This is a genomic window from Halomonas sp. B23F22_20, from assembly GCF_043496985.1.
GTDB lineage: Bacteria > Pseudomonadota > Gammaproteobacteria > Pseudomonadales > Halomonadaceae > Halomonas.
Map to the genome: position 1 here is coordinate 1 of NZ_JBIEKH010000019.1, position 56,844 is coordinate 56,844.

The 56,844-nt window shown below is 65.6% G+C and carries 48 protein-coding genes, 2 pseudogenes and 1 CRISPR repeat array (1 of these 51 only partly in view); of the genes and pseudogenes, 27 read left to right on the forward strand and 23 right to left on the reverse strand.

The window, feature by feature from the left end; translation table 11 throughout:
* Window positions 1-112: 112 nt before the first annotated feature.
* Complete coding sequence (gene gloA, locus ACGTN6_RS15570) at window positions 113-646, forward strand: lactoylglutathione lyase (protein WP_394593257.1); 534 nt, start codon at window positions 113-115, stop codon at window positions 644-646.
* A 111-nt stretch (window positions 647-757) separates the two neighbouring features.
* Window positions 758-1,714: an ABC transporter substrate-binding protein gene (locus tag ACGTN6_RS15575; RefSeq protein ID WP_394593259.1), complete on the forward strand. Its 957-nt coding sequence runs from the start codon at window positions 758-760 to the stop codon at window positions 1,712-1,714.
* 77 nt (window positions 1,715-1,791) lie between these two features.
* Here the strand turns inward: ACGTN6_RS15575 and ACGTN6_RS15580 are convergent.
* Window positions 1,792-1,920 (reverse strand): annotated as a pseudogene (locus tag ACGTN6_RS15580) (dioxygenase); the annotation flags it as partial.
* An 80-nt stretch (window positions 1,921-2,000) separates the two neighbouring features.
* Window positions 2,001-2,099: pseudogene (locus tag ACGTN6_RS15585) on the reverse strand (ATP-binding cassette domain-containing protein); the annotation flags it as partial.
* A 445-nt stretch (window positions 2,100-2,544) separates the two neighbouring features.
* On the opposite strand from ACGTN6_RS15585, the gene ACGTN6_RS15590 reads away from it, so the two are divergent.
* Window positions 2,545-2,985 carry a hypothetical protein gene (locus tag ACGTN6_RS15590; protein WP_394593262.1) on the forward strand — a complete coding sequence of 147 codons (441 nt, stop codon included), beginning with the start codon at window positions 2,545-2,547 and terminating at the stop codon, window positions 2,983-2,985.
* A gap of 99 nt (window positions 2,986-3,084) precedes the next feature.
* Window positions 3,085-3,552: a hypothetical protein gene (locus ACGTN6_RS15595; protein WP_394593265.1), complete on the forward strand. Its 468-nt coding sequence runs from the start codon at window positions 3,085-3,087 to the stop codon at window positions 3,550-3,552.
* 85 nt (window positions 3,553-3,637) lie between these two features.
* Here ACGTN6_RS15595 and ACGTN6_RS15600 read toward each other — a convergent pair whose 3' ends face one another.
* From ACGTN6_RS15600 to ACGTN6_RS15615, 4 genes are read right to left on the reverse strand one after another with little or no spacing between them, the layout of a single operon-like run.
* Window positions 3,638-4,756 carry a metal ABC transporter solute-binding protein, Zn/Mn family gene (locus ACGTN6_RS15600; protein WP_394593268.1) on the reverse strand — a complete coding sequence of 373 codons (1,119 nt, stop codon included), beginning with the start codon at window positions 4,754-4,756 and terminating at the stop codon, window positions 3,638-3,640.
* 54 nt (window positions 4,757-4,810) lie between these two features.
* Window positions 4,811-5,704, reverse strand: a complete 894-nt coding sequence (locus ACGTN6_RS15605) for a metal ABC transporter permease (RefSeq protein ID WP_394593270.1) — start codon at window positions 5,702-5,704, stop codon at window positions 4,811-4,813.
* The gene (locus tag ACGTN6_RS15610; RefSeq protein WP_394593272.1) at window positions 5,688-6,422 is read right to left on the reverse strand and encodes a metal ABC transporter ATP-binding protein; all 735 of its coding nucleotides are present in this window, start codon (window positions 6,420-6,422) and stop codon (window positions 5,688-5,690) included. The genes ACGTN6_RS15605 and ACGTN6_RS15610 overlap by 17 nt, the downstream gene beginning before the upstream one ends.
* Window positions 6,422-6,571, reverse strand: coding sequence for a hypothetical protein (locus ACGTN6_RS15615; RefSeq protein ID WP_183386881.1), 150 nt, complete (start codon window positions 6,569-6,571; stop codon window positions 6,422-6,424). Before ACGTN6_RS15615 ends, ACGTN6_RS15610 begins: the two co-directional genes overlap by 1 nt.
* 364 nt (window positions 6,572-6,935) lie before the next feature.
* On the opposite strand from ACGTN6_RS15615, the gene ACGTN6_RS15620 reads away from it, so the two are divergent.
* The 3 genes from ACGTN6_RS15620 to ACGTN6_RS15630 all read left to right on the forward strand — a co-directional run bounded on the left by ACGTN6_RS15620 (window position 6,936) and on the right by ACGTN6_RS15630 (window position 8,839).
* A complete protein-coding gene (locus tag ACGTN6_RS15620; RefSeq protein ID WP_394593276.1) occupies window positions 6,936-7,487 on the forward strand; it encodes a porin family protein in 552 nt (183 codons plus the stop codon).
* A gap of 53 nt (window positions 7,488-7,540) precedes the next feature.
* Window positions 7,541-8,521, forward strand: a complete 981-nt coding sequence (locus ACGTN6_RS15625) for a DUF4349 domain-containing protein (RefSeq protein ID WP_394593278.1) — start codon at window positions 7,541-7,543, stop codon at window positions 8,519-8,521.
* Between the two features lie 93 nt (window positions 8,522-8,614).
* Complete coding sequence (locus ACGTN6_RS15630) at window positions 8,615-8,839, forward strand: type II toxin-antitoxin system Phd/YefM family antitoxin (protein WP_394593280.1); 225 nt, start codon at window positions 8,615-8,617, stop codon at window positions 8,837-8,839.
* Window positions 8,840-8,869: 30 nt separating this feature from the next.
* Here ACGTN6_RS15630 and ACGTN6_RS15635 read toward each other — a convergent pair whose 3' ends face one another.
* Window positions 8,870-9,874: an aldo/keto reductase gene (locus tag ACGTN6_RS15635; protein WP_394593282.1), complete on the reverse strand. Its 1,005-nt coding sequence runs from the start codon at window positions 9,872-9,874 to the stop codon at window positions 8,870-8,872.
* Between the two features lie 61 nt (window positions 9,875-9,935).
* Window positions 9,936-10,805 carry a WYL domain-containing protein gene (locus ACGTN6_RS15640; RefSeq protein WP_394593284.1) on the reverse strand — a complete coding sequence of 290 codons (870 nt, stop codon included), beginning with the start codon at window positions 10,803-10,805 and terminating at the stop codon, window positions 9,936-9,938.
* Between the two features lie 152 nt (window positions 10,806-10,957).
* Here ACGTN6_RS15640 and ACGTN6_RS15645 point away from each other — a divergent pair, with 152 nt between their 5' ends.
* The 7 genes from ACGTN6_RS15645 to cas2 all read left to right on the forward strand — a co-directional run bounded on the left by ACGTN6_RS15645 (window position 10,958) and on the right by cas2 (window position 18,877).
* Window positions 10,958-13,183: a CRISPR-associated endonuclease Cas3'' gene (locus tag ACGTN6_RS15645; protein ID WP_394593286.1), complete on the forward strand. Its 2,226-nt coding sequence runs from the start codon at window positions 10,958-10,960 to the stop codon at window positions 13,181-13,183.
* A gap of 351 nt (window positions 13,184-13,534) precedes the next feature.
* On the forward strand, window positions 13,535-14,203 hold the full coding sequence (gene cas5c, locus ACGTN6_RS15650; RefSeq protein WP_394593288.1) for a type I-C CRISPR-associated protein Cas5c: 669 nt from the start codon (window positions 13,535-13,537) through the stop codon (window positions 14,201-14,203).
* Window positions 14,200-16,002 carry a type I-C CRISPR-associated protein Cas8c/Csd1 gene (gene cas8c, locus ACGTN6_RS15655; RefSeq protein ID WP_394593290.1) on the forward strand — a complete coding sequence of 601 codons (1,803 nt, stop codon included), beginning with the start codon at window positions 14,200-14,202 and terminating at the stop codon, window positions 16,000-16,002. The genes cas5c and cas8c overlap by 4 nt, the downstream gene beginning before the upstream one ends.
* Window positions 15,999-16,868, forward strand: coding sequence for a type I-C CRISPR-associated protein Cas7/Csd2 (cas7c, locus tag ACGTN6_RS15660; RefSeq protein ID WP_394593292.1), 870 nt, complete (start codon window positions 15,999-16,001; stop codon window positions 16,866-16,868). Before cas8c ends, cas7c begins: the two co-directional genes overlap by 4 nt.
* A gap of 9 nt (window positions 16,869-16,877) precedes the next feature.
* Window positions 16,878-17,516 carry a CRISPR-associated protein Cas4 gene (gene cas4 / locus ACGTN6_RS15665; RefSeq protein WP_394593294.1) on the forward strand — a complete coding sequence of 213 codons (639 nt, stop codon included), beginning with the start codon at window positions 16,878-16,880 and terminating at the stop codon, window positions 17,514-17,516.
* Window positions 17,517-17,521: 5 nt separating this feature from the next.
* On the forward strand, window positions 17,522-18,562 hold the full coding sequence (cas1c, locus tag ACGTN6_RS15670; RefSeq protein WP_394593297.1) for a type I-C CRISPR-associated endonuclease Cas1c: 1,041 nt from the start codon (window positions 17,522-17,524) through the stop codon (window positions 18,560-18,562).
* A 24-nt stretch (window positions 18,563-18,586) separates the two neighbouring features.
* Window positions 18,587-18,877 (forward strand): CRISPR-associated endonuclease Cas2, encoded by a 291-nt coding sequence (gene cas2, locus ACGTN6_RS15675; protein WP_394593299.1) that lies wholly within the window; start codon window positions 18,587-18,589, stop codon window positions 18,875-18,877.
* 189 nt (window positions 18,878-19,066) lie between these two features.
* Window positions 19,067-24,528: direct repeats of the CRISPR family, unit length 33 nt; unit sequence GTCGCAGCCCGCACGGGCTGCGCGGATAGAAAC.
* 250 nt (window positions 24,529-24,778) lie between these two features.
* Here the strand turns inward: cas2 and ACGTN6_RS15680 are convergent.
* A complete protein-coding gene (locus ACGTN6_RS15680; protein WP_394593302.1) occupies window positions 24,779-25,705 on the reverse strand; it encodes a glycerophosphodiester phosphodiesterase in 927 nt (308 codons plus the stop codon).
* Between the two features lie 148 nt (window positions 25,706-25,853).
* Between ACGTN6_RS15680 and ACGTN6_RS15685 the strand changes: the two genes are divergently transcribed.
* Window positions 25,854-26,444: a DUF4202 domain-containing protein gene (locus tag ACGTN6_RS15685; protein WP_394593304.1), complete on the forward strand. Its 591-nt coding sequence runs from the start codon at window positions 25,854-25,856 to the stop codon at window positions 26,442-26,444.
* 53 nt (window positions 26,445-26,497) lie between these two features.
* Here the strand turns inward: ACGTN6_RS15685 and ACGTN6_RS15690 are convergent, their stop codons facing one another.
* Window positions 26,498-28,039 carry an alkaline phosphatase D family protein gene (locus ACGTN6_RS15690; RefSeq protein ID WP_394593306.1) on the reverse strand — a complete coding sequence of 514 codons (1,542 nt, stop codon included), beginning with the start codon at window positions 28,037-28,039 and terminating at the stop codon, window positions 26,498-26,500.
* 190 nt (window positions 28,040-28,229) lie between these two features.
* On the opposite strand from ACGTN6_RS15690, the gene ACGTN6_RS15695 reads away from it, so the two are divergent.
* Complete coding sequence (locus tag ACGTN6_RS15695) at window positions 28,230-28,481, forward strand: hypothetical protein (protein ID WP_394593308.1); 252 nt, start codon at window positions 28,230-28,232, stop codon at window positions 28,479-28,481.
* Between the two features lie 17 nt (window positions 28,482-28,498).
* On the opposite strand, the gene ACGTN6_RS15700 is transcribed toward ACGTN6_RS15695, so the two are convergent.
* From ACGTN6_RS15700 to ACGTN6_RS15710, 3 genes are all read right to left on the reverse strand, one after another.
* Window positions 28,499-29,554, reverse strand: coding sequence for a C45 family autoproteolytic acyltransferase/hydolase (locus ACGTN6_RS15700; RefSeq protein WP_394593310.1), 1,056 nt, complete (start codon window positions 29,552-29,554; stop codon window positions 28,499-28,501).
* A 77-nt stretch (window positions 29,555-29,631) separates the two neighbouring features.
* The gene (locus ACGTN6_RS15705) at window positions 29,632-30,888 is read right to left on the reverse strand and encodes a dicarboxylate/amino acid:cation symporter (RefSeq protein ID WP_394593312.1); all 1,257 of its coding nucleotides are present in this window, start codon (window positions 30,886-30,888) and stop codon (window positions 29,632-29,634) included.
* A 112-nt stretch (window positions 30,889-31,000) separates the two neighbouring features.
* Entirely contained in the window at window positions 31,001-31,741 is a 741-nt protein-coding gene (locus tag ACGTN6_RS15710; RefSeq protein ID WP_394593315.1) for a dienelactone hydrolase family protein, read from the reverse strand.
* A 241-nt stretch (window positions 31,742-31,982) separates the two neighbouring features.
* Here ACGTN6_RS15710 and ACGTN6_RS15715 point away from each other — a divergent pair, with 241 nt between their 5' ends.
* The gene (locus ACGTN6_RS15715) at window positions 31,983-33,197 is read left to right on the forward strand and encodes an ABC transporter substrate-binding protein (RefSeq protein ID WP_394593318.1); all 1,215 of its coding nucleotides are present in this window, start codon (window positions 31,983-31,985) and stop codon (window positions 33,195-33,197) included.
* Between the two features lie 485 nt (window positions 33,198-33,682).
* Here the strand turns inward: ACGTN6_RS15715 and ACGTN6_RS15720 are convergent, their stop codons facing one another.
* The 7 genes from ACGTN6_RS15720 to typA all read right to left on the reverse strand — a co-directional run bounded on the left by ACGTN6_RS15720 (window position 33,683) and on the right by typA (window position 41,604).
* Window positions 33,683-34,984, reverse strand: coding sequence for a branched-chain amino acid ABC transporter permease (locus ACGTN6_RS15720; protein WP_394593320.1), 1,302 nt, complete (start codon window positions 34,982-34,984; stop codon window positions 33,683-33,685).
* A complete protein-coding gene (locus ACGTN6_RS15725) occupies window positions 34,984-35,988 on the reverse strand; it encodes a branched-chain amino acid ABC transporter permease (protein ID WP_394593321.1) in 1,005 nt (334 codons plus the stop codon). The genes ACGTN6_RS15720 and ACGTN6_RS15725 overlap by 1 nt, the downstream gene beginning before the upstream one ends.
* A 31-nt stretch (window positions 35,989-36,019) precedes the next feature.
* The gene (locus ACGTN6_RS15730; RefSeq protein ID WP_183386899.1) at window positions 36,020-36,724 is read right to left on the reverse strand and encodes an ABC transporter ATP-binding protein; all 705 of its coding nucleotides are present in this window, start codon (window positions 36,722-36,724) and stop codon (window positions 36,020-36,022) included.
* Window positions 36,725-36,786: 62 nt separating this feature from the next.
* Window positions 36,787-37,557, reverse strand: coding sequence for an ABC transporter ATP-binding protein (locus ACGTN6_RS15735; protein ID WP_183386900.1), 771 nt, complete (start codon window positions 37,555-37,557; stop codon window positions 36,787-36,789).
* Between the two features lie 47 nt (window positions 37,558-37,604).
* On the reverse strand, window positions 37,605-39,047 hold the full coding sequence (locus ACGTN6_RS15740) for a sodium-dependent transporter (RefSeq protein ID WP_394593325.1): 1,443 nt from the start codon (window positions 39,045-39,047) through the stop codon (window positions 37,605-37,607).
* Between the two features lie 187 nt (window positions 39,048-39,234).
* Window positions 39,235-39,555, reverse strand: coding sequence for a hypothetical protein (locus ACGTN6_RS15745; protein WP_394593327.1), 321 nt, complete (start codon window positions 39,553-39,555; stop codon window positions 39,235-39,237).
* 222 nt (window positions 39,556-39,777) lie between these two features.
* Complete coding sequence (gene typA, locus ACGTN6_RS15750; RefSeq protein WP_394593330.1) at window positions 39,778-41,604, reverse strand: translational GTPase TypA; 1,827 nt, start codon at window positions 41,602-41,604, stop codon at window positions 39,778-39,780.
* Between the two features lie 502 nt (window positions 41,605-42,106).
* Here typA and glnA point away from each other — a divergent pair.
* Window positions 42,107-43,513 carry a glutamate--ammonia ligase gene (glnA, locus tag ACGTN6_RS15755; protein ID WP_394593332.1) on the forward strand — a complete coding sequence of 469 codons (1,407 nt, stop codon included), beginning with the start codon at window positions 42,107-42,109 and terminating at the stop codon, window positions 43,511-43,513.
* 111 nt (window positions 43,514-43,624) lie between these two features.
* Here the strand turns inward: glnA and ACGTN6_RS15760 are convergent, their stop codons facing one another.
* Window positions 43,625-44,338, reverse strand: a complete 714-nt coding sequence (locus tag ACGTN6_RS15760) for a ZIP family metal transporter (RefSeq protein ID WP_394593334.1) — start codon at window positions 44,336-44,338, stop codon at window positions 43,625-43,627.
* A gap of 164 nt (window positions 44,339-44,502) precedes the next feature.
* Between ACGTN6_RS15760 and ACGTN6_RS15765 the strand changes: the two genes are divergently transcribed.
* From ACGTN6_RS15765 to glnG, 4 genes are all read left to right on the forward strand, one after another.
* Entirely contained in the window at window positions 44,503-45,075 is a 573-nt protein-coding gene (locus ACGTN6_RS15765) for a DUF4124 domain-containing protein (RefSeq protein WP_394593336.1), read from the forward strand.
* 69 nt (window positions 45,076-45,144) lie between these two features.
* Entirely contained in the window at window positions 45,145-45,348 is a 204-nt protein-coding gene (locus ACGTN6_RS15770; RefSeq protein ID WP_394593338.1) for a hypothetical protein, read from the forward strand.
* Between the two features lie 200 nt (window positions 45,349-45,548).
* Complete coding sequence (gene glnL / locus ACGTN6_RS15775; protein WP_394593340.1) at window positions 45,549-46,595, forward strand: nitrogen regulation protein NR(II); 1,047 nt, start codon at window positions 45,549-45,551, stop codon at window positions 46,593-46,595.
* Window positions 46,588-47,994, forward strand: coding sequence for a nitrogen regulation protein NR(I) (glnG, locus tag ACGTN6_RS15780; protein WP_394593341.1), 1,407 nt, complete (start codon window positions 46,588-46,590; stop codon window positions 47,992-47,994). The genes glnL and glnG overlap by 8 nt, the downstream gene beginning before the upstream one ends.
* A 356-nt stretch (window positions 47,995-48,350) precedes the next feature.
* Here the strand turns inward: glnG and ACGTN6_RS15785 are convergent, their stop codons facing one another.
* Window positions 48,351-50,168, reverse strand: a complete 1,818-nt coding sequence (locus ACGTN6_RS15785; RefSeq protein WP_394593343.1) for an aminopeptidase P family protein — start codon at window positions 50,166-50,168, stop codon at window positions 48,351-48,353.
* Window positions 50,169-50,170: 2 nt separating this feature from the next.
* Window positions 50,171-51,757 carry a peptide MFS transporter gene (locus ACGTN6_RS15790; protein ID WP_394593345.1) on the reverse strand — a complete coding sequence of 529 codons (1,587 nt, stop codon included), beginning with the start codon at window positions 51,755-51,757 and terminating at the stop codon, window positions 50,171-50,173.
* A gap of 334 nt (window positions 51,758-52,091) precedes the next feature.
* Between ACGTN6_RS15790 and ACGTN6_RS15795 the strand changes: the two genes are divergently transcribed.
* The 5 genes in view from ACGTN6_RS15795 to ACGTN6_RS15815 are tightly spaced (at most 45 nt apart) and all read left to right on the forward strand, a layout consistent with a single transcriptional unit that may run on beyond the window.
* Window positions 52,092-53,051 carry a hydroxymethylglutaryl-CoA lyase gene (locus ACGTN6_RS15795; protein WP_394593348.1) on the forward strand — a complete coding sequence of 320 codons (960 nt, stop codon included), beginning with the start codon at window positions 52,092-52,094 and terminating at the stop codon, window positions 53,049-53,051.
* Between the two features lie 2 nt (window positions 53,052-53,053).
* Window positions 53,054-54,259: a CaiB/BaiF CoA transferase family protein gene (locus ACGTN6_RS15800; RefSeq protein ID WP_394593350.1), complete on the forward strand. Its 1,206-nt coding sequence runs from the start codon at window positions 53,054-53,056 to the stop codon at window positions 54,257-54,259.
* Window positions 54,260-54,304: 45 nt separating this feature from the next.
* Complete coding sequence (locus ACGTN6_RS15805; protein ID WP_394593353.1) at window positions 54,305-55,303, forward strand: Bug family tripartite tricarboxylate transporter substrate binding protein; 999 nt, start codon at window positions 54,305-54,307, stop codon at window positions 55,301-55,303.
* Window positions 55,300-55,764 (forward strand): tripartite tricarboxylate transporter TctB family protein, encoded by a 465-nt coding sequence (locus tag ACGTN6_RS15810; RefSeq protein WP_394593356.1) that lies wholly within the window; start codon window positions 55,300-55,302, stop codon window positions 55,762-55,764. The genes ACGTN6_RS15805 and ACGTN6_RS15810 overlap by 4 nt, the downstream gene beginning before the upstream one ends.
* 9 nt (window positions 55,765-55,773) lie before the next feature.
* Window positions 55,774-56,844 carry the 5' portion of a tripartite tricarboxylate transporter permease gene (locus tag ACGTN6_RS15815; RefSeq protein ID WP_394593358.1) on the forward strand. It continues 426 nt past the right edge of the window, so the window shows 1,071 of its 1,497 coding nt (coding positions 1-1,071); the start codon lies at window positions 55,774-55,776; the stop codon falls past the right edge of the window.

Below are 56,844 nucleotides of genomic sequence, written 5' to 3' on the forward strand. Positions count from 1 at the left end.
TTCGGACTTTGGGCTTCGGACTTTGGGCTTCGGACTTTGGGCTTCGGGGTGGAAAAGTGGTCCGCTTGCCTCCATACCCGATATATCTTTCGAGCGTGGACTAGGAGATCCCATGAGTTTCACTGGCGAGCAACATCCCGGCGTCAAGACGCCTACCGGCGACACCGACGGCTTTCGTCTCAATCACACCATGCTGCGGGTCAAGGACCCGGAAGCCTCGCTGGCGTTCTACTCGCGGGTCTTCGGCATGCGCGTGCTGCGCCGCCTCGATTTCGAGGAGATGCAGTTCTCGCTGTACTTCCTGGCCAAGCTCGAGGATAGCGATCGGGTGCCGGAGGACGTCGACGAGCGTACCGTCTGGACCTTCGGCCAGAAGGGGCTGCTGGAGCTGACCCACAACTGGGGCACCGAGGATCAGGCAGACTTCGCCTATCACGACGGCAACGCCGAGCCCCAGGGCTTCGGTCACATCTGCTTCTCGGTGCCGGACCTGGAGGCCGCCGTGGCCTGGTTCGACGCCAACGAGGTCGAGTTCATCAAGCGTCCGGACCAGGGCAAGATGAAGGATGTGGTTTTCGTCAAGGACGTGGACGGCTACTGGATCGAGGTGGTCGAGGCCGCCAAGATGGTCGGCAAGGGCGACTGACGCCGCCGCCGGGCCGTCGACGAGCGTTGACGGCCCGGCTTGTCGATATAGCCCGATGGCATTAGGGTCGGCGGCGTGTTTTACCACGGCATATCCCGCCAAGGAGTCCCGATGTCCCTGTCCCATCGCCCCCTCTCGCTCGTGCTGGCCGGCTCCCTGCTGGCCTTCGGCGGCCTGGCCCAGGCCGAAGAATCGGCCCAGGTCCGCTTTTCTGTGCCTTCCTGGCCCGGCGTGACCGTCAAGACCGCCCTGGCCTCCACCTTGCTCGAGACCCTCGGCTATGCGCCCCGGTCGGCCGAGCTCGGTGCCACCATCACCTACGAGGCGCTGACCCAGCACGAAGTCGATGTCTTCCTCGCCGGCTGGCTGCCTGCTCAGAAGGGCATGTACGACACCGCCATGGAAGAGGGCGTGCTGAAGGATCTGGGCAATAACGTCGACGGTGCGCGCCTCGGCTTCGCCGTGCCCACCTACGTCTATGACGCCGGCCTGACCTCCGCCGAGCAGCTGGACGATCCGGAGTACGCCGACAAGCTGGAGAGCACCGTCTACTCCATCGAGGCGGGCACCGGGATGAGCGAGATCCTCAACGGCGCGGTGGACAGCAACGCCTACGATTTGGGCGACTGGCGCCTCTCCGAGACTTCCACCCCGGGCATGCTGAGCGCGGTGAAGAGCGCCATCTCGCGCGACGAGTGGATCGTCTTCGCCGGCTGGACGCCGCACTGGATGAACATCGAATACGACGTGAAGTTCCTCGACGACCCCGAAGACCTGTGGGGGGCGAACCAGGGTTCGAGCGACGTGAAGACCCTGGTGACCACCGACTTCGCCGACGCCCATCCCAATGCGACGCGTCTGCTCGACCAGCTGAGCTTCACTGCCGACGACCAGAGCCAGATGATCCTCGGCTTCAGCTACGAGGAGCGCGAGCCGGACGCGGTGGCCCTGGAATGGCTGCGGGCGCATCCGGCGAAGGTCCAGGCCTTCCTCGACGGCGTGACCACCCGCGACGGCCAGCCGGCCTGGCCGGTGGTGCAGCAGGCGCTGGAGATTCCCGAGGCCTGATCTCGGCCAACGCCACCCTGCACGACGAGGCCGCCCTTCGGGGCGGCCTCGTTCGTTGGTGGCGTCAGAAAAGCGCGTCAAGCGAAGGCGTAGAGATCCATGGTCAGCGCTCCGTGCTCCATGCTGTGGTGGCGCCGTTCGGCCCGGACTCCGGCGCCCATAGCCACCAGCAGCGGCTGGAAGTGTTCGGGCGTGGGATGGTTGGTGAGCACCGCCTCCGCGGTGGTCTCGTCGAGGTTGCCGGTGGGTTCGTCGGCGAGCAGCAGGGCGGGACGCGTGGCCAGGGCGCGGCCAGGTGCAGCAGGGTCGACTTTCCGCTGCCCGACTCGCCCATCAGCGCCAGGCTTTCGCCCGCCCCTAGCCTCAGGTTGACGCCCTCCAGCATCCGCAGCGGGCCCTAGGCCTTGTGCACCCGGCGGAACTCGAGCATGGCAGGCTCCCTGGCGTTCAACGGCCGATGAGCCGATTCAGGCGAAGATACGTTCGAACTCTTCCGAGAAATCCTGGCTGGCGGATGAGACGTCTGCAGTTGATCCAGGCTCAACGATATCCTCGGCGGCCAGACTTCTCATTATATGAGAGGTGAAAGACTAATTTTCGGACGCAGGGATTTCGTTATTTCGTCTCATGAGAAGCTTTCATTTGTTTGTTTTTCTCATGCCTTCTTCGCAGAACATATTGTGGAAAGCCACTGATGAGTGCGTGCATCGGCTTCCCTTCGTCTACGATTATGATCGCTCACCCCAGTGGTCGCTTGACCAGATGGAAGCTCCCAAATACGCTGAAAATCGTGAAGAGTATGCTTACATGATTCCCAAAAGAGGTGTGCCATGAAATCCGATGCTGAGCGGAATATGGATACCTATTTGTCAAGCGGCATCGCCACGGATGGCACAACGCAAAATTTGAAAGAGTTGTCGGAGAGGAAACACGTTCCGGATGCCCCTGTTCATACGGCACCGACATCACCGGATGCGGTTGAAGGTTTTTTCGCGTCAATCTATTTCGGTATACCGCGCAGGGTGTTTTTCCTCCTTGCCGTCATTGGTGCGCTGATTGGGTTCGGCCTCGGTCTGAACGATTATTTCGGACTCGGGGTCGAGAAGCCTCAATATATTACCGCCGGGCTTGGTGCGGCACTGGGGTATATGTTGATCCCCGGCATCTATATCGCGATTCGTCTGGGCTGGATCGCTTTCAAGATGGCGTTGGGTTTCGTCTTTCTATACCTCATCTGGACCTACGTCATCTATCCTTTGATGTTGGGATAGTGCCGCGGTTTCTCTCTGAACCAGGACCCAAAGCCCAAAGCCCAAAGCCCGGAACGAGGACGCTGCAGTTGGAGAATATCGGGTTAAAGAGGGGAGAGTATGCGGAAAATCTTGCTCGCGATGGGGCTCTCGATGCTGGCGTCGGCGGCAGTGGCGCAGGATTGGGTGGATAGCACGCCCGCGCAGCCTGATCGGGCCTTCTACGAGGCCAGGAATGGCGGCAAGACACTGATGCTTGGCTGCTATCGCAGTCAGCAGCACCTGTCCTTCACCCTGCTGGGCGGGGCCGAGCCGCTGCATGCCAGCCTCAGGGGTGAGCCAGCCCTGCTGGTCTGGATTACTCTGTCCGATGGACGGACCGGTCGCTATGCCATCGACACCGAATATCTGGGTGGTGGCGATAACGCTCTGATCGGTAAGCTGATGTTGGGTAGCGAAGGCAAACAGTTCTTCGCGCAAGGTACAGAGTTGTCGATTAGTGGGAGCGATGCGGGGACGTTCTTCAGCACTGGCCTGTCGGGATCGGCCAGGGCGATGGAGGATTTCCGTGCAACCTGCGGACTCTAGATTCTCTGGCATTCAAGGCATGCCTGGGGGAGCAACAGACAACGCCGCCCGAAGGCGGCGTCGTGCGAGGGGAGTGCGGCGCGACTCAGTGATCGTGATCGTCGTGCTCGTGGGCCGTGCCCGGCGCCGCCAGGGCGTCGTGCAGCAGCTCGGCGTTGTGGCGCATCATGCCGAGCCAGGTGCTCGCCTCGCCCTCGGAGGCCAGGGCACCGGAGTAGAGGGTTCCGGCGATCGGCAGCCCGGTTTCCTCGGCGAGCTGCTCGATGATCGCCGGGCTGGTCATGTTCTCCAGGAACAGTGCCTGGACGCCTTGCCCCCGAATGACTTCGATCAGCTCGGCCATGCGCGCCGCGCTGGGCTCCGCCTCGGTGGACAGCCCGACCGGCGAGAGGAACTCGAGGCCGTAGGCCCGGGAGAAGTGGTTGAAGGACTGGTGGCCAGTGATCACCGCGGTGTCCTCAGGCAGCTCGCCGATTAGCGTGCGCACCTCGGCGTCCAGGGCATCGATCCGAGCCTGGTAATCTGCCGCACGCTCGCGGTAGTCGGCCTCGTGGGCCGGGTCGGCGGCGATCAGACCATCGCGAATGTTGTCGACGTAGAACTCGCCGAGCCCCAGGTCCAGCCAGGCGTGGGGGTTTAGGCCGCCATGGTCGTGAGCGTGGCCGGCGTGGTCATGGCCATGGTCATCGTGATCATGTGCTTCGTGCTCGTGCTCGTGCTCGTGCTCGTGCTCGTCATGGCCATGTGCCGCATGGTCATGGGCTTCATGGTCATGGACTTCATGCGCGTGGTCATCGTGGTCGTGGGCCGAGTGATCATGCCCGTCGTGGTTCCCAGCGTCATCGTGAGCCGCCTCGCCGAGCGCGGCCTCGATGCCGTCGGTGGCCACCACCGTTGGCCCCGCGTAGTCGCTGGCCTCGACCAGGCGCGACATCCAGCCCTCGAACTGCAGGCCGTTGAGCACCACCAGATCGGCCTCGGCCAGGGCGCGGGCGTCGGTGGGCCGCGGCGTGAAAACGTGGGCGTCGCTGTCGGGGCCGACCAGGGCGGTGACCTCGACGTGGTCACCGCCGATCTGTTCGACCATGTCGGCGAGCACGCTGAAGCTGGCGAGCACCTGGACGCGTTCGTCGGCCTGGGCGGCGGGCAGGGTCACTAGCGCGGCAGCGCCGACGAGCAGGGCGGAAGGCTTGGCGAAGGGCATCGGGTCGGGCTCCGTCGGTGGAAACGAGGGTGTAAGCAGCAAGGGAACGAGGCGTCAGGACGCAGGGCCTGACGGGTTCAAGGGCGCGGCGCGGCGCCGGAAGCGGGCGCTCAGGCTGTGCTGGCGTCCGAACAGGGCCGAGACCACGTAGGCGACGCCAGCCAGCAGGATGATCGCCGGGCCGGACGGCAGGCTAAGATGGTAGGAGAGCAGCAGGCCGCCGGCACTGGCGACCAGGGCCACGCCGATGGCGATGACCATCAGGCCCTCCAGGCGATTGCTCCAGAAGCGCGCGGTGGTGGCCGGTAGCATCATCAGGCCCACCGCCATCAGGGTGCCCAGCGTCTGGAAGCCGGCGGTGAGGTTGAGCACCACCAGCCCCAGGAAGACACCATGCACTACGCCGCCGCGCACGCCCTGACCGCGCAGGAACAGCGGGTCCAGGCACTCCACCACCAGGGCGCGGAAGATCACCGCCAGGGCGAGCACGATCAGGGTGGCGATGCCGGCGATCAGCAGCAGCGCGGTGGAGTCCACCGCCAGGATCGAGCCGAACAGCACATGGGTGAGGTCGACGCTGCTGCCGCCCAGCGACACCATCATCACCCCGGCGGCCAGCGAGATCAGGAAGAAGCTGGCCATCGCCGAGTCCTCGCGGTGGCCGGTCATCTGCGAGACGCTGCCGGCCAGCACCGCCACCAGCAGCCCCGAGAGGATGCCGCCGAGGCTCATCATCGGCAGCGAGAAGCCGGCGAACAGGAAGCCCAGCGCCACGCCGGGCAGGATGGCGTGGGACATGGCGTCGCCGATCAGGCTCATGCCGCGCAGCATCAGGAACACGCCCAGCGGCGGGGCAGCCAGCGACAGCGCCAGGCCGGCCACCAGGGCGCGCTGCATGAAGCCGTAGTCGAAGGGCGCGACGAACCAGGCGTCAAGCAGTGCCAGCATGGGAGTCCTCGGGAAAGTCGAAGGGCAGACGCGGAGCGCGGGTCGCCTGGCCGGTGTGATGCTCGAGCAGCGCCTCGGGGCTGACCCAGCGGCCGTGGCCGCCGGCCAGCAGCAGCACGTCGTCGGCCAGGCGGGCCAGCTGTTCCATGTCGTGCAGTACCACGATCAGGGTGGCGCCCTCGCGGGCCATGTCGCGCAGCACGTCCATCAGCACTTCGACGGTCTCGATGTCGACGTTGGCGAAGGGCTCGTCGAGCAGCAGCAGTTCGGCCTCCTGCATCAGGGTGCGGCCGAGCAGGGCGCGCTGGCGCTGGCCGCCGGACAGCTCGCCGAGCTGGCGATGGGCCAGGTGCGAGATGCCCAGGCGCGCCATGATCTCGCGCCCGCGCCGGTAGTGCGGGCCGCAGTAGCCCTTGAAGGCGCCGTGGCTGGGCCAGGTGCCGCTCATGATCAGCTCTTCCACGCTCATCGGGAAGGTGAGGTCGAGGGCTAGCTGCTGGGGCAGCCAGGCGCAGCGTTCGCGGGGCACTGCGCACTCCACGCGGCCGGCCACCGGCGTCAGCATGCCCATGATGGCCGAGATCAGGGTGCTCTTGCCGGCGCCGTTGGCACCGATCAGCGCGGTCACCGCGCCATCCTGGAAGCGGCCGTCGAGGTGCTCCAGGACCGTCTGGCCGCCGCGGGCGAGCTGCAGGTCGTGGAGCTGCAGGCGGGCCATCAGGAGAAGCCTCCCGTCGCCCAGGCGACCGCCAGCCACAGCGCCACCAGCGGGGCGGCGACCAGCAGCAGCCGGCGCGGCGCCGACAGCGACATCAGCGAAAAATGGCAAGGCCCCTCGGGGCGATGGCGGTGGGGTCTATGCGCCATGGTGAAACGTCTCCGCGTGCGTGGCGTGGTTATAACATAACAATATCGGCGCTCGCCAGCGCCGTGTGGCACCGGCCGCCGGATCCGTAGCGCAGCACCACGCCCAGCCGCTCCGGGGGTGACCAGCCAGGCGTATTCGCCCTGAAAGGGCAGCTCGCTTAACCAGCATGCCGGTGGCGAAGTTGAGCGCGCCGTCGGCGGGGCATCGGGCGTCTCTAAGGTATTCAGCTCCGGCATCCTAGCATCGTGTCGCCGCCCGTTGCCGATTCGAGACGGCGGGCACGGTGTCGTCAGCGACCTTACCGTGACCCCTTTGGCGCGCTACACTGCCGGCCTTCATCCCAAGTGTTCGGAAGGAATCGACATGTCCCGCATGACCCCGCTGCGTTCCCTGCTCGCCGTCTCCCTGGCGACTGGCCTGACCCTGACCGCCGCACCGGCCCTGGCCACCGGTAGCACCGGTTTCTACCTCGGCGGTGGCGTCGGCCAGATGCACGGCGACAACGACTTCGACGACGAATCGGAGCTGTGGAAGCTGACCGCCGGCTACAACGTCGGTTGGCTGCCCTTCCTCGACCTTGGCGCCGAGCTCGGTTACGTCAACGGCGGCACCCTCGACGGCGAGGTGAACGGCCGCTCGGCGACCCTGGACGTGGAAGCCTTCGAGGCCATGGGCGTGGCCGGTCTCAGCTTCGGCCCGCTGGGCGTCTATGCCAAGGCCGGCATGGCCGACTGGGATGCCGAACGGCGCGGTGCCGGCCTGAACCGTGACGACTCCGGCACCGACCCGGTCTACGGCCTGGGCGCGCGCTTCGAGCTGCTCGACATCACCGGCCGCGTGGAGGTCGAGCGCATCGACACCGACGAAATCGGTGACATCGACATGGTCAGCGCCGGCGTCGTCTACACCTTCTAGCAGGAGCCTAGTGCTACGCTGGAAGCGACTCTCGTGCCATGGACGACCCGCCGATGCCCGCCTTTCTCCGCCGTCGCCGCCTGCCGCTGCTCGCCCTGGGCCTGACCTGGGCATTGGCCGGCTGTGACGGCCCCGCCCCGCAGGATGCTACCCGCAGCGCCTCTTTCGAAGCGAGCCGTTTCCCCAGCGAAGCCATGGTGACCCAGTCGCCCAAGATGGAGGCCGGCCGCGCCGCGGTGCCCGACGCGTCGGATGGCACATCCGATGCCCGCATCGAGGAACGGCGCGCCTACCGGCTGCAGTTCGAGGCGGCCGAGCCGTTGATCGACGCCTATCGGCAAATCCAGGCGGCTTGCATTGACGCCGAGGGCTGCCGGGTGGAGCGCGGCCGGCTCGACACTCCGCGCCACGGCCTGGCCAGCGGCGACCTGGGCCTGCGCATCGACCGCGCGACCCTGGAGGACGCCGAACCGCTGCGGCTGATCAGCGAGTCGCCGGCGCTCAGCGGCGCCGAGATCACCCGCGAAGACCGCACCCAGCAGATCATCGACCTCGAGGCTCGCCTCGCCCAGCAGGTCGTGCTGCGCGAGCGGCTCACCGAACTCGCCCAGGAGGGGCGCGAGTTCAGCGAACGGCGCATCCAGGACCTGCTGCAGGTAGAGCGGGAGCTGGCCCGGGTGCAGGGTGAGATCGAATCGATGCAGGGCCGGCAGCGCCACCTGGCCCGGGTGACCGACAGCGTGGCGATCGCCGCCAGCTTCCAGGAGCAGCGCTGGGTGGAACCCCGCCAGCACGGCGTGCTGGCGCCGCTGTGGCGGGCGCTCGATCGCAGCGCCTCGCTGTTCTTCGAGTCGCTCGGCCAGGTCATTCTGGTGGTGGTGTTCCTGACGCCCTGGCTGGTGCTCGGCCTGCCCGTGCTGTGGCTGCTCAGCCGGCTATGGCGCCCGCTGCGGCGTGGCCTGGGGCGGATGAAAGCGCGGCGACGCACGCGTCATCAGGCGTCGGAAGAAGACGGCTCATCGGGCCGCGAATGATGCCGGGGCCCGGTCCGCTGGCCCCGGGCGAGTGGGGTAGCGGAGTCGGCTAGACTGAATGCCCACAGCCATGGGGGAACGGGGAGCGACGTCATGGACCTGGAGGTCATCACCCTCGCCAAGGCACGCGACAGGCTCAAGCGCCTGTGCGATGCGGTCTGCGATCGGCATCGGCCGATCGTCATCACGCGCCGGAACGGGCGCCATGCGGTGTTGATGTCGCTGGAGAATTACCAGCGGCTGACGGGCGAGACGACGCCCAGCGCCGACCACCTGGACAACCTCTATGTCGACCTGGAGCGTGAGCAGGACGCCTGAGGCCGGTGGCAGCGGCTGGGCGAAGCGGGGTCAGTCGGCGAATTCCTCGGTGTCGATCTCCGCTTGCTGGGCCGCGCCGTAGCGGCCGCCCATCACCTGGTCGGGCGTCAGCATGGCGTCCAGCCGGGCGACGGTCGCGGCGTCCAGGCGCAGCGCTTCCGCCGCCAGGTTCTGGCGCATGTGCTCGACGGAGCGCGACCCGGGAATGGGGATGATGTCGTCGCCCTTGGCCAGCAGCCAGGCCAGTGCCAACTGGCCGGGTGTGGTGTCCTGCTCCCGCGCTACGGCTCTGACGTCGTCCAGCAGGCGCAGGTTGTGCGGGTAGTGTTTGGCGCTGAAGCGCGGCATGCTGCGGCGCATGTCGCTCTCCTCGAGGCGGGCGGGATCCTCCACCGCCCCCGTCAGGAAGCCCCGGCCCAGCGGGCTGAACGCCACCAGCGCCGTGTCCGACTCGCGGCACGCCGCGATCAGCCCGATCTGTGGATTGCGCGTCCACAGCGAGTATTCCGACTGCACCGCGGCGATGGGATGCTCGGCCCGGGCACGGCGCAGGGTTGCGGCGGACACCTCGGACAGGCCCACCGCGCCGATCTTGCCTTCCTCCACCAGGCGCCCCAGCTCGCCCACGCTCTCCTCGATGGGCACCGTCTTGTCCCAGCGATGCAGGTAGTAGAGGTCCAGGTGATCGGTGCGTAGCCGCGCCAGGCTCGCCTCGCACTGCCGGCGCAGCGTGGCGGGGCGGCCGTCGATCACTTTCTTGCCTTGCTCGGGGTCGATGGCCATGCCGCACTTGCTGGCCAGCAGGATCTCATCACGCCGGCCCTGCAGTGCCTTGCCCACTAGCGACTCGTTGGCCGTGGCCCCGTAGAGGGTTGCGGTATCCACGTGGCGATAGCCCATGTCGAACGCCGCCTGCAGGGCGCGCACCGCCTCGGGCTCCGGCACCGGGCTGCCGTAGCCGTGAGAAAGGTTCATGGCGCCCAGGCCGATGCGGGGCGAAGCGACTTCCTTGAGGCGAGCGAAGAAGGGCGACATAGCAATCCTCGTTGGCGATGTGGCTAAGAGAGGGCAGAGCGGGAGAGGGCATCATGCCGGCTCAGGCCCACTGGATCCACTCGGCCAGCGCCGGGAAATTGGCGATCTCGATCTGCTGGGCGCGGGGTTCGGTCTCCACATGGTGCGGGTTGATCCCGAGTTCGCGCAGGGCATAGAGCACCAGCGGTCCGCGGCAGTGGAGTCTCAGCTCGCCGTCGCGCATGCCGTAATCCACCGCCAGCATCTCGCGCTCCTCCGGGGGAAGGCGACGGTCGGGGATGAGTCGCACTTCTACCCGCGTCTGCCAAGCATCGTCGCCGTTCTTGCCGTGTTCGCCGAGCATTTCGCCGCTATCTTCCGGAGTGCCGCGGAAGCGGCTCAGTACGAAGTCCCGGTATTCGCGATGCTTCTCGCAGTAGGCCCGCACGTGCCAGCGCCCGGCGGCGAACACCAGGGTGTGCGGTACCAGGATGCGCTCTTCTCCGGCGGGGCTGCGGAAAGAGGCGTAGACCACTTCCAGCCGGCGCCCCGCTCGAGCCGCCTTCACCACCTCGCGTACCACATGCGGGTCCACCGCCCGGCTCGGTAGCGGCAGCGACTCGGTGTCCGCCGCGCCCAGCCCCAGGCCGGCGAAGGGCGAGTCCAGATCCGCGTGAGCGCCGAGCAAGTGTAGGTACTCTTCGACCCGGCCCCGGGTGAAGCGGGGCTGGAAATTCGTCGTGGGCAGGAAACCGCGCCGTGACTCGTCGTAGGCCAGGTTTTCAGGCGCCCGCTCGCGATAGCGACGCAGCACCTTCTGGGCCTGCTGACGGCCGATGCCGAACGCCTCGCCGATCTGCGCGGCCACCACACGCCCCTCCCATGTGGCCAATATTTCTACGAGACGGTAGCGGGCCAGGGTGTCCCAGGGGATCGGGTCGCGAGCGTCCATTCAGGTCTCCGTCTGTGGTAACCGATCAGGGATGTGGGTAACCCGCATCAAGACCGGGTTGAAGAATATGGTGGATGAATTATCAGGGAGTGGCGAAGGTGAATTAGGCATGCTTAGCTAGGCGCAGGATGATTCGATGATGGCAGGGACGCATGTTCTACGCACACTCCACATCTACACTCGACAAATCCGACTGGCAGACCCTAGAGAGCCATTTGAGGGTGGTGGGCTGCATGGCCGCCGAGCGGGCAAGTCGGTTTGGTGCTGCTGAGTGGGGGCGCGCAGTTGGCTTACTGCATGATATCGGCAAGTACACTCTTCCTTTCCAGCGCCGCCTAGAGGGCTCTCCGGAACGAGTCGATCACTCTACGGCCGGTGCTCATATTGCGATTGAAAAATATCCGCAGGTGGGCCGCCTGCTGGCCTACTTGATAGCAGGGCATCACGCGGGGCTGGCCAATGGTCGGGACATTGGTGAGCGCACGCCGCTGAAGAACCGGCTGGAAGCCGACTTGCCTCCACTCGACGCGGTATGGCAGCAAGAGGTCGCATTGCCCGGAGAGTTGTTGCCCCCGCCACATTTTCAGCAGCGCCGCGACAGGGCCTTCTTCCAGTATGCCTTTCTGGCTCGAATGCTGTTCTCCTGCCTGGTCGATGCTGATTTTATCGACACTGAGGCCTTCTATTCCCAGCATGAGAAAGGCATCGCTCATAAGCGGGGTGGCGGTCCATCGCTGGAGGTGCTACGTAATGCCTTGAATCAACGCCTGGCCACCTTCAAGGCAGATAGCGACGTCAATCGCTTGCGCGGCGAGATACTCACTCATGTATGCGCTCAAGCCACTCAGCCCCCCGGCCGGTTCACGCTGACGGTGCCGACCGGTGGTGGCAAGACGTTGGCGTCGCTGGCCTTTGCTCTCGATCATGCCATTGCTCACGGCATGGATCGGGTGATCTATGTGATTCCGTTCACCAGTATCGTCGAGCAGAACGCCGCCGTGTTCCGCGATGCCCTAGGGGAACATGGCGAGGCGGCGGTGTTGGAGCACCATAGTGCCTTCGACGCCGGCAGCCAGAGTGACCGCCATACCATCGACAAGCTGCGTCGCGACAGCGAGAACTGGGATGCGCCGATTATCGTCACCACGGCGGTGCAGTTCTTCGAGAGCCTGTTTGCCGCCAAGACCTCGCGCTGCCGAAAGCTACACAACATCGCGGGCAGCGTAGTGATCCTCGACGAGGCACAGACCATGCCTTTGCCGCTCCTACGGCCCAGCGTGGCGGCATTGGATGAACTGGCGCTGAACTATCGAACCAGCATCGTGCTGTGCACGGCGACTCAGCCGGCGCTGGCCGAGACCGACGATCCCGAGCGCAGCTTTCAGGGTGGCTTGCGTGGCCTCAGAGAACTTGCACCGGAACCCGGGCGCCTGTACCGCCAATTAGAGCGCGTCACCGTGCGCCATATCGGCCCGCTGGGCGATGAGGCGCTGCGCGACGAACTGCTCGCGACCGATCAGGTGCTGTGCATCGTCAACAACCGCCGCCACGCCCGGGCGCTGTTCGAGTCGCTAGCGGATCGTTCCGGCGCCTATCACCTCACCACCTCGATGTGCGCCGTACATCGCCGCCGAGTATTGGCCGAGATACGTCAAGTTCTAGAAGCTGGACAGCCCTGTCGGGTTATTTCGACATCGCTGATAGAGGCTGGCGTCGATGTCGACTTCCCCCGTGTATTGCGCGCCGAGTCGGGACTGGACTCCATCGCCCAGGCGGCTGGGCGATGCAATCGGGAAGGCCGTCGCAACGCCTCAGATAGCGAGGTCGCCATCTTTGCCACCGCCAACGACGACTGGGCACCTCCGCCTGAGCTCAAGAAGTTTGCACTGGTGGCTCGGGAAGTGCTTAGGCACTACGGAGGTGATCCTCTCTCGTTGTCGGCAATAGAGACCTATTTCCGGCTGCTGTACTGGCAGCAAGGCCCTCAAGAGCTGGATAAGCATGGCTTGCTGAAGCTGGTCGAAGATGGCCGTATCGAAGGGCTGCCCTTCGATACCCTTGAGCAGAAGTTCCGAATGATTGAGAACAACCAGCGCGCCGTGGTCATCCCTTACGATGACAAGGTTCGGGATGCGCTGAGGGAGTTGGCGTATGCCGAGGGGGTAGGGGGCATCTCCCGCAAGCTGCAGCCCTACACGGTGCAGGTGCCGCAGCAGGGTTTCGCCGCACTGGAACGGGTCGGTGCCATCGCGGCCGTAGAGCCCGATAAGTTCGGCGACCAATTCATGGTGCTGGTCAACGAGGATCTCTACGACGACCGGCTGGGATTGAACTGGAGCGAGCCCACGTATGTGGGGGCAGAGAGTTTGGTGTGGTAAGTACAACTGATAGGAATTTGTAGTGTGAGAAATAAGGGACTAGTCTGATGAGCAGCCAAACTGAGCTGAGAGCAGGCCATGCTCCCCGATCATCAGCGAGACCCAAGAGAATTCATCCTACTGTGTAGTATTCGCAGAGGACGAGTCTTGCTGACCATGGAATGGGGAGCAGCGGTTTTCAGGCTTGAAGCGCCCAGTAGAAGGGTTTGGCTATTGGTCTCCTTGGCAGCAGCAGCGCTACCTATCTGGTTGGGCTGGCTCAAGTGAGGGAGTGGATAGAAACCTATCGGTTGTACTTACTGTTGTCGCCCCGGCTTGTCGGGGCGCGGATCTCTACCAAAGGATGTAACGATGGCATATGGGGTTCGTCTGCATATCTGGGGAGAGCGGGCCTGCTTTACGCGGCCCGAGATGAAGGTCGAGCGGGTTTCTTACGATGTAATCACACCATCGGCGGCGCGCGGTATCCTGGAGGCCATTCATTGGAAACCAGCGATTCGCTGGTGCGTGGATCGCATTCATGTGCTGAAGCCAATCCGTTTCGAGTCGCTGCGGCGTAACGAAGTGGCGGGTAAGCTGCCCGCTTCCACCGTCTCCAAGGCGATGAAGACGGGGCGCGTCGATGATGTGGCCTACTACGTCGACCAGAACCGTCAGCAGCGCGCTGCCACGATCCTGCGTGACGTCAGCTATGTGATCGAGGCGCACTTCGAGTTCACCTCGCGTGCCGACGAGAGCGATACCCCCGGTAAGCATCTGGATATCTTCAATCGTCGCGCCCGGCAGGGACAATGCTTCCATATGCCGTGCCTGGGGACGCGTGAGTTTCCCGCCAGCTTTGCACTGGTCGAAGCCGATGCCGCCATGCCTGCCGTGGATGATCGCCTGAGCGGTGAGCACGACTTGGGCTATATGCTGCACGATATCGACTTCGCCAACGGCAAGACGCCGCGTTTCTTTCGCGCCAGAATGCAGGACGGCGTGATCGAGGTGCCACCTTTCGAGGAGGCGCTGGCATGATCCTCTCTGCCCTCAACGATTACTACCAGCGGCTGGCGGAAGAAGAGAAGGTGCCGCTGCCAGGCTTCAGCAGCGAGAAAGTCAGCTTCTGCCTGGTGTTTTCCCAGGATGGAAAGCCGTTACAGATCGATGATCTGCGCGACACCTCCGGCAAGAAGCCACGGCCGAGCCCTTGTCAGGTGCCTGTGGACAAGCGGCGTACCTCGGGAATCCATGCCTATCCGTTATGGGACAAGACCGCCTATGCCCTTGGTGTCTCCGCTGGTGAAGGTAAGCGCCTGGCCGATGAGCATGCGGCATTCAAGGCGCGTCAGTTTGTGCTGTTCGGCGAGAGCGATGATCCCGACCTGAGCGCCTTTCTGAGGCTGCTCGATCAATGGCGGCCGGAGCGACTTGCCGAACTCCCTGGGTACGGCGAAGAGGTGTTGGATACCAATGTCATATTCCGGCTCGATGGCCAGAGGCAGTACCTGCATGAGAACCGGGAAGCGCGCCGGCTATGGAGCGTCGCGCTGGAAAGTGACGAAGGGGGAGTGGGGCAGTGCCTGATCACCGGCGAGCTCGCTCCTTTAGGCACTGACCATCCCGCGATTCGAGGTGTCAGGGATGCACAGTCGTCTGGTGCATCGCTCGTTTCGTTCAATAGTGATGCCTATGAGTCTTACGGCTACAGCAAGAATCAAAACGCCTCGATCTCCAAGTCGGCTATATTCGGCTATTCGACGGCGCTGAATCATTTGCTTCGAGGCGATGCCGATAACCGTCAGCGCCTACAGATCGGCGATGCCACGGTGGTGTTCTGGGCCAAGGCCAGAGACACGGCACATGCCGAGGCCGCTGAGGGCTTTTTCGCCATGCTCAACGAGCCGCCCAGTGACGAACAGGAGGCCGCCAAGTTAGGTACCCTACTGAAGCAGGTAGCCGAGGGGCGTATCCTGGCAGAACTGGATCCGATGCTGGAAGCTGATACCCAATTCTTCGTGCTGGGGTTGGCACCTAACGCGGCGCGACTATCGGTGCGCTTCTGGCATGTCGATAGCCTGGAACACCTGGCTCAGCACTATGCTTATCACCACCAGGACATGTCACTTGATCCTTCCCCTTGGAAGGGCGTCGCTCCTGCTATGTGGCGACTGCTCTTCGCGACCGCTCCGAGCCGTGATGGCAAGGCAAAAGCTGAGGATGTTTCCCCGCAGCTTGCCGGAGAATTGACACGCGCCATTCTGACCGGGAGCCGCTATCCACACTCGTTGCTGACAAACGTCATCATGCGCATGCGTAACGATGGTGATATCAGTGGCATCCGTGTCGCTCTATGCAAGGCTGTGCTGGCCCGACAGGGGCGTCTTTCAGCGCATTCGAACTCAACCACTCAGGAGGTGCCCGTGAGTCTCGATCCTCATTCCACCCATCCCGGCTATTTGCTGGGGCGACTGTTTGCTGAGCTGGAGAACGCGCAGGAAAGGGCGATTCCCAATGCAAATGCAACAATCCGAGATCGTTATTACGGTGCAGCTTCGGCGACGCCGGCTAGCGTTTTTCCTGTACTGCTGAGGAATACCCAGAACCACCTGTCGAAGCTGCGTAAGGGTGATGAAAAAGATAAAGCTATTGCTGGTGCGATAGCCCGTAGCATCAGTGAAATCGTAGATGGCTTAAAGGATCAATTTCCTAAAAGTCTTTTGATCGAGGATCAAGGGCGCTTCGCGATTGGCTACTATCATCAGTCACGCGCACGGTTTGCCAATAAAGGAAGTTTCGCTAAAAACGCTGAAGCTGAACAGGGAGAGTCAGAATGAGCGCTATCGCCAACCGTTACGAATTCGTGCTGTTGTTTGACGTCACTAACGGCAATCCCAATGGTGATCCGGATGCCGGCAACCTGCCGAGGCTCGATCCGGAGACCAACCAGGGCTTGGTCACCGATGTCTGCCTCAAGCGCAAGATCCGCAACTACGTCGCCCTGGAAAAGGAGGATGACGCTGGCTACGCCATCTATATGCAGGAGAAGTCGGTGCTCAACAACCAGCACAAGAAAGCCTATGATGCGCTCGATATCAAGCCCGAGGCCAAGAAGCTGCCGAAGGACCAGGCCAAGGCGCGCGAGCTGACCGCCTGGATGTGCCAGAACTTCTTCGATGTGCGCACCTTCGGCGCGGTAATGACCACCGAGGTCAACTCAGGCCAGGTACGTGGCCCGGTGCAGATGGCCTTTTCCAGTTCGATTGACCCCGTCGTGCCCATGGAGGTATCGATCACTCGCATGGCGGTCACCAACGAAAAAGACCTCGAAAAAGAGCGCACCATGGGCCGCAAGCACATCATTCCCTATGGCCTCTATCGTGCGCATGGTTACATATCGGCCAAGCTTGCAGAGCGTACTGGCTTCTCGGAAGACGATCTAGAGCTGTTGTGGCGAGCGCTGATCAATATGTTCGAGCATGATCGCTCCGCGGCTCGGGGTGAGATGTCGGCACGCAAGCTGATCGTCTTCAAACATGACCACCCGATGGGCAATGCCCCGGCGCACCGGCTGTTCGACATTGTGAAAGTCGTGCGTGACGAAGGCGAAGAAAATACTCCGGCTCGCCACTACAGCGACTATCGCGTCTCTATCGATGCCGGGGCCTTGCCGGCCGGGGTCAGCGTTGACGAGAAGCTGTAGGCGAATGGGATGGAGGATGACGTTCGCTTGATCCCGCTCTCGGCACTGCAGCATATGCTGTTCTGTCCACGCCAATGTGCGTTGATCCATCTTGAACAGCAGTGGGCGGAAAACCGTTATACGGCGGAGGGACGTATCCTTCATGAGCGTGCCGACAATCTCGGGCATGAGCGTCGGCGAGGTATTCATACTGCCATGGCGTTGCCGCTGGCCAGTGAGGCACTGGGATTGACCGGGGTTACCGATGTCGTCGAGTTTGATGAGTCCCAGCAACCCACAGTTGTCCGCCCGATCGAATACAAGCGGGGCCGGCCCAAGTCGCATCGTGCCGATGAGGTACAGCTGTGCGCCCAGGCGCTGTGTCTGGAAGAGATGCTGGATGTATCGATCAAGCAGGGCGCGCTCTTCTATGGCAAGACCCGGCGACGCAAAATCGTGTTGTTCGATGACGAGTTACGGGCACTGACCCGGCGTGTGATCGCTGACACGCGCGCCCTGTTCGATAACGACCGTACGCCACCCGCCATTTATGAGGCCAAGCGCTGTGATCACTGCTCGCTGATCGATGCATGTCAACCGCAAGTGATGGGAAAGCAGCGCTCGGCGAGTCGCTGGCTGGCGCGTCAACTGCAATCTTTGGATGAGTGAAACGCATGCGCCGTCAGCTCAACACTTTATATATCACCACCGAAGGTGCCTGGCTCAAGAAGGATGGGGCCAATGTGGTCATGGAGGTCGAGGGCAAGGAGCGGGCGAGGCTACCCATCCATATGCTCGAATCACTGGTGTGCTTCGGCAGGGTGCTGGTATCGCCACCGCTGATGGGCTTCTGTGCCGAACAAGGGGTCACCATTACCCACTTGTCGCCCAACGGTAAGTTCCTCGCGCGTATCGAAGGGCCGGTATCCGGCAATGTGTTGCTGAGACGTGCCCAATACCGTACCAGCGATGACGAAATCGGCAGTGCCGCTATCGTTCGCGGTGTCTTGATTGGCAAGGTGCATAATCAGCGAGCAGTAATCGCCAGGGGGCTGCGCGATTATGGCAGCAAGCTGGCACCGTCCGAAAGAGAAGGGTTGGACAGGGTGCGGGCTCGCTTGGGAAGGATCGCGAGTGACCTGTTGCGTGAACCGACTACGAATGGTTTGCGAGGCTTGGAGGGTGAAGCCGCACAGATTTATTTCAGCGTCTTCGATACTCTGGTCCGTCATGATGGCGAGGCCTTCCGCTTCACCGGTCGCAATCGTCGTCCACCTCGCGACCGTATTAATGCCTTGCTGTCGTTTCTCTATACCCTGCTGACTCACGATTGCCGTTCGGCGTTGGAAAGCGTGGGACTGGACCCTTCGGTGGGCTTCCTGCACCGGGACCGCCCCGGACGGCCCAGCCTGGCACTCGATCTTGCCGAGGAGTTCAGGTCGCTTCTGGGAGACCGACTGGCGCTCTCACTGATCAATCGTCGGCAACTGCGGGAGAAGGACTTTACGGTTGCTGAAAGTGGCGGCGTGGTACTGACCGACGATGCACGCAAGACGGTACTGACTGCCTTTCAGGATCGGAAGCGCGAGGAGCTCAACCATGGCTTTGTCGATGAGAAGTCGCCAATTGGCATGTTGCCATTGCTCCAGGCGAAACTATTGGCGCGCCATCTGCGCGGTGATCTTGATGCTTATCCCCCCTTCTTGTGGAAATGACCTGTCGGTCAGGAGAGCGCGGCGATGATGGTTCTGGTCAGCTACGATGTCAGCACTTCTTCCGACGGTGGCGAGGGTCGGCTGCGCCGAGTCGCCAAGGCCTGCCGTGATGTCGGGCAACGTGTCCAATTCTCTGTGTTCGAGATTGAGGTGGATCCCGACCAATGGGTACGTCTTCGGCAACGGCTAATTGATCTGATCGATGATGAGGTCGACAGCTTGCGCTTCTATTTCCTGGGCCGTAACTGGAAGAGCCGTATCGAGCATATCGGTGCCAAGCCGTCACTCGATATGAATGGCCCCCTCGTTTTCTGATGCTCCTGTAGCTTTGCGAACCCTAAGTGTCGTGGGTTTCGCTAGGTAGTTCGCAGATCTTTAACAATATGATTTATTTGTTCTTTTTCTTTTGTCGGCGGCTGGTTGACTGATTTAGTAGTCAACATTGAGGCGAATCGCTTGGAAGGAGATATTTGAATAGATATTTCAATACGTTATAAAGAAGCAGTCGCAGCCCGCACGGGCTGCGCGGATAGAAACAGTGTCGGTGTCATAGGCTTCATCGACCGACAGGGTCGCAGCCCGCACGGGCTGCGCGGATAGAAACCGCCACGGCGGCCGGGCAATCGCAGAGTCTGTCCAGGTCGCAGCCCGCACGGGCTGCGCGGATAGAAACGTCTAAAGTCCTCCAGTCGGCAGCGTGAAGGACGCGTCGCAGCCCGCACGGGCTGCGCGGATAGAAACCCGCCTCCCATTGGAATGTTAGCGACGACGTGACTGTCGCAGCCCGCACGGGCTGCGCGGATAGAAACAATCCCTTGGCCGAACTGGACATTGGCGGCGAACGTCGCAGCCCGCACGGGCTGCGCGGATAGAAACCTTCCCTCTAGGAGATTGTCAGGGAGACAACCAAGTCGCAGCCCGCACGGGCTGCGCGGATAGAAACGCCAGTCTCAAGCGGCTGCCGGTCATCGAGGAAGGGTCGCAGCCCGCACGGGCTGCGCGGATAGAAACCTGGGCATGTTGCCCAATCGGTTTAACCCGCGTTCCGTCGCAGCCCGCACGGGCTGCGCGGATAGAAACGCTGAGGTAAATCATCAGATCGCCAGTGATCTCGTGTCGCAGCCCGCACGGGCTGCGCGGATAGAAACGACTATGACGCCGACGGCCTGGGCTCAGGCGTACGTCGCAGCCCGCACGGGCTGCGCGGATAGAAACTACTATCGGGGTTAGCAGTCTGGCAGAGCGACTGCGTCGCAGCCCGCACGGGCTGCGCGGATAGAAACTCCATCAGCAGCGCCGTCTCGGTGACGGTGCGGAGTCGCAGCCCGCACGGGCTGCGCGGATAGAAACTACATCGTGAACCGGACGCCCTACGGCAAGTACGGTCGCAGCCCGCACGGGCTGCGCGGATAGAAACCACGCATCACCGCCGGCGTGCCAGCCCAATTGCCAGTCGCAGCCCGCACGGGCTGCGCGGATAGAAACTCCTGCTCGACGCCATACTGTGCGGCGCCATAAGGTCGCAGCCCGCACGGGCTGCGCGGATAGAAACTCCTGCTCGAGCTTGGTGGTGGCATCGCCGAGGTCGTCGCAGCCCGCACGGGCTGCGCGGATAGAAACTCCAGCATGCCGCCCTGTTCAGGATACATGCTGACGTCGCAGCCCGCACGGGCTGCGCGGATAGAAACACCTTCCACTGGCGGGACGACCCGCGGAAGGATCAGGTCGCAGCCCGCACGGGCTGCGCGGATAGAAACAGGTTAGCGGGGGTGGGCTGGAGCTTGAGGCGTTGTCGCAGCCCGCACGGGCTGCGCGGATAGAAACTGGCCCACCTGGGCCGATGCCGTGACCCTGCCCAAGTCGCAGCCCGCACGGGCTGCGCGGATAGAAACACCCAGTGGAAGCTAGGCTGCTGGGTCATGAGGTGGTCGCAGCCCGCACGGGCTGCGCGGATAGAAACCAGCAGCACCGCGCCGGCGGTGTAGCCCTGGTGGCGTCGCAGCCCGCACGGGCTGCGCGGATAGAAACTCCGGGTGAATCAAGATCGGCACGCCATCGTGCGGGTCGCAGCCCGCACGGGCTGCGCGGATAGAAACATGGTCAGCTGGAGTTGCGAGACGTACATGCCGCGTCGCAGCCCGCACGGGCTGCGCGGATAGAAACTCGACCTGGCAGACCGCCTGCAATGGCCTTGTGAGGTCGCAGCCCGCACGGGCTGCGCGGATAGAAACTTCACTACCACCACCAGCGGCAACGATCCCGTAAAGAGTCGCAGCCCGCACGGGCTGCGCGGATAGAAACTTCCCTTGCCAAGATCATCAAAGACATGATCGACAAGTCGCAGCCCGCACGGGCTGCGCGGATAGAAACTGCGGGGCCGGCACCAGCTGGGGGTATGTGATGGGTCGCAGCCCGCACGGGCTGCGCGGATAGAAACGCGGCCGAGCACATCTTGATAGATCGAGCCGATGGTCGCAGCCCGCACGGGCTGCGCGGATAGAAACGCCACGGTCGACGAGGCGCCCTTCGCGGAGCCTAGTCGCAGCCCGCACGGGCTGCGCGGATAGAAACTTCGGGGCGATGACGACGCCGCCCACGTTGACGTCGCAGCCCGCACGGGCTGCGCGGATAGAAACTCCAGTACCTATGGTGCCTCTCATGTGAGTAGTACAGTCGCAGCCCGCACGGGCTGCGCGGATAGAAACACATGAGAAGGCCCGCTCCTGCAGGCACAGGTAGTCGCAGCCCGCACGGGCTGCGCGGATAGAAACATGTTCATTCGATCGCAGACCGCGACATGACTGGTCGCAGCCCGCACGGGCTGCGCGGATAGAAACGCCGTGTGGTAGTCGTAGGACTGCACCATCACGGCGTCGCAGCCCGCACGGGCTGCGCGGATAGAAACCCACCGATGGTTCTCCGGTGACACGCGCCGCTGACGTCGCAGCCCGCACGGGCTGCGCGGATAGAAACGTGAACACCTGGCCGCCGGAAGTGAGCATGTTGGAGTCGCAGCCCGCACGGGCTGCGCGGATAGAAACACGTAGTCCAGTTGTCGAGCGAGGAAGATGCCCTCGTGTCGCAGCCCGCACGGGCTGCGCGGATAGAAACGTCTCGCCCTCGAACACCCTCACGGCCCGGGACAGGTCGCAGCCCGCACGGGCTGCGCGGATAGAAACTCATCGTAGCGGGCGCCGATGGGCACCCGGTCATGTCGCAGCCCGCACGGGCTGCGCGGATAGAAACAAGTACACCACCTACCTGTTCGGCACTGGCGCCATGTCGCAGCCCGCACGGGCTGCGCGGATAGAAACTGTGCCATCGTTGGCCAGCCCGATCCCAGCGACATAGTCGCAGCCCGCACGGGCTGCGCGGATAGAAACTGGTCGCTGTAGCCGTTCCAGCGGTAATGCTCGGTCGCAGCCCGCACGGGCTGCGCGGATAGAAACAACGTCATTTGCATCTGCCGTAAACGGGATATCTCGTCGCAGCCCGCACGGGCTGCGCGGATAGAAACAGCTCGCTGATGGCATCGCGCATGGCGTCCGGGTCGTCGCAGCCCGCACGGGCTGCGCGGATAGAAACTATTATAACCAAGGTGGCTACACCGCCGCCGAGGCAGTCGCAGCCCGCACGGGCTGCGCGGATAGAAACTTCCGTGATGAGCGCGGCGCCATGGGCATCAATCGTCGCAGCCCGCACGGGCTGCGCGGATAGAAACCTCGTGGATCTCGCTCATGCCGCCTCCTTCTCGTGTCGCAGCCCGCACGGGCTGCGCGGATAGAAACTACACGCACGCCGACGACAAGGTGGACGACCTCCAGTCGCAGCCCGCACGGGCTGCGCGGATAGAAACCTGGGCATCGAGGCGATCCGTGGCTGCCTCGTCGCGTCGCAGCCCGCACGGGCTGCGCGGATAGAAACATCACGACTCTGAGGTTGGGGTTAGGGTTACACTTGTCGCAGCCCGCACGGGCTGCGCGGATAGAAACCTCGCCCAGGCTGTTGAAGCCCTGCTGGAAGTTGGGTCGCAGCCCGCACGGGCTGCGCGGATAGAAACCCCAAAGAAACGCCAACACCACCGGCGAGACCTGGTCGCAGCCCGCACGGGCTGCGCGGATAGAAACACACCTCCGCCCGGTCCAGTTGGTCACGTACGCACGTCGCAGCCCGCACGGGCTGCGCGGATAGAAACACGCCGGGCGCGACGTGGGAGACGTTCGAGTTCAGTCGCAGCCCGCACGGGCTGCGCGGATAGAAACTCGTCATACCACTCGGCGTCATTGGCATCCTTGGGTCGCAGCCCGCACGGGCTGCGCGGATAGAAACTCCGAGACCAGGCTCAACGCTATTGGCCGGACGCTCGTCGCAGCCCGCACGGGCTGCGCGGATAGAAACTCCACGACGACCTGGTCATCAAATCGATCCGCTTCGGTCGCAGCCCGCACGGGCTGCGCGGATAGAAACACCGGCGACGCTTACGTCGATACGCTGCAGATCAAGTCGCAGCCCGCACGGGCTGCGCGGATAGAAACAGCGGCATCGATTTCGATGCCTCTGGGCTGATCGAGTCGCAGCCCGCACGGGCTGCGCGGATAGAAACCACCCCATGCGGCGCAACCGATCATTGATCGTCGTCGCAGCCCGCACGGGCTGCGCGGATAGAAACAAAAGCAGCTCGACGCGCACCGTGCCGGCGGTGCGTCGCAGCCCGCACGGGCTGCGCGGATAGAAACACCACGCGGCCGGTGGCCTTACAGCGCTTGGCGATGTCGCAGCCCGCACGGGCTGCGCGGATAGAAACAACCGTAAGCGTGACGAGCTCCAGAAGATCCTCGCGTCGCAGCCCGCACGGGCTGCGCGGATAGAAACGCCTGGATCAGTTGTTGGGCTGCATTTGCCAATCGTCGCAGCCCGCACGGGCTGCGCGGATAGAAACACATGCCCGGATTGCGGGGCCAATGCCTGGGGAAAGGTCGCAGCCCGCACGGGCTGCGCGGATAGAAACTTCAACCTGCACGATACGCCGGTTGGTCGAGACAAGTCGCAGCCCGCACGGGCTGCGCGGATAGAAACGTCCAAAGTGATGCCTATCTCCTCAGCTTCAGCCGAGAGGTCGCAGCCCGCACGGGCTGCGCGGATAGAAACGATCGCTCGCCGCGGACTACCAGATATTGTGGTGGTCGCAGCCCGCACGGGCTGCGCGGATAGAAACACACGGGTAGGCCGCATCCCCTGCACTGCCCCGAGTCGCAGCCCGCACGGGCTGCGCGGATAGAAACGTCCAAAGTGATGCCTATCTCCTCAGCTTCAGCCGAGAGGTCGCAGCCCGCACGGGCTGCGCGGATAGAAACTGAGATCGGCGTCGATACCAAGGACCATGCGCATATGTCGCAGCCCGCACGGGCTGCGCGGATAGAAACGGGTTCGACATCGCGCGGATGGATGACGAGTCCCGTCGCAGCCCGCACGGGCTGCGCGGATAGAAACACCCACAGCGACCACGCATCGCCCAAAGCCAGCTGGTCGCAGCCCGCACGGGCTGCGCGGATAGAAACTCGCGCACACCGGCGGTCATGAACGGCCCCGCGCTGTCGCAGCCCGCACGGGCTGCGCGGATAGAAACAAGGCGCGCGCCCTGGCGATGATCAAGGGCATCAAGTCGCAGCCCGCACGGGCTGCGCGGATAGAAACCGCCTGTATCCGGTAGGATGGACGCACATTCTTGGTCGCAGCCCGCACGGGCTGCGCGGATAGAAACAACGTCAAGGCCGTTTGATGAATCGATGAATAGTGTCGCAGCCCGCACGGGCTGCGCGGATAGAAACTCCTGCACCGCCTGGCGGATCTGCTCGCGGGCCTGTCGCAGCCCGCACGGGCTGCGCGGATAGAAACAAAAAGGTGACAGTCCAGATGGATTGACGCATAGAAAAGTCGCAGCCCGCACGGGCTGCGCGGATAGAAACATTGCTGAAAAGCCCGAGCTAGGTCGAGCGATCGCGTTTCGCTCTATAAGGATTGCGCGGATGAAAGAATATGCAATCATTTGATTTTTATGGAAAAATCAATGCGTGGCGCCATGGTGTGAAAAGATGAAAACACATTTTGCGGCTAGACCGGCCAGCAGTATTAACAGACTGTATTGGCATGCGGTCTAGCCGCACCATGGTGAGTCATTTATCCACACAATGCGGTGGGCCGCGCAGATGAAATGCCTTACTCCATCACCCCCTTCAACCGATCCGGGAAGTTGGTGAACATCCCGTCCACGCCCCAGTCCAGCAGCCGCTGCATCTCTTCGGGGTCGTTGATGGTGTAGGGGTGCACCAGCAGGCCGTTGGCGTGGGCCTGTTCGACGAAGCTGGCGTCGATGACGTCTTCGCCTTCGTAGGTGACGTTGGGGCCGATGCCCACGGCGTAGTCTGCGATGGCCTGGAAGTCGGCGTCGCTGATCTCGGCCGGGTCCGGGGTCACGCCGGTCCACTCGGCCAGGCCGTCGCCGTCCTCTTCGGGGTAGTACCACACCAGCTGCACCAGCGGGATGTCGGCGTTGAGCTCGTGGATCTGCTGCAGGCTGTCCTGGCTGAACGACTGGATGACCACCGAGCCGGATTCGACCAGGCCTTCGGCTTCGAGGGTCTCGACCAGGGCACGCTGCAGCTCGGGGTAGCGCTCGGGCGACTTGGTCTCGATGTAGTAGCGCACGTCGGTGCCGTATCGGTCGATCACCTCGTCGAGGGTCAGCAGCTCGGCGCCGGCGTAGGCGTCGTCGGCGTGCTCGGGGTGGGCCTGGTTGAACCAGGAACCGGCGTCCAGCGCCTTGAGTGCCTCGAGGGTGTGCTCCTTGACCCGGCCTTCGCCGTCGGTGGTGCGGTCCACGGTGTCGTCGTGGATCACCATCAGCTTGCCGTCGGCGCTCATGTGCAGGTCCAGCTCGAGATAGTCGGCGCCCATCTCGCGGGCCTTCTCATAGGCCGGCCAGGTGTGCTCGGGGGCGTGGCCGCTGGCTCCGCGGTGGGCGATGACCTGGAAGTCCTGCAGGTCGGCGAGCTGCTGCTCGAGGGCGTCGGCCTGGGCCGCGAGCGGGGTGGCGAGCCCCAGGGCCAGGGCGGTGGCGAGCGGCAGTCGAAGCGCGATATTCATAAGCGTCCCTTTATTGAATGGTCGTGCAATAACGTAACGTCCCTGTCGCCGGCTGGCAAACGCTCGTTCGAGAGCGCATGGCTGTCAGCGGCGCTTCGACATGCTTACATGGCAGGGTGACAGCACCGAGACCAAGAGGAGACACCCCGTGAGCACGACGACCCCCTATGAACAGGCGCTCGCCGCCCTGGATGCCCTGCATGCGGAAGATCCGCGCCGGGTAGAGGTGGCCGGGGAGACGCTGCCCCTGGAACTATGGCATGCGGGGCGAATGAGCGCCTGGCTGGAGGCGCTCGACGAGGCGCCTGGCGAGCTGGTGCGCCTGGCGGTGCACAACCAGCATCTGCAGCGCTGGCAGGTGCCGCGCGGCGACTATCCGGAGGGCCGGGTGGGCTACCTCACCTGGCGGCGTGACCAGGGCAAACGCGCCGGCGAGACGGCGGCCCGGGCGATGCGCGAGGCTGGCTACGCGGAGGACGACGCCGAGCGGGTGGCGGCGATGATCCGCAAGCAGGGCCTGGGCCGCGACGAGGGCACCCAGGCGGTGGAGGACTGCGCCTGCCTGGTGTTCCTGGAGAACTACTTCGCCGATTTCTCCAAGCAGGTCGACCACGATCATCTGATCCGCATCGTCCAGAAGACCTGGAAGAAGATGTCGCCCCAGGCCCACGAGCTAGCCCTGGGGCTGCCGATGAGCGACGAGGCGCGGCGCCTGGTGGAGGAAGCGCTGGCGGGATGAGCGGAGCGCGCGCCGCCGGCCAGGCGCATGAACGCCGGCCGGCGGTGCAAGGATCAGGCCCGTTGGGGCTCCAGCACCTGGCGATGCAGCGACTGGCCCGATGAGTCCTTGAGGGTCACGGTCAGCGTCTCGCTCTCGCCGTCCAGGTCGACCTGGCCGAAGAACTGATAGCCGTCGGAGGGCGGCAGGTTGGCCTGTCCTTCTGGCGGTGCCTTCTGGAACACCACCTCGGGGCCGAAGGTGGCATCCAGCTCGCCGGGGCCGAAGGTGCCGGCGTGCAGCGGGCCGCTGACGAACTCCCAGAACGGCGCGAAGTCCTTGAAGCTCGCGCGCTCCGGCGAGTAGTGATGGGCCGCCGTGTAGTGCACGTCGGCGGTGAGCCACACCACGTTGTGGATCGCCTCGTCGCGGATCGCCTTGAGCAGCCGGGCGATCTCTTGCTCGCGGCCCAGCGGCTGGCCGCCCTCGTCGTTGGCCACGGCCTCGAAGCGCTCGCCGTCGCGTACCACCAGGCCGATCGGCATGTCGGAGGCGATGACCTTCCAGGTGGCCGTGGAGTCGCGCAGCGCATTCAGCAGCCAGCGCAGCTGCTCGGCGCCGAGCAGGTCGGCGCCGTTGGCCTGGCGGTTGCGGTCGTTGGCGGCGCGGAAGGTGCGCATGTCGAGCATGAACACTTCCAGGCCGGGCCCGTAGGGAAAGCGGCGATGGATGCGCCCGGGTGCCTCCGGGCGCTGGCGCAGCGGCGTGTACTCCAGGAAGGCCCGGCGGCCGCGAGCGGCGAGCAGCGAGGCGTTCTTCTCGGTGTAGCGGTCGTCTTCCAGCAGCTCGCCGGGATACCAGTTGTTGGTGGTCTCGTGGTCGTCCCACTGGGCCAGCATCGGCACCTCGGCGTTGAGGCGGCGCACGTTGGCGTCCAGCAGGTTGTAGGCGTGCTGGCCGCGGAACTCCTGCAGGGTCTCGGCCACCTTCAGCTTCTCCGGCGTCATCCGGTTGCGCCACAGCGTGCCGTCGGCGAGCTCGACACTCTCCTTGAGCGGGCCGTCGGCGTAGACGGTGTCGCCGGAGTGGATGAAGAAGTCGGGGCGCTGGTCGAGCATGGTGGCGTAGGTGGTCATGCCGCCGCGCGCTTCGTCGATGCCCCAGCCCTGGCCGGCGGTGTCGCCGGACCACACGAAGCGCACGTTGCGCCGGATTTGCGGGGGCAGGCGCAGCCGGCCGGTGACCGGTTCGCTGAGCGCGCGATGATCGCCCAGGGCGGCGAAGCGCACGCGGTAGTGGACCTCGTCCATGCCGCCGAGCCCGGTGGCATCCAGCTTGGCGGTGAGGCCGCCGGCCGGCAGCGCCTCGGGGCCAACCAGATGGCGGGCGGCGCGGAACTCGGGGTTGTCGGCGAGCTCGATCATCATCCGCGCCGGACGGTCGACCCGCGACCACAGCATGGCGCGGTCGGCGAGCATGTCGCCGCTCATCACGCCGCCGTCGATGACCGGGCGCCGGCCTTCGGCCAGCACGATGGAGGGGGCGACAAGGCCGGTGCCAAGGGTGGTGGCGCCGGCCAGGCCGAACTTGAGTATGCCGCGTCGCGTCATGCGCATGATGGATTCCTTCCTCTGGGCTTGGGTTGCCCAAGATGATGCTGGCGGGGCATGACGACGGCTTGGCAGCCGTGTGAACCCATGGTGACCGTCGCGTGACGGGGCGATGCCAACTTGACAGTTCGGCCGGTATTGCCGATATTTGCAATTGATAATCGTTATCATCAATTGTGCCTATCGGGAGGGTGACATGGCTTATCACATCCAGGCGGCGTCTCGTGGCGCCACCCCGACCCTGCAGATCTGCGACGTCAGCGCGTGCTCGGTGCGCATGGCCTGGGAGCCGTGCGTGGCATCCGGCGACGAGGATCCGGACCTGGCCGAGCTGCGCCGCGATGAGGCCATCGCCGAGCATCTGCGGAGTTTCCTGCGTACCACCGAGCGCTATCTCAAGGGGGAGTTGGATGAGGCGCCTCGGTTAGGCGCCTGGCGACATCGCTGACGGGTGGCCTGCCGCGCTCAGCCGGCGTCGAGCCGCACCTCCAGGGTGTCCTCGCTCTCGCAGGGCTTGCCGTGGCGCAGTGTGAGGCGCCGGGCGGTGAGGTCCATGACCACTGCGAACAGCGTCTCCATGCGCTCCTCCGCCGGCTGGTCGGGATTGAAGTGGCGGCAGATCGAGAACGGAGCGTTGTCGTGGTCGGAGAGGATCTCGAACAGCCGCGCGGCGTCGATGGTCGCGCCCAGCGGCAGCCGGTCGTGCAGCAGGCGGTCGATGCGCGCCAGCCGCAGCCGGGAATCCGGGCGGGGGAAGTCCTCCACCTGGCAGGTGGCGGTCTCGGCGTAGAGGTGGTTGGTGTGGGTGACCGCGCCGCCGCGTGGCTCCAGCACGCCGGGCAGGCCGGGGTGCACCTCGAAGCCGGTGGCCCGGCCGTCGCCACCGGCGATCAGGAAGTGGGCGGGGGAGCAGACCCGGTCGTGGCTGGCCACGCGGATCGCCTGGTCGACGTCCTCCGCCTCGAGAATCTTGCGCAGCGCCACGTGGATCGGCAGCCCCTCGCCGCAGGTCCGCGAGCGGATGGCGTTGAGGCACACGCCCACGCCGCGCGCGTTCATGCCGATCTTGGCCACCATGCCGGCCTCGCCGATGCTGACCAGCGCCGGGGCGCCCTCGGGGTGCAGCTCCAGGGCCACCACGTTGTGCAGCTGGTCGCTGCGCCAGTCCCAGTTCTGGGCCAGCCACTGGGTGCCGTCACGATTCACCGAGAAGGCGGTGCAGCCGCCGCTGGCCTGGGTCAGCGAGATCTCGCTGCGGCAGTTGAGGGTGAGGATGTCCTCGAGCTCGAGGCCGGCGCCGCGCGCGATGCCGGCCATCTCGTCGAGGATCTCGGGGAAGCCGCGCTCGATCATCGGCAGGAAGCGCTCGGCGGTGCGCCGGGCCTCGGCCCAGCCGATGCCGACGAAGTCGTGGAACAGCCGGTCGTAGACCTCGAGGCTGTGGGTGATCAGGGTGGCGTGGGCGCGGCCATGGGCCTCGCCGAGCTCGCTTCGGGAGCCGGAGAAAACGCTGAGCTGCATGGTGACCTCCGATGCGGGGCATCCTGAGGTCACTTTAGCATGCGCCGAACGGGCGAGGGTGCCCGTTCGGCGCGCCATCAGCTCTTGCGGGGCGCGTTGTAGACCGCTTCGTCCAGCTCGCCTTCGCTCTTGCCGACCAGGGTGGTGACCATCAGGTCGCCGGCCACGTTGACGCTGGTGCGGGCCATGTCGAGGATGCGGTCGATGCCGGCGATCACCGCAATGGCTTCCAGCGGCAGGCCGATCTGGGCCATGACGATGGACAGCATCACCAGCCCCGCGCCCGGCACACCGGCGGTGCCGATCGAGGCCAGGGTGCCGGTGACGATGATCATGCCGTAGTCCATCAGGCTCAGGTCGACGCCGACCAGCTGGGCGATGAATACCGCGACCACGCCCTGATAGATGGCGGTGCCGTCCATGTTGATGGTGGCACCCACCGGCAGCACGAAGCCGGCCACGCCCTCGGAGACGCCGAGGTTGTTCTTGGCGCAGCGCAGCGAGATCGGCAGGGTGCCGGAAGACGACGCTGAGGAGTAGGCCACCACCAGGGCGTCGAGGATGCCCTGCAGGTAGCGCAGCGGGTTCAGGCGGCCGAGCAGGGCCAGCAGGCCGGAGTAGACCAGCACCACGTGCAGGGCGCTTGCCAGGTAGGCCACGCCGATCACCTTGGCCAGCGGCAGCAGCACCTCGAGGCCGTAGCTGCCCGCCACGTGGGCGATCAGCCCGAACACGCCGATCGGCGCGAAGGCCATGACGATGTTGGTCAGCTTGACCATGGCCTCGGCGAAGCTCTCGAAGACCTTCACCACCGGCTCGCCCTTGTCGCCGATCAGGGTCAGCGAGATGCCGAGCCCGATGGCGAACACGATGATCTGCAGGATATTGCCGCTGGCCAGGGCGTCGATGGGGTTCTGGGGCACCAGGCCGACCAGGATCTCGGTCAGGCCCGGCGCTTCCTTGGCCTCGACGCCGGACTCGAAGCTCATGTCCAGGCCCACGCCGGGCTGGAACAGCCAGGAGGCGAGCAGACCGATGGCGATGGCGAAGGCCGTGGTCACCAGGTAGAGCGCGATGGTGCGGGCGCCGATGCGGCCCATCTTCTGCGGGTCGCGCATGGCGGTGATGCCGACCACCAGGGTGGAGAACACCAGCGGCACGATCAGCATCTTGATGGCGTTGATGAAGATGTCACCGAGCGGCTTGAAGAGGCTGGCGTCTTCGCCGAGCAGGGCGCCGGCCAGTACGCCGAGCGCTAGGCCGGCGAGGATCTTCTGCCACAGGGGGATACGCCGCCAGCGGCTCTCGCCGGCGGTGGTGGTGGAATGAGACAAGGGTGACTCCTTTCTGTGATTTCGCCTTTTGGCAGCAATAATCAATGCCGGGCGGCGATTCTACAGAAAGGAGACGCGGGAAACTTCCGAAAATGCGCCTCCTTCGACGGCGCTATAACACCTCGTCCAGGAACGCGAGTAACCCGCTCCAGGACTTCTCGTCGGCCTGCGCCTGGTAGCGGTCGGAGTCGAAGACGGTGAAGGCGTGGGGGGCGCCGGAGTAGATGTCGATCTCGTAGTCGACGCCGGCATCCTCGAGCTGTCGCGACAGCGCCACCACGTCCTCCATGGGGATGGCCTCGTCGGCGCCGCCGTGGGCGACCAGGATCGGCGCGGTGTCCGGCCCGTAGCCCTGGTCCTCGGGCGTGGCCAGGCCACCGTGGAAGGTGGCGTAGCCGTTTACGTTCTCGGCCACGCCGCTGCGGGCCAGTTCGAGCACCACGGCGCCGCCGAAGCAGTAGCCCATCACCACGGTGGGTGTCGCCGCGCCCTGGGCACGGGCCTCGGCCAGGCCGCCCAGAGTCAGCGCGCGCATGCGTTTGCGGTCATCGTAGAGGCGAGCCGTCTCGGCCTTGCGCGCCGCCGTCTCCGCCGGGCGATTGCCGCGGCCGTATAGGTCGACGGCGAAGGCGTCGTAGCCCTGTTCGGCGAGCATCTCGGCGCGCCGGCGCTCGTAGTCGGTGAGGCCATCCCAGTCGTGGATGATCAGCACCGTGCCTCTCGCCTCGTCGGCGGCGGGCGCGAAGTATCCGGTGAAAGGCTCTTCGCCTACCTGGTAGTCGACGTCGCGGCCTTCAGCCTGGGCGGCGCTTGCCACGGCGGCGAGGGTGAGAAACGTCAGCGGTCGCATCATGATGGCCTCTACGGTTGGCGTTCAGGCTCCTCAGTATAGGCGGCCGTCGGGATCAGCGTTGAAGCGCTCGTTCGATCGCTGATGCGCCAGAATTGGCGGTTGCCAATCAAGATGTTGCAGGCCGCTTCCCGGCGGCCAGCGTTGGCAGGCAGGGGTTGTGTTTTGGGCGGGGGCCTTCCAGATTGGAGAGGTGTAATTCGCGCAGCGGATGTTCCGAGCAACCAGAGCGAGACCAACAACCATGAAGAAACGCGTTCTAGCGACGGCGGTGGCTGCGACCACCCTGGCCCTCTCCGGCATGGCCCAGGCCGAGGTCAAGGTCGGCTTTCTCGGCGGTTTCACCGGCGGCATCGAAAGCCTGACCCCGCCGATCTTCGACGGCGCCAACCTGGCGGTGCAGCAGATCAACGAGCAGGGCGGTGTGCTGGACGGCCAGGACATCGTCATGCCCACCGGCGATACCACCTGCTCCGACGCCTCGGCAGCCTCCAACGCGGCCGACCGCATGGTCAACACCGAGCAGGTCACGGCCATCGTCGGTGCCCTGTGTACCGGGGCGACCATCGCCGCGGCCAACAATGCCGCCATTCCCGGCGGCGTGACCATGGTCTCTCCGGCCTCCACGGCCCCGGCGGTCACCGACCTGGACGACAACGACCTGGTGTTCCGCACCGTGCCCTCAGATGCCTTCCAGGGCCAGATGCTGGCCAAGCTGCTGCTTGACAAGGGCATCCAGGAAGTGGCGGTGACCTACGTCAACAACGACTACGGCCAAGGGCTGGCAGATGCCTTCGTGGCGGGCTACGAGAGCGGCGGCGGCAGCGTGCTGGATAACTTGGCCCACGAGGATAACCGCGCCGACTACCGCTCCGAGCTGGGCACTCTGGCCGCCACCGGCGCCCAGACGCTGGTGGTATTGGCCTATGCCGACACCTCCGGCCAGACCGTGCTGCGCCAGGCCTACGAGAGCGGCATGTTCAGCCAGTACGTGGGCGGCGACGGCATGGTCGGCGACAGCCTGGTCGAGGCCATCGGCGCCGACGTGCTCAACGGCATGATCGCCACTCGCCCGGGCAGCCCGGAGCTGCCGGGGACCGCGATGTTCAACCAGCAGGCCCAGGCCGCCGGCATCGACCCCAGTGCGGTGTTCGCCGCCCAGGCCTACGATGCCGCCTTCCTGCTCGGCCTGGCCATCGAGCAGAATGGTAACGCCGAGCGTGAGGGCCTGAGCGAGGCGCTGCGCAGCGTGGCCACCGCCCCTGGCGAGGTGGTCCTGCCCGGCGAATGGGAGAAGGCCAAGGAGCTGATCGCCGCTGGCACCGAGATCAACTACGAAGGCGCTTCCGGCACCCACGAGTTCGACGAGAACGGCGACGTGCCGGGCGTGGTTCAGGAAATGCTGGTCGAGGACGGCACCTTCACCATCCAGGGCTACGTCGACGCCGACGAGGAATAAGCCCCTCGCCTCCAGAAGTGCCAAAGCCCCTGGCGGGTAACCGCCGGGGGCTTTTTGTGTCGGGTGAGGGGCGAGTCCCGCGAAGCCCTTTATGCGTGCTCTTTAGAGCCGGTCCGACGCCTCGGCGATCCGCTGCGCCAGCGGCGGCATTCTCATACTCCTGAGCCGGGGGCGCCTGCGGCGCCTTTCGCGCAGCAAGCTGCGCTCCCACGAAGACCTGCGCGGTGGCGCGGATCCACTGAGGGCGGCTTCGTAGGAGTGCTCTTCAGAGCCGGTCCGACGCCTCGGCGATCCGCTGCGCCAGCGGCGGCATTCTCATACTTCTGAGCCGGGGGCGCCTGCGGCGCCTTTCGCGCAGCGAGCTGCGCTCCCACAGGGGGCCCCGGTGCCGTCGTCGATCAGGGCGTAGGCGCGAGGCAACATGCTGCACCACTCACCAAAAAGCCCCGGACGACGCCGGGGCTGGAAGGGAGCCGCACGAGGTTTCAATCCACGTGCTTGGTCTTCTCGGGCAAGAGCCCCTTGGGTGCGAAGCGCAGCACCAGGGTGATCAGTAGGCCGATCACGAACACCCTGGCCTGCAGCGCGCGGCTGTCCATGCTGGCCGGGGCGTCCCAGCCGAAGGTGCTTTCGCCGAAGTGCACGGCCAGCTCCATCAGGAACAGCGCCAGCGGTTCGGACATCAGCCAGATGATGTAGACCGCCACGGCGCCGAAGATGGTGCCCAGGTTGTTGCCGGGGCCGCCGAGGATGACCATCACCAGCACCAGGAAGGTGTGGTTGAGTGGCAGGTAGCCCTGGGGATCGAACAGGCTGTTGAAGCTCGCCAGCACGGCGCCGCCGATGCCCATCAGGATGCAGCCCAGCACGAAGATTTCCAGGCGGCGCTTGTTGATGTCCTTGCCCATGGCCGCCGAGGAGATCTCGTTGTCGCGGATGGCGCGGATCATCCGCCCCCAGGGAGCGTGATAGGCGCGATGCAGCAGGAAGAAGATCGCCGCGATCATCACCGCCGTCACCGACAGGTACATGGCGCGAGCCAGGGTGAAGCCGACCTCGGCGGGCCCGGGCACCGGCCAGGGGAGCGGCGATACCGTGGCGGTGCCGCGGGTCAGCCAGTCGGAGTTCTTGAGGAACGCCTTGATGATCTCGGCGATGCCGATGGTGGCGATGGCCAGGTAGTCGCTGCGCAGGCCCAGGCAGATATGGCCGATGAAGTAGCCCACGCCGCCGGCCAGCGCGCCGCCGACGATCCAGCCGACCCAGGCGGGCAGGCCCAGGCCGCCGATGAAGCCGGCCTGGGACTCGATCTGGTCGGCGACGCCGCGGAAGGCGCTGATCACCACCAGGTAGAGCACCACGGCCAGCACCACGGTGATGACGGTGCGCAGCTTCTTCGGCACGCCGAGGCGGTCCAGCCGTGAGGCGCCGAACACCACGACCGCGGCGCCGACGATATAGGCCAGCACCACGCCCAGCTCGCCGGGCAGTGAAGAGTCCCAGAAGGCGTCGTTGACCGGGACACTGAAGAACATGGCGCAGAAGCCGCCCAGCGCCACGAAGCCCATGACCCCGGCGTTGAACTGCCCGGCATAGCCCCACTGGATGGTCAGGCCCAGGGCCAGGATGGCGTAGCAGGAGGCCTCGACGAGCATGCGGGTGCTGTAGGCGGACCCCATCATGCCGTAGACGCCCAGCACGGCGGCCAGCAGGACCACGAAGAGAATGACCTCGCGCAGCGGGAAACGGCGCGGTGCGGCGACGGTATCGGTGCGTGTCGTGCTCATCAGATCACCTTGCCCTTGAAGATGCCGGTGGGGCGCCACACCAGGATGGCGACGAGGATGAAGAAGGGCACCACGATCTTGTATTCGGTGCCGACGAAGGCCAGGTTGCCCGCCTGGGCCAGCCACTCCGGCAGGCTGTCGCGGAAGGGCCTGAGCAGGATGCCCCAGTTGAACACCGCCAGCGTCTCGGCGAAGCCGACCACGAAGCCGCCGGCGATGGCGCCGTAGGGATGGCCCACGCCGCCGACGATGGCTGCGGCGAAGATCGGCAGCAGCAGGAAGAAGCTCAGGTCGGGCTTGAAGGTCACGTCCAGCGACAGCAGGGTGCCGGCGATGGCGGCCAGGCCGCCGGCGATCACCCAGGTCACGGCGACGATGGTGTTGGTGTTGATGCCCGAGGCCTGGGCCAGCGCGGGGTTGTCGGACATGGCGCGCATGGCCTTGCCCAGCCGCGAGCGCGACAGGAAGAAGTGCAGCGCCACCACGCTGATCAGCGTCAGCGCGAACAGGTAGATCTGGGGCTCGGTGATCACCACCGGCACTCGCACGCCCTCGATGGGCAGCGGAATGCGGAAGATTTCCTTGCGGTCGTCGACGTAGAGGCTCTCGCCGCCGGTGCCGGCGAACAGCCGGATCAGCCCCTGCAGCATCAGGGTCACGCCCAGCGAGGCGATGACCATGACGATCGGCTTGACGCCGTGGGCGCGCAGCGGCTTGTAGAAGGCGCGGTCGATGCCTACCGCCAGCACCGCGGTCAGCGCCATGGCAAACGGCAGCATGATCAGCGGCGTGGGAATGCCGATGGCTGCGCCGGCCTGCGGGAAGAGGGTAGTCAGCAGCAGCACCATGAAGGCGCCGAAGGTCATCATGTCGCCGTGGGCGAAATGGGCGAAGCGCATGATGCTGAAGATCAGCGTCACGCCCACCGCGCCGATGGCGTAGATCGAGCCGGCCACGCTGCCGGCGATCACCACGTTGTTGATGAAGAAGACGAGTTCGTTCACGGGATCTCTCCGATGTGCCGTCGAGGCGGGCTCAGCCGCCCAGGAAGCTCTTGGCGACCTCCGGGTCGGCCAACAGGGCCGCGCCGGTGTCGGTGAAGCGGTTCTGGCCGGCGGCCAGCACGAAGCCTTTGTCGGCGATGGCCAGCGCCTGCTTGGCGTTCTGCTCGACCATCAGGATGCCGACGCCGGCGGCGTTGACCTCCTTCACTCGTTCGAAGATCTCGTTCATGTACAGCGGAGAGAGCCCGGCGGTGGGTTCGTCGAGCAGCAGTACCTCGGGTTCGGCCATCAGCGCCCGGCCCATGGCGACCATCTGGCGCTGGCCGCCGGAAAGCTCGCCGGCGGGCTGGTGGCGCTTGTCGTAGAGCGGTGGGAAGAACTCGTAGATCCGCGACAGCATGCGTTTGACGTTGCCGGGCTTGAGGTAGGCGCCCATCTGCAGGTTTTCCTTCACCGTCAGGCTCGGGAAGACGTTGTATTCCTGCGGCACGAAGCCCATGCCCTTCTGGACGAGCTTGTTGGGCGGCAGGTTATGGATGGGTTCGCCGCGCAGCAGGATCTCGCCCTGGCTGACATGGAGCAGGCCGAATACGGCCTTGAGCATGGTCGACTTGCCGGCACCGTTGGGGCCGACGATGACGCCGATCTCGTCGGCCTCGATGGACATGTTCACCCCGTTGAGGATGTTCATGCCGCCGTAGCCGCCATGCACGTCGCGTGCGTCGAGTAGTGGCATAGAGGGTTCTCTGCGTTGTCGTTATTGGGCGGGATCCGGCCGCCCCGTCGTTGTTGTGGTGCTCAGGCCGCCGGTGAGCCAAAGTAGGCCTCGATGACCTCGGGATTGTTCTGGATCTCCTCGATGGTGCCTTCGACCATCACGCTGCCCTGGGCGAGCACGATGACCGGGTCGCAGAGCCGCGCGATCATGTCCATGTCGTGCTCGATGACCAGGAAGGTGTAGCCCATCTCGCGGTTGAGGCGTTCGATGTTGCCGACCAGGTCGCCGAGCAGGGTGCGGTTGACCCCGGCGGCGATCTCGTCGAGCAGCACCACCTTGGCGTCGGTCATCATGGTGCGGCCGAGCTCCAGCAGCTTCTTCTGGCCGCCGGAGAGGTTGCCGGCGAGCTCGTTGCGCACGTGATGCAGGCCGACGAAGTCGATCACCTCCAGCGCCCGGCGCCGCACCTCGGCTTCTTCCCGACGCACCTCGCCCGGCTTTAGCCAGGTGGCGAACAGGTTCTCGCCGGCCTGCTTGGGCGGCACCATCATCAGGTTCTCCAGCGCCGTCAGGTTCGAGAACTCGTGGGCGATCTGGAAGGTGCGCAGCAGCCCCTTGTGGAACAGCTGGTCGGCGGGACGGTTGGTGATGTCCTCGCCGTCGAACAGGATCTGTCCGGTGTCCAGGGGTAGGGCGCCGGCGATGATGTTGAACAGCGTCGACTTGCCGGCGCCGTTGGGGCCGATCAGGCCGGTGATCGAGCCCTCCTCGACCTGCAGGGAGCAGTCGTTGATGACCTTGAGGCCACCGAAGGCCTTGTTGACGTGTCGAACGTCGATGATGGCTGACATGTCACACCTGTGATGGATTGTTCATTGTTGTGAGACCGCGCAATGGCTCATGAGGCATGGCGCTCCGCCAGGAAACTGCGACCGGCGGCGAAGGCGCCGACGATCACCACGGCGCCGATGGTGGGGATCCAGTAGCCCTGCACCTGGGGAATGGTGCGCAGGAACACGAAGGCCACGGCGGCCGGGGCCACGAAGCGCACCAGCAGGCGCCATACGCGGAACCAAGTTTCGCCGGTGCGCATCTCCTTGGTCACTTCGCCATGGGTGAGGGCCCAGCCGGCAAACAGCGAGATCAGCAGGCCGCCGAGCGGCATGAAGATATTGGTGAGCAGTTCGAGCAGGCTGAAGGCGCTGCGCCCGAAGAGGGCGTGGAAGATCGAGGCCTGGGCCCAGCGATTGAAGCTGAACACGGTGAGCAGGCCCAGCGCCCAGCTGGCGATGACCATGGCGGAGACCGCCTGGGGGCGGCTGAGATCGAAGCGTTCGACCAGGTAGGCGGCCACCGGCTCGATCAGCGAGATCGCCGAGCTCAGCGCGGCGCCCAGCACCAGGATGAAGAAAATGGCGCCGAGCAGGGCGCCGCCGGGCATCTCGGCGAAGGCCAGCGGCAGGGTGACGAACATCAGCCCGGGGCCCTCGGCGGGATCCAGCCCTGCACCGAACACCAGCGCGAAGATCGCCAGGCCGGCGATCAGCGCCACGGCGGTGTCGACGATGGCGATGGTGAAGGCGGTGCGGGTCAGCGAGGCCTCGCCGGACATGTAGGCGCCATAGGCCATGATGGCACCCATGCCGAGGCTCAGGGTGAAGAACGACTGGCCCATGGCCGCCAGCCAGCCCTCGAGGCTGAGGTTGGCGACGTCGAAGGTGAACAGGAAGTCTGCGGCGACGCTCAGGTCGCCGATCATCGCGGCATAGGCCAGTACCACCATCAGAATCACGAACAATGCCGGCATCAGGATACGCAGGCTGTTCTCGATGCCACGGTGAACGCCGAGCCCGACCACCAGCGCCGAGGCGGCGATGAACAGGGTGTGATAGAGGGTCAGCAGCGCCGGCGAGGCCAGCAGGGTGTCGAATCCCGCGGCCACGGTGGTCGCGTCGGCGCCCTGCAGCGAACCGGTGAGCATACGGCCGGTGTAGTGGATCGCCCAGCCGGCGATCACCGAATAGAAGCTGAGGATGATGAAGGCCGACACGGCGCCCAGCCAGCCGATCGACTCCCAGGCCCGAGAGGTCTTGTGGGTGCGGGTCAGAAAGCGCATGCCCATGATCGGGCTGCGGCGGCTGTTGCGGCCGAGCATGGTTTCGGCGATCAGGATCGGAATGCCGACCGCGAAGATGGTCAAGGCATAGATCAGCAGGAAGGCGCCGCCGCCGTTTTCACCGGCCAGGTAGGGGAAGCGCCACAGGTTGCCGAGCCCCACCGCCGAGCCGACCGCGGCGAGCAGGAAAGTCCCCTTGTGCGTCCAGACGTTGTGCGTGCTCATCGGGTGTCCGCAATTGCGTGTCGGCCTCGTGTCATGACCTTGTGGGTCATTGAAGAGTGGGCCGCGATGTCCTGCGCTGGGATGACCAGCTCTGTGGCCATCAACTTTGCGATAGACCCGGGGCCCTTGACTAGTCGACTTGCGTTTAGGGGCCGTTGGCGGCGCGGATGGTAATCCGCGCCCCGTCTCAGTCCCGCTCGTCTTCGTCCGCCTCGGGATGCCGCGGCTCCATGGCGCGCATGGCGTCGGGCAGCCGCACGGTGTCGCCCAGGGTCACGTCGTCGACGCTATGCTGGCGGCGGCCGTTGTCGGCGGCGATCAGCGCGACCACCTCGCCGATGCTGGTGTCCTCGACTCGGGCCGCGACCTTCACGCGCACGGTGAAGCCGTGGAAGCGCGCGCTGACGATGCTGCCCTCATGGGGCTCCGGATAGTCCTGGGGATGGTCGGCGTAATAGCGTTCCACGCTGGCACTGCCGGGGTCGTCCCATTCAACGTGCTTGTGCATCGAACTCACCTCCATGGAGAAAGATGGAGGCTTCAGCATAGCCTTCGACGGCGGGCGGGGGCTATCAACGCAGCAGGCGCTTGGCCTCGACGCAAAGAGCCCGCCGGTGGGCGGGCTCTTCTGGTATGGCGCGGGCTCGCGCCGGCCTGACAGCCGGCGGTGGCTCCCTGTGCCACGATCAACCCGACATGAAAGCTTGCCGGGTCAATATCACGCGCGCGCTTACTTCTTCTTGGCGCGCTTGCGCTCGTTCTCGGCGAGCAGCTTCTTGCGCAGGCGGATGTGGTTGGGCGTGATTTCCACCAGCTCGTCGTCATCGAGGAACTCGATGGCCTGCTCCAGGGTGAAGCGAACCGGCGGGGTGAGCACCAGGTTCTCGTCGTTGCCCGAGGCGCGCATGTTGTCGAGCTTCTTGGCCTTGGTGGGGTTGACCACCATGTCCTCGGCGCGGCTGTTGATGCCGATCAGCATGCCTTCGTAGACCTCGGTGCCGTGCTCGATGATCAGCTTGCCGCGGTCCTGCAGGGCGAACAGCGCGTAGGCCAGGGCCTTGCCGGAGACCATGGAGACCAGCACGCCGTTGCGGCGCTCGACCGAGGCGTCCGGCTTGAGCGGGCCGTAGTGGTCGAAGCGGCTGGTCAGGATGCCGGTGCCGGAGGTCAGGGTCAGGAACTGGCCGCGGAAGCCGATCAGCCCGCGCGCCGGGATGATGAAGTCGAGGCGTACCCGGCCCTTGCCGTCGGGGTTCATGTTCTTGAGCTCGCCCTTGCGGTAGCCGAGCTCTTCCATGATGGCGCCCTGGTGCTGCTCCTCGCAGTCGATGATGACTTCTTCGTAGGGCTCCTGGGACACGCCGTCGATCTCGCGGATGATGACCTCGGGGCGGCCCACGGCCAGCTCGAAGCCTTCACGACGCATGCTCTCGATCAGCACCGAGAGGTGCAGTTCGCCGCGGCCGGAGACGATGAACTTCTCGGGGCTCTCGCCCTGCTCGACGCGCAGCGCGACGTTGTGGATCAGCTCCTGCTCGAGGCGATCCTTGATGTTGCGGCTGGTGACGAACTTGCCGTCCTTGCCGGCGAACGGCGAGTCGTTGACCTGGAAGGTCATCGACACGGTGGGCTCGTCCACGGTCAGTGCCGGCAGCGCCTCGACGGCGGCCGGGTCGCACAGCGTGTCGGAGATCGCCAGGTCCTCGATGCCGGTGATGCAGATGATGTCGCCGGCGGTGGCTTCTTCGGTCTGAACCCGCTCAAGACCCAGGTGGGTCATCACCTGGCCGATCTTGCCGCGACGGGTGTTGCCTTCCTTGGAGACGACGGTGACCTGCTGGTTCGGCTTGACGTTGCCGCGGGTGATGCGGCCCAGGCCGATGACGCCGACATAGCTGTTGTAGTCCAGCGCCGAGATCTGCATCTGCAACGGGCCATCCAGCTCGACCTTGGGCGGCTCGACGATGTCGACGATGGCCTTGAACATCGGCGACATGTCCTCGGCCAGCTGGTCCGGCTCGGGGCCGGCCACGCCGTTGAGCGCCGAGCAGTAGATGATCGGGAAGTCGAGCTGCTCGTCGCTGGCGCCGAGGTTGTCGAACAGATCGAAGATCTGGTCGATGACCCAGTCCGGGCGCGCGCCCGGGCGGTCGATCTTGTTGACCACCACGATCGGCTTGAGGCCCTGGTCGAAGGCCTTCTGGGTGACGAAGCGGGTCTGCGGCATCGGGCCGTCGACGGCGTCGACCATCAGCAGCACCGAGTCGACCATCGACATCACGCGCTCGACCTCGCCGCCGAAGTCGGCGTGTCCGGGCGTGTCGACGATGTTGATGTGGTAGTCGCGCTCGTCGGGGGCTTGCCAGCGGATCGCCGTGTTCTTGGCCAGGATGGTGATGCCGCGTTCCTTCTCCTGGTCGTTGGAGTCCATGATCCGTTCCTGGCCCTCGGCCTTGCGGTCCAGGGTGCCGGACTGCTGGAGGAGCTTGTCGACCAGGGTGGTCTTGCCGTGGTCGACGTGAGCGATGATGGCAATGTTGCGAAGATTCTCGATCACGACGGGATCCTGCTGGGAAAATTGGGGTGGCATTATAGGGTCAGGACCTTGACGCTACCAGCCTTGTCGGTGGGAAACCGGGGTGTTGGGCACTCCGACCCATGGATTCAAGGACCTGCGGGCGGTGACAGAATGTCGTCGGAAGGTGCGAGGGCGAGTCACTCTGTGCACCTTTATGGTGCGCTTAGCCAGTATTTGCGCCATTTGTGTGCGTTTTTGGTGCCCGTTGCGGCGCGGTGAGAGGGCATGGGGCGAAACGGTGATCTTGCACCTTCATGGCGCGATTTTTTTTCTTCTTTCATCTCAGGTTGTTATGCCATTTTGCATGAAGGTTGGCGCTATTTTGGCACGCTGGCTGCATTATTTGGGGCAGTGCCATGGTCGTGCATGGCGGCGTGGGCATCATGCCTGCGGCATGCTACAACGTCGACTGGACACTACCGCGACCGGCGACAGAGATAAGCGGAATACCCGATAACCAGCCATTACCCTGGAGGACCTCATGTCCGAGAAGACTCTCGCCCTGATCGAAGAACATGACGTGAAGTGGGTCGACCTGCGCTTCACCGACACCAAAGGCAAGGAACAGCACGTCACCATTCCGGCTCGCGACGTCGACGAGGAGTTCTTCGAGAACGGCCAGATGTTCGACGGCTCCTCCATCTCCGGCTGGAAGGGCATCAACGAGTCCGACATGATCCTGCGCCCGGAGGACGGCACCGGCTTCCTCGACCCCTTCACCGAAGACGCCACCCTGATCCTGCGCTGCGACATCATCGAGCCGGCCACCATGCAGGGCTACGAGCGTGACCCGCGCTCCATCGCCAAGCGCGCCGAGGCCTACCTTCAGTCCACCGGCCTGGGCGACACCGCCTTCTTCGGCCCCGAGCCCGAGTTCTTCATCTTCGACGAGGTGCACTGGAAAGCCGATATCGAAGGCGCCATGTACAAGATCACCTCCGAGGAAGGCGCCTGGGCCACCGACCGTCAGGTCGAAGGCGGCAACCTGGCGCACCGTCCGCGCGTCAAGGGCGGCTACTTCCCGGTGCCGCCGGTCGACAGCTTCCACGACATCCGCGGCGCCATGTGCAACACCCTCGAGGCCATCGGCCAGTCCGTCGAGGTGCACCACCACGAAGTCGCCAACGCCGGCCAGAACGAGATCGGCGTCAAGTTCAACACCCTGGTGAAGAAGGCCGACGAGCTTCAGGAAATGAAGTACGTGGTGCACAACGTGGCCCACGCCTACGGCAAGACCGCCACCTTCATGCCCAAGCCGCTGGTCGGTGACAACGGCTCCGGCATGCACGTCCACCAGTCCTTCTGGAAGGACGGCGAGAACCAGTTCGCCGGCGACCAGTACGCGGGCCTGTCCGAAATGGCGCTGTACTACATCGGTGGCATCATCAAGCACGCTCGTGCCCTGAACGCCTTCACCAACGCTTCTACCAACTCTTACAAGCGTCTGGTGCCGGGCTTCGAGGCGCCGGTGATGCTGGCCTACAGCGCCCGCAACCGCTCTGCCTCCATCCGCATCCCGTACACCGCCAGCCCGAAGGGCAAGCGCGTCGAGGCTCGTTTCCCCGACCCGACCGCCAACCCGTACCTGTGCTTCGCGGCGATGCTGATGGCCGGCATCGATGGCATCAAGAACAAGATCCACCCCGGCGATGCCATGGACAAGAACCTCTATGACCTGCCGCCGGAAGAGGGCAAGTCCATCCCGACCGTGGCCGAGAGTCTGGACCAGGCCCTGGCGGCACTGAACGAAGACCGTGCCTTCCTGACCGAGGGTGGCGTGTTCACCGACGAGATGATCGACGCCTACATCGAGCTCAAGGAAGAAGACGTCGAGCGCCTGCGCATGACCACGCATCCGGTCGAGTTCGACATGTACTACAGCTGCTGAGGCCGCGCGGCGCCTGGCGCCGCGCCCTGGCTTGAAAAGGCACGCCCGCGGGCGTGCCTTTTTTCATCTCACCGCGCTCTACTCGCTTCTCGCCGTTCCCCCCTCACCCCATCAGCCAAGCAACATATGCCCGGCGATGCCGAGCGCAAAGCCCAGCACCGCGCCGAGCGGTGGGCCCCAGTGGCGCTCCAGTCGGGCCTGAGGCGCGAGATCCTGGAACACCGAGTAGAGGATGCCGCCGGCGGCGAACAGCATGACCGCGCCCACCGCGGCGGGGTAGTCGGCGAGCCACCAGTAGCCGCTCAGCCCGGCCAGCGGGCCCAGCCAGGCCATGGCGAAGAACAGCGCCAACAGGCGTCGGGCCGAGTAGTGGGTGCTCTCGCGCAGCTCGCGGTAGGCGTTGAAGCCCTCCGGCAGGTTCTGCAGCGCCATCAGCAGGGCCAGCAGCACGCCGCTGCCGCCGCCGTAGGCGAAGGCGGCACCCAGCGCCAGGGCTTCGGGGATGAAGTCGGAGAGCATGGCGGCGAGCTGACTGGCGGAGGCGCCGCTGCGATTCAGGGCGATGTCGAGGCCCATGAAGGCTAGGCCGCCGGCCAGGAACCAGCCCACGGCCGGGCCGAGAGCGAGGGCATCGAAGCTGCGGGGGACCAGCACCAGGGCCACTGCCGAGAGCAGCGCGCCGCCGCCGAAGGCGATGATGCCGTGGCGCAGCTCGGTCTCGAGCCAGTTCGGGCCGATGCGCTCCTCCTGGGCGATCCAGCCGCCCAGCGGCATCGCCATGCCCGCCATCAGGGTCAGGATGACAACCTCGTGCCACGCTTCCATGCCGAATGTTCCTCGCCTCTGGATGTCGGAAGGATATCCTAACGGCATTCATGGTGGACGCGAATGCGGATTCCGCTGCCGCGGCCGCTTGGTTTAGGCTGGTCAGGGGGCGCCATGCCCACCGATAGCGAGGCGACCGCCGCCGATTCCGGGGGAGCTGCATGATGAAGGGACTGATGTGGTTGGTGCTGCTGGGGCTCACGATCGGCCTGCCGGCCGCCGCCCAGACCATCTACCGCACCACCGATGCCCAGGGCAATGTGGTATTCACCGACGATCCGCAGCGTGGCGGCGAAGCGATAGAGCTCGATCCGGTCACCGTGGTGCCGTCTCGGACAGTGCAAGTGGAGAAGCGAGCGCCGGTGGTGCAGGAAGCGCCCCAGCGAGACGCGTCGATGCAACCCTTCATGCCCTACGACGTGTTCGCGATCGCTTCTCCCGAGCAGCAGGCGACCCTGCCGACCGGCGTCGCCGGCAACGTTCAGGTGCGGCTGGACATTCGCCCCGCGCTGCGCGATGACCACCAAGTCCGCCTGTTGCTGGATGGTCGGCTCAGCCAGTCGGCCATGCATACCGACACCTTCCTGCTGTCCAACCTGCATCGCGGCGAGCACGTGGTGCAGGCTGAACTGCTCGATGCCTCGGGTGCGGTGCGCCACCGCACCTCGCCGGTGACCCTCTATGTTCAGCGGGCCAGCGTCAACCTGCCCCGTAACCCCAATAACCCGTCCGATTAGCTGCCCCCTCGCCGGGCGCCTCGGCCGCTGTGCCCGGACGGTACCTCGAGGCCCTGCCATTCACCGTCGGTGCGTGACGATGGGCGCCACGATGCCTTCGAGCATGCCGAGCGCATAGCAGAGGGCCGTGCCTTCCGCCATGCCGAACGCCTGCGCAGCGATCATCCGCAGGAGAGCGTGCGCCGGAAGCGGGAAGACGGTTCGCCGTACGAATTCCCGCGGGAGCATGGCAAGGCACGAACGCACCCCCGCGAGGCGCCCTACGAGCGGTGAGCGCTGCCTGACAGTGCGTGCACCAGGGTGGTGCACTAAAGTGGTGCATGTTCCCCATGGCGAATCGCCGTGGGGCGCCGTGATGAGGCCCTCCCCAAAGTGGCGTGCTTATTGCAATGATCTTTTGCATAGAGCTTTGCACTGACCTCTTCGCCATGGTCTGGAGGGTGACCGCTCACTTCGTTGCCGGGAATGCACCAATGTATCAACGCCTCATGGAACACCTCACCACCGCCGTGCTGCTGCTGGACGGCCAGCTGCGGCTGCGCTGGATGAATCCGGCGGCGGAGGCCCTGCTGGCGCTGAGCCGGGCGCGGGTGACCGGCCTGGCGTTGCCGGGGCTGGTCGATGCCGAGGAGGACATCGGCGGTCTGCTGGCCAAGGCGCGCGACGAGTTCCATCCGTTCACCCAGCGCGAGGCCCGGCTGACCCTGCCGACCGGCGAGGTCCAGACCGTGGACTACACCGTCACCCCGCTGTCGCCGGACGAACTGCTGCTGGAGGTGGAGCCCCGCGACCGGCTGCTACGCATCTCCCGAGAGGAGGCGCTGCAGACTCGCCAGGAGACCATCAAGGTGCTGGCCCGTGGGCTCGCCCATGAGGTCAAGAATCCGCTGGGAGGCATCCGGGGCGCCGCCCAGTTGCTGGAGCGGGACCTGGAAGACCCCCAGCTCACCGAGTTCACTCGGATCATCGTCGAGGAGGTCGACCGACTGCGCGACCTGGTGGATTCCATGCTCGGCCCCAATCGGGTCAGCCGTCATGAGCCGCTCAACGTCCACAGGGTACTGGAGCGAGTACGCGCGCTGGTGGCCGTGGAGCATCCCGAGGTGGCGATCACCCGCGACTACGACCCCAGCCTGCCCGATTTGATCGGCGACGAGTCCCAGCTGATCCAGGCCATCCTCAACGTGGCGCGCAATGCCGTGGAGGCGATGACCGAGGCCGGCATCGAGGGGCCGACCCTGGTGCTGCGTACCCGAGCACGTCGCCAGTTCACCCTGGGGGCCGAGCGTCACCGCCTGGTCTGCGAGGTGAGCATCCTCGACAACGGGCCCGGCATCCCCGACGCGCTCAAGGAGACGCTGTTCTATCCCATGGTGTCCGGCCGTGCCGAGGGCAGCGGCCTGGGGCTGTCCATCGCCCAGTCGATCCTTCATCAGCATCAAGGGCTGATCGAGTGCGACTCCTGGCCGGGCAAGACCGAATTCCGATTGCTGATACCGCTGGAGACATCCCATGACTGAAGCCGCACGCGTCATGGTCGTCGATGACGATCGTGCCATTCGCTGGGTGCTGGAGCGCGCCCTGGCACAGCCCGATCTGGCGGTCGAGTGCGTCGACCGGGCCGACCGGGTGCTGGAGCGGCTGCTCGAGAGCCCGCCCGACGTGCTGGTGACCGATATTCGCATGCCGGGGATCGACGGCCTGGACCTGATGGCCCGGGTTCGCGAGACGCATCCGGAGCTTCCGGTGATCGTGATGACCGCCCACTCGGACCTCGACAGCGCGGTGGCCTCTTATCAGGGCGGGGCCTTCGAGTACCTGCCCAAGCCGTTCGACGTCGATGAGGCGCTGGCGCTGGTGCGCCGGGCCGTGGCCCATGCCCGCGAGCGCCAGCGCCCGGTTCACGCACCCGAGGGGCTGGATGCGGAGATTATCGGCGAGGCGCCGGCCATGCAGGAGGTGTTCCGCGCCATCGGTCGGCTGTCGCAGTCGCACATCACGGTGCTGATCAACGGCGAGTCCGGCACCGGCAAGGAGCGGGTCGCCCAGGCCTTGCATCAGCACAGCCCGCGCGCCGGTCATCCGTTCATCGCCCTGAACATGGCGGCGATTCCCCGCGACCTGATCGAATCCGAGCTGTTCGGCCACGAGAAGGGGGCTTTCACCGGCGCGACCGCCCAGCGCCAGGGGCGCTTCGAGCAGGCCGACGGTGGCACCCTGTTCCTTGACGAGATCGGCGACATGCCCGCCGAGACCCAGACCCGGCTGCTGCGGGTACTGGCCGACGGCGAGTTCTACCGGGTGGGCGGCCACACCTCGGTGAAGGTGGACGTGCGGATCATCGCCGCCACGCACCAGAACCTGGAGGGGCTGGTCGATGAGGGACGCTTCCGCGAGGACCTGTTCCACCGTCTCAACGTCATTCGCGTCCACTTGCCGAAGCTCGCCGACCGGCGCGAGGACATCCCGCGCCTGGCCCGACACTTCCTGGCCGAGGCCGCCAAGGAACTGTCCACCGACGCCAAGGTGCTGACCGAGGAGGCCGAGGCGCACCTGACGCGGCTGGCCTGGCCGGGTAACGTCCGCCAACTGGAAAATACCTGCCGCTGGCTGACGGTGATGGCTTCGGGCCGTGAGGTGCTGGTCGAGGACCTGCCGCCGGAACTGCGTGATGGCGACGAGGGCGGCGCCGCCGGCGACTGGCGGCTGGCCTTCCGCGACTGGGCCGACCGGGCGCTCGCCGCCGGCCATACCCACCTGCTGGAAGAAGCCGTGCCGGACTTCGAGAAGATCCTCATCGAGACCGCACTCAAGCACACCGGCGGACGCAAGGGCGAAGCCGCCGAGCTCTTGGGTTGGGGGCGCAATACGCTGACCCGCAAGCTCAAGACGCTGCTGCCGGAGATGGCGGAGGACTGAGCGACGGGCTACGAACGAGGGAGCGAGAAGCGAAGCGCAAGGTGCTGACGATCTTCGTAGGAGCGCAATTTATTGCGCGAAGGGCGCCGCAGGCGCCTGGCGGTATCCGCCGAGGGGGATGCTGTCGCCGCCGCTGACGCGGCGGGTCGCGCAGCGAGCTGCGCTCCCACCATGGTCTTCATGCCAAGGTGCGAAGATCCCAAATCAAGGCTCTTCGCAGATCAGCGTGAAGCCACTGCCCAGCCCACCATGGCCTTCACGCCAAGGTGCGAAGAGTCCAAATAAAGAGGGGCGCCGACCGAGTCGGCGCCCCTCTCTTATATTGGCTTTAGCTCAATGGTAACGCTACGCCCCGCTCAGCCGCGGGCGAGCGGCTGGGTGCGCTTCTCGAGCCAGGCCAGGGCATCGCCCTCGAGTTTGGGCGCGAGCCGGCTGCGGACTTCGGCGTGGTAGGCGTCGAGCCAGTCGGCCTCGGCGGCATCGAGCAGGGCGACGTCGATGGGGCGGGTGTCGATGGGGCACAGGGTCAGCGTCTCGAAGCGCAGGAAGTCGCCGAACTCGCTGGCCTCGGCGGGGCGGTTGGCGGCCAGGTTCTCGATGCGGATGCCCCACTGGCCCGGGCGATACACGCCGGGCTCGATGGAGGTGATCATCCCCGGCTGCATGGCGGTGTGCGGCGCTGCCGGCGCGTACCAGGCGATCACCTGCGGGCCCTCGTGGACGTTGAGGAAGTAGCCCACGCCGTGGCCGGTGCCGTGGCCGTAGTCGCGGCCGCTGGCCCACAGCGGGGCGCGGGCGATGGCGTCCAGGTGCGGCGAGGGGATGCCCAGCGGGAACTGGGCCCGGGAGAGGGCGATGGTGCCCTTGAGCACGCGGGTGTAGTCCTCGCGGTGGGCGTCGGTGATTTCGCCTACCGGCACCACCCGGGTGATGTCGGTGGTGCCGCCGTGGTACTGGCCGCCGGAGTCGATCAGCAGCAGGCCGTCGCCCGCTATAGTGGCGTGGGCCTCCGGCGTGGCGTGGTAGTGGGGCAGCGCACCGTTGGCGTTATAGGCGGCGATGGTGCCGAAGCTGCGGCTGACGAAGCCGGGGCGACGGGCGCGGGCGGCGGTGAGTTCCTCGTCCACGGTCAGCTCGGTGACGGTTTCGCCGCGTTCGAGCGCCGCCTCGAGCCAGGCGAAGAACTCGCACAGGGCCGCGCCGTCTTCCTCCATGGCCACGCGGACGTGTTCCAGGTCGGCGTCGCTCTTGCGGCCCTTGGCCAGGGTGCTGGGCTGGTAGGCCTCGGCCAGGTGCGCGCCTTCGGGCAGCGCCTGGCGGGTGCCCAGGGTCAGCTTGGCCGGGTCGATCAGCACGCAGGCATCGGCCGGAAGCGCATTGAGTTGGCGATGCCAGTCGGCGTAGTCCGCCACGGCGATGCCGTCCTCGGCCAGCGCCGCCGTCAGGGCATCGTCGAGCTTGCCCGGGGCGACGAACAGCGTGGCGGCGTCGCGGCCCACCAGCAGGTGGGCGAGGAACACCGGATTGAACTCGACGTCGGCGCCGCGCAGCTGGGTCAGCCAGGCGATGTCGTCCAGGGTCGAGATCGGGTGCCAGTCGGCGCCGTGCTCGGCCATGGCGGCACGAACCCGGGCCAGCCGCTCGCCGCGGCTCTCGTCGAGGTAGGCCGCCGGGTGGGCGTAGAGCGGCGCCTCGGGCAGCGACGGGCGCTCGGGCCAGATGGCATCGAGCAGGTCCAGGTCGCCGCGCAGGTGAATGCCCGCCGGTGTCAGTAGCTCCTCGAGGCGGCGCGCATTGGCCAGCGACACCACGTCGGCGTCGAAGCCGAGCGTAGCGCCCTCATCGAGCCGCTCGGCCAGCCAGCGCATCGGCGCATCGGCCTGGCCGGGCATGAGCTTCATCAGTTCGATGCCGCTGCCGGCCAGCTGTTCCTCGGCCTGGACCCAGTAGCGGCTGTCGACCCATACCCCGGCGGCCTCCTGGGTGATGACCAGGGTGCCCACCGAACCGTCGAAGCCCGACAGCCAGGCGCGTCCGGCCCAGTGTTCGGGCAGGTACTCGGAGTTGTGCGGGTCCGAGGAGGGCAGCCACCAGGCATCGATGGCGTGTTCGCGCATGGCCTCGCGCAGGGCTTGGAGGCGTTGGCTTGCGGTGTCGGCACTGGATGCGGTCATGCTCAGGCTCCCGTCTGGTAGGTGGCGTCGGCGTTCGCGCGATGGGCGGCGGCCGGGTCGATAATGCGATGGTGTCCGAGCATGCGCTTGAACACCGGGACGAGCAACAGCAGCACCGCGGCGAAGATCACCAGGGCGATGGCCGAGCGGCCGAACAGTTCCGGCATCTGCTGGACTTCCTCGGGATTGACGTGGCCGCCGATCAGCCCCGCGACCAGATTGCCGAGTGCCGAGCCGGTGAACCACAGGCCCATCAGCTGGCCCTGGGTGCGCCGCGGCGACAGGCCGGACATGGTGGATAGCCCCACCGGCGACAGGCACAGCTCGCCAAGGGTCAGCAGCAGCATGCTGGCGATGATCCACAGCGGCGAGACCAGCCCCGTGCCGCTGAGCACGCGCTGGGCGGCCAGCACCATCAGGCCGAAGCCGCAGGCGGCAAGCAGCAGGCCGAACACGAACTTCATCGGGCTGCCGGGCTCCAGGCGGCGTTTCCCCAGGGCTGGCCATAGCCAACCGAACAGCGGCCCGAGCAGGACGATGAAGATGGGATTCAGGGACTGGAACCAGACGGTGGGAATCTCCCAGCCGAACAGCCCGCGGTCGGTGTAATTCTCGGCAAACAGGTTATAGGAGGTGGGCTGCTGCTCGAAGGCCGCCCAGAAGAAGGCGGCGGCGACGATCAGCACGAAGCACACGGTGACCCGGGCGCGCTCGTCGCCGTTCAGGCCGCTGAACAGCATCAGGTAGGCGTAGAAGCCCAGTGCCACCACGATCAGCGCCGTGGTCATGCCCTCGGCGAGGGCACGGGCGTCGATGTGGATGACGCCGGTGGTGGCCAGCACCACCAGGCCAGCGAGCAGGGCCATGAAGCCGGTAACCCAGGCGCCCACGTGCCGGCGGCGCTGGGCCGGGGCGTCCCAGCTGGCGGCGCGACCGCGCTCGATGTCGGCGCGCTGCATGGCCGGCACCGCCCACAGGCGGAAGATCAACAGCGCGACCAGCATGCCGAGCCCGCCGATGCCGAAGCCCCAGTGCCAGCCCCAGGTCTCCATCAGCATGCCGCTCATCAACGGAGCCAGCAGGGCGCCGAGGTTGATGCCCATGTAGAAGATGGCGAAGCCGCCGTCGCGGCGCACGTCACCCTCGTCGTAGAGGCTGCCTACCATCACCGAGATGCAGGTCTTGAACAGCCCCGAGCCGAGCACGATCAGGATCAGGCCGACGAAGAAGGCTGGCGCCCCGAGCAGCGCCGAAAGTGCGATGCTCAGGTGGCCAAGCGCGATCAGCACCGAGCCGTACCACACTGCGCGGCGCTGGCCGAGCCAGTTGTCGGCCAGCCAGCCGCCGGGCAGGGCGGCGAGATAGATGGCACCGGCGTATAGGCCGACGATGGCGGCGGCGGTCTTCTCGTCGAAGCCAAGGCCGCCGTCGATCAGCGAGGCGGCGATGAACAGCACCAGCATCGGGCGGATGCCGTAGTAGGAGAAGCGTTCCCACATCTCGGTGAAGAACAGCGGCCCGAGGGGGCGAGGATGGCCGAAGAAGCCGCGATCCCGTCGGGACGCGGAGGCGTCGGGGGTGGAAGTCATGAAACGTCTGCCTTGTGAGTAGCTTGTGGCGTTGTTGCCCGCGCCGGGCGAGAGGCAGCAGCTGTCATGCGTCAGATGACATCGCTGGTGATATCGTTATTTGCTGAATTTTTTTCTGTGCGGCGCGATTGCGGCGGACGATTCTATGGTTTTTTGTTAGGCGGCGAAATGCCTGCGCGGCCTCGGCCCAAGAAAATGGCGCGATCCTGTAAGCCAGCCCGCCTCATGATGGGGCCCTTTCATCAACAAAAGGCTAATGTGAGCGCCTCCTGGCGCTGCCTATAGTGACCCGACGTCGCATCGACGTGCCGTATCCCGAAAGGAGGCCGCTGCCATGTCCATTATCGACGGTTCCGAGCGTCAGCCTCGCCGGGTATGCGTGACCGAGGTGGGGCCTCGGGATGGATTGCAGAACGAGCCGGTGGTGCTGACCACCGCCGAGAAACTCGAGCTGATCCACGCCCTGGTAGCGGCGGGCGTCAACGCCTTCGAGATCACGTCGTTCGTCAGCCCCCGGGCCGTGCCGGCGCTGGCCGATGCCGGCGAACTGGTGGCCGCACTGCGTGGCCTCGACGGCGTCCATCTGTCGGCGCTGGTGCCCAATCGGCGTGGCGCCGAGCGGGCGCTGGAAGCCGGCATCGATGCGGTGGTGATGTTCGTCTCGGCCTCGGAAACCCATAACGCCAAGAACGTGAATCGCAGCGTGGACGCTTCCCTGGCGGGGTTCGAGGAGGTGGCGCGGCTGCTGGAGGGCAGCGGGGTCGAACTGCGCGGGGCGATCGCCACTAGCTTCGGCTGCCCCTTCGAGGGAGATCTCGAGGTGGCCGCCGTGGGGCGGATCGCTCGGCGTTTTGCCGACCTCGGCGTTCGCCATGTGTCGCTCGGCGATACCACTGGCATGGCTACGCCGCCGCTGGTCACCGAGCGCATTCGCCATCTGCGCGAGGTGGCCCCCGAGGTCCTGCCCACGCTGCACTTTCACAACACCCGCGGCATCGGGCTGGCCAATGTCATGCAGGGGCTTGCCCTGGGAGTGGATCGCTACGAGAGCTCCATCGGCGGGCTCGGTGGCTGTCCGTTCGCGCCCGGGGCGTCGGGCAACATTGCCAGCGAGGATCTGGTCTATCTGCTGGACGAGATGGGCATCGACTCGGGCATCGACCTCGCGCGGATGATCGAGGCGGCGAGGGTCGCCACGCGGCTGATGGGGCGCGATCTGCCGGGCCAGGTGTCCAAGGCCGGAGCGCGACTGACGCTCAGCGACTGTTCCGCCGTACCCACTGCACGAGGATGAGCATGCCGGATTCTGCGTCTCCCACGACGGGTTCCTTGCAGGGAATTCGCGTTATCGATCTGACCCGGGTGATCTCCGGGCCCTTCTGCACCCAGATGCTCGGCGACCACGGGGCCGAGGTGATCAAGGTCGAGCCTCCCGGGCGCGGCGATATCGTGCGCTCCCAGGGCAACATGGTGAACGGCTTCAGCTGGTACTTCGCCCAGTTCAATCGCAACAAGCGCTCCCTGACCCTCGACCTGCGCCAGGAGGAGGGTAAGGCGATTCTGAACCGGCTGCTGGAGGATGCCGACGTGCTGGTGGAGAACTTCCGCCCCGGCGTCATGGCCAGGATGGGACTCGACGATGCCACCCTGCGCGAACGTTTTCCGCACCTGGTGGTGGGGCGCATCAACGGCTTCGGCTCCAGCGGCCCGTATCGCGACCGCCCGGCCTACGACTTCATCGCCCAGGCGATGAGCGGCTTCATGGGCGTGAACGGTCGGGAGGGAGGCGAACCGATGCGTGCCGCGCCGCCGATCAGCGACATGGTCGCCAGCCAGAACCTGGCCTTCGGCATCAGTGCGGCGCTGGTGCGCCGCGAGCGTACCGGCCAGGGCGAGATCGTCGAGACCGCCCTGACCAACGGCCTGATCGGCATGATGGGGTATCTGGCGGCGGAGTACTTCGCCACCGGCGAGGTGCCCAAGCGCACCGGCAACGACCATCCCATGCTTTATCCCTATGGCCTGTTCCAGGCCAGTGATGGCGAGGTGGCCATCGCGCCGAGCAACGACATCATGGTCGAGCGCTTCCTCGGCGCTCTGGACATGCTGTCGCTGCTGGAGGACGAACGCTTCCTGGACAACCGGCGGCGCATGGACAACCGCGAGGCGCTGCGCGAGATCCTCAACCGGGCGATCGAGACGCGCAGCGTGGATGAGTGGATCGCGCACTTCAACGCCGCCGGCGTGCCCTGCGGCCGCGTTCACGACCTGCGCGAGACCTTCGAGGATCCCCAGGTCCTGGCCCAGCAAATGGCCCTGGAGCTCGATCAGGGGGCCGACGGCAAGGTACCGACCACCGGCTTCCCGGTGAAGATGCAGGAAGCCCCCGCGTCGATACATCATCCCGTGCCCCGGTTGGGCGAGCACACCGAGGCGATCCTCGCCGAGCTGGGCCTGGCCGATGCCGAACGCGATACGCTGCGGGCAAAAGGCATCATCTGAGCCCCTTTTCGGGGGGCACGAACGACAACAACAAGGAGCGACGACATGCCGATCAATACCACGAAGATCATCCCGCGCCTGGGTGTTTCCGCCCTGCTGGGCATGGGTCTGGCGGTCAGCCTGCCCGCGCAGGCACTGCCTATCGACGAGTGCATCGCCCCGGCCGATCCCGGCGGTGGATGGGACTTCACCTGCCGTTCGGTGGGCAAGCTGCTGCATGACCTGGAGCTGGTTGACGGCAACGTCCAGGTGACCAACATGCCGGGTGGCGTGGGCGCCGTGGCATTCTCCAACGTGGCCGGCAAGCGCGCCGACGACAGCAACCTGATGGTGGCCACCAGCACCGTGGGCATGACCCAGATCGCTCAGGGGCGCTATCCGGGCGATGCCGACACCATGCGCTGGCTGGGAATGCTCGGCACCGACGTGGGCGTGATCCTGGTCGATGACGACAGCCCCTACCAGACCCTCGATCAGCTGCTCGAGACCATCGTCGAGGATCCCACCTCGGTGGTGATGTCCGGCTCCAGCGGCGCCGGCGGCTGGGACCATATCCGCGCGCTGATGCTGGCCAAGGCCGCGGGGCTGCCGGGCGATCGCATCGGCGCGCTGCGCTGGGTGCAGTTCGACGGCGGCGGTCCGGCCGTGACCCAGATGATGGGCGGTCACGTGGATGCGGTTTCCACCGACCTGGGTGAGATCGCCGGCTTCATCGAATCCGGCGACGTGCGGGCCCTGGCGGTGCTCTCCGAGGAGCCGCTGCCCGAGCCCTTCGACGAACTGCCGACGGCCGTCTCGCAGGGCTATGACGTGACCGGCTACAACTGGCGCGGCTTCTATACCGGCGGCGAGGTGTCGGACGACGATTACGCCGCCATGGTCGACACCCTGCATACCCTCTACCAGAGCGACGAGTGGAAGGAGGTGGCGGCGCAGAACGGCCTGGTGCCGCTGTGGCGCGGCGGCGACGAGTTCAGTGACTTCGTGCGCGAGTCGATCGATAGCGTCGAGGCCATTTCCCGGGAGATCGGGGTCATCCAGTGAGCGATGACGTCTCGGGGAGTCATGCCGCCCTCGGCGATCGGATCGCTGGGGCGGTGCTGGCGCTGTTGGCACTGGGCGCCTGGTGGCATTCCCATACCTTCGTCACCGGCTTCCTGCAGCCGGTGGGGCCGGGGGTCTTCCCTCGGCTGGTCAGCGTGCCGCTGGGCGTTCTGGCGCTGTATCTGATCGCCCGCCCCGGCATCAATCAACGCTGGCCGGGGCATGCCGCGCTGGTTCGCCAGCTCGGCATGCTGCTGTTGCTGGGCTGCTACGGTGCCGTGCTCGAGCCGCTGGGCTTCGTGCCCGCGACCCTGGTCGCCACCGTGCTGCTGATGCGCCTGTTCGGGGCCCGCTGGCGCCAGGCCCTGCCTTACGGCGTGCTGCTGGGTCTGGCGCTCTTTGTGCTGTTCGAGTTTGCCCTGGGCATGCCCTTGCCCGACATTCCCGGTTGGAGTGTGTAGCGTTCCGCCATGGAAATATTCGATTCCCTCATGCACGGGTTTGCCGTGGCGCTGCAGCCCGAGCATCTGCTGTTGGCGCTGATCGGCTGTACCGTCGGTACCCTGATTGGGGCCTTGCCGGGGCTGGGCCCGGTGAACGGCGTGGCCTTGATGATCCCGCTGGCGTTCAATTTCGGCCTGGCGCCCACCGCGGCGCTGATCCTGCTGGTCAGCGTCTATTACGGCTGCATGTACGGTGGGCGTATCAGCTCCATCGTGCTCAACATCCCCGGCGACGAGCCGGCAATGATGACGACCCTCGACGGCTACCCGATGGCGCGCAGCGGCCGAGGCGGCGAGGCGCTGGGGCTTTCCGCCGTGGCATCCTTCGTCGGGGCGACCATTGCCACCATCGGGCTGACGCTGTTCGCCCCCCTGCTGGTCTCGGTGGCGATCCGCTTTGGCCCCGCCGAGTACTTCGCCCTGTTCATGCTGGCTTTCGCCACGATCGGCGGCGTGACCTCCGGCAGCTTTACCAAGAGCTTCATCGCGGCCTGCCTGGGGCTGCTGCTGGGCACGGTGGGCATCGATCCCGTCAGCAGCGTGGCCCGCTACACCTTCGGCTGGTACGAGCTATATGACGGGATCGACTATCTGGTGGCGCTGATCGGGCTGTTTGCGATCTCCGAGTGCCTGCTGTTTCTGGAGCGCGACCAGCATCAGCGTGTGGCTCCCATGCAGCTCGGTTCGGCCGTGCCGGGCATGCGGCAATCGCTGAACTGCGCCTCGACCATCGGGCGTGGCTCGGTGATCGGTTTCATCGCCGGCGTGCTGCCGGGGGCGGGGGCCTCGCTCGGCAGCTTCCTTTCCTACGTGCTGGAGAAGCGATGGTGGGGAAGCAAGGGACGCTTCGGAAGCGGGGATCCCCGCGGGGTGGCGGCGCCGGAGTCCGGCAACAACGCCGCCGCCGGCGGTGCCTTGATCCCCATGCTGTCGCTGGGCATTCCGGGGAGTGGCACCACCGCGATCCTGCTGGCGCTGCTGCTGTCGATGAACATCACGCCGGGGCCTCTGCTCTTCGAACAGCAGCCGGATATGGTC

Coding starts and splice junctions, on each gene's coding strand:
- gloA (WP_394593257.1), top strand. CDS start 113: ATGAGTTTCACTGGCGAGCAACATCCCGGCGTCAAGACGCCTACCGGC.
- ACGTN6_RS15575 (WP_394593259.1), top strand. CDS start 758: ATGTCCCTGTCCCATCGCCCCCTCTCGCTCGTGCTGGCCGGCTCCCTG.
- ACGTN6_RS15590 (WP_394593262.1), top strand. CDS start 2,545: ATGAAATCCGATGCTGAGCGGAATATGGATACCTATTTGTCAAGCGGC.
- ACGTN6_RS15595 (WP_394593265.1), top strand. CDS start 3,085: ATGCGGAAAATCTTGCTCGCGATGGGGCTCTCGATGCTGGCGTCGGCG.
- ACGTN6_RS15600 (WP_394593268.1), bottom strand. CDS start 4,756: ATGCCCTTCGCCAAGCCTTCCGCCCTGCTCGTCGGCGCTGCCGCGCTA.
- ACGTN6_RS15605 (WP_394593270.1), bottom strand. CDS start 5,704: ATGCTGGCACTGCTTGACGCCTGGTTCGTCGCGCCCTTCGACTACGGC.
- ACGTN6_RS15610 (WP_394593272.1), bottom strand. CDS start 6,422: ATGGCCCGCCTGCAGCTCCACGACCTGCAGCTCGCCCGCGGCGGCCAG.
- ACGTN6_RS15615 (WP_183386881.1), bottom strand. CDS start 6,571: ATGGCGCATAGACCCCACCGCCATCGCCCCGAGGGGCCTTGCCATTTT.
- ACGTN6_RS15620 (WP_394593276.1), top strand. CDS start 6,936: ATGTCCCGCATGACCCCGCTGCGTTCCCTGCTCGCCGTCTCCCTGGCG.
- ACGTN6_RS15625 (WP_394593278.1), top strand. CDS start 7,541: ATGCCCGCCTTTCTCCGCCGTCGCCGCCTGCCGCTGCTCGCCCTGGGC.
- ACGTN6_RS15630 (WP_394593280.1), top strand. CDS start 8,615: ATGGACCTGGAGGTCATCACCCTCGCCAAGGCACGCGACAGGCTCAAG.
- ACGTN6_RS15635 (WP_394593282.1), bottom strand. CDS start 9,874: ATGTCGCCCTTCTTCGCTCGCCTCAAGGAAGTCGCTTCGCCCCGCATC.
- ACGTN6_RS15640 (WP_394593284.1), bottom strand. CDS start 10,805: ATGGACGCTCGCGACCCGATCCCCTGGGACACCCTGGCCCGCTACCGT.
- ACGTN6_RS15645 (WP_394593286.1), top strand. CDS start 10,958: ATGTTCTACGCACACTCCACATCTACACTCGACAAATCCGACTGGCAG.
- cas5c (WP_394593288.1), top strand. CDS start 13,535: ATGGCATATGGGGTTCGTCTGCATATCTGGGGAGAGCGGGCCTGCTTT.
- cas8c (WP_394593290.1), top strand. CDS start 14,200: ATGATCCTCTCTGCCCTCAACGATTACTACCAGCGGCTGGCGGAAGAA.
- cas7c (WP_394593292.1), top strand. CDS start 15,999: ATGAGCGCTATCGCCAACCGTTACGAATTCGTGCTGTTGTTTGACGTC.
- cas4 (WP_394593294.1), top strand. CDS start 16,878: ATGGAGGATGACGTTCGCTTGATCCCGCTCTCGGCACTGCAGCATATG.
- cas1c (WP_394593297.1), top strand. CDS start 17,522: ATGCGCCGTCAGCTCAACACTTTATATATCACCACCGAAGGTGCCTGG.
- cas2 (WP_394593299.1), top strand. CDS start 18,587: ATGATGGTTCTGGTCAGCTACGATGTCAGCACTTCTTCCGACGGTGGC.
- ACGTN6_RS15680 (WP_394593302.1), bottom strand. CDS start 25,705: ATGAATATCGCGCTTCGACTGCCGCTCGCCACCGCCCTGGCCCTGGGG.
- ACGTN6_RS15690 (WP_394593306.1), bottom strand. CDS start 28,039: ATGCGCATGACGCGACGCGGCATACTCAAGTTCGGCCTGGCCGGCGCC.
- ACGTN6_RS15695 (WP_394593308.1), top strand. CDS start 28,230: ATGGCTTATCACATCCAGGCGGCGTCTCGTGGCGCCACCCCGACCCTG.
- ACGTN6_RS15700 (WP_394593310.1), bottom strand. CDS start 29,554: ATGCAGCTCAGCGTTTTCTCCGGCTCCCGAAGCGAGCTCGGCGAGGCC.
- ACGTN6_RS15710 (WP_394593315.1), bottom strand. CDS start 31,741: ATGATGCGACCGCTGACGTTTCTCACCCTCGCCGCCGTGGCAAGCGCC.
- ACGTN6_RS15715 (WP_394593318.1), top strand. CDS start 31,983: ATGAAGAAACGCGTTCTAGCGACGGCGGTGGCTGCGACCACCCTGGCC.
- ACGTN6_RS15720 (WP_394593320.1), bottom strand. CDS start 34,984: ATGAGCACGACACGCACCGATACCGTCGCCGCACCGCGCCGTTTCCCG.
- ACGTN6_RS15730 (WP_183386899.1), bottom strand. CDS start 36,724: ATGCCACTACTCGACGCACGCGACGTGCATGGCGGCTACGGCGGCATG.
- ACGTN6_RS15735 (WP_183386900.1), bottom strand. CDS start 37,557: ATGTCAGCCATCATCGACGTTCGACACGTCAACAAGGCCTTCGGTGGC.
- ACGTN6_RS15740 (WP_394593325.1), bottom strand. CDS start 39,047: ATGAGCACGCACAACGTCTGGACGCACAAGGGGACTTTCCTGCTCGCC.
- ACGTN6_RS15745 (WP_394593327.1), bottom strand. CDS start 39,555: ATGCACAAGCACGTTGAATGGGACGACCCCGGCAGTGCCAGCGTGGAA.
- glnA (WP_394593332.1), top strand. CDS start 42,107: ATGTCCGAGAAGACTCTCGCCCTGATCGAAGAACATGACGTGAAGTGG.
- ACGTN6_RS15760 (WP_394593334.1), bottom strand. CDS start 44,338: ATGGAAGCGTGGCACGAGGTTGTCATCCTGACCCTGATGGCGGGCATG.
- ACGTN6_RS15765 (WP_394593336.1), top strand. CDS start 44,503: ATGAAGGGACTGATGTGGTTGGTGCTGCTGGGGCTCACGATCGGCCTG.
- glnL (WP_394593340.1), top strand. CDS start 45,549: ATGTATCAACGCCTCATGGAACACCTCACCACCGCCGTGCTGCTGCTG.
- glnG (WP_394593341.1), top strand. CDS start 46,588: ATGACTGAAGCCGCACGCGTCATGGTCGTCGATGACGATCGTGCCATT.
- ACGTN6_RS15785 (WP_394593343.1), bottom strand. CDS start 50,168: ATGACCGCATCCAGTGCCGACACCGCAAGCCAACGCCTCCAAGCCCTG.
- ACGTN6_RS15790 (WP_394593345.1), bottom strand. CDS start 51,757: ATGACTTCCACCCCCGACGCCTCCGCGTCCCGACGGGATCGCGGCTTC.
- ACGTN6_RS15795 (WP_394593348.1), top strand. CDS start 52,092: ATGTCCATTATCGACGGTTCCGAGCGTCAGCCTCGCCGGGTATGCGTG.
- ACGTN6_RS15800 (WP_394593350.1), top strand. CDS start 53,054: ATGCCGGATTCTGCGTCTCCCACGACGGGTTCCTTGCAGGGAATTCGC.
- ACGTN6_RS15805 (WP_394593353.1), top strand. CDS start 54,305: ATGCCGATCAATACCACGAAGATCATCCCGCGCCTGGGTGTTTCCGCC.